The organism is Halorubrum sp. Ib24 (assembly GCF_002252745.1).
Lineage (GTDB): Archaea > Halobacteriota > Halobacteria > Halobacteriales > Haloferacaceae > Halorubrum.
Genome location: NZ_NHOX01000040.1, coordinates 224611 through 280168 on the forward strand (window position 1 = coordinate 224611; position 55558 = coordinate 280168).

56 protein-coding genes and 2 tRNA genes (2 of these 58 running past the window's edge) are annotated in these 55558 nt (G+C 66.5%); 34 read left to right on the top strand and 24 right to left on the bottom strand.

Translation table 11 applies throughout. The features are described from left to right. Positions 1 to 72 carry the start of an NADPH-dependent FMN reductase gene (locus DJ82_RS11160; RefSeq protein WP_094524926.1) on the bottom strand. 525 nt of this gene lie to the left of the window's left edge, so only the first 72 of its 597 coding nucleotides appear in the window; its start codon is at positions 70 to 72; its stop codon lies off the left edge, out of view. After that, positions 72 to 1220, bottom strand: coding sequence for a dimethylsulfone monooxygenase SfnG (gene sfnG / locus DJ82_RS11165; RefSeq protein ID WP_094581819.1), 1149 nt, complete (start codon positions 1218 to 1220; stop codon positions 72 to 74). The genes DJ82_RS11160 and sfnG overlap by 1 nt, the downstream gene beginning before the upstream one ends. Before the next feature lie 246 nt (positions 1221 to 1466). On the opposite strand from sfnG, the gene DJ82_RS11170 reads away from it, so the two are divergent. Continuing rightward, the gene (locus DJ82_RS11170; RefSeq protein ID WP_094581820.1) at positions 1467 to 2369 is read left to right on the top strand and encodes a hypothetical protein; all 903 of its coding nucleotides are present in this window, start codon (positions 1467 to 1469) and stop codon (positions 2367 to 2369) included. Positions 2370 to 2774: 405 nt separating this feature from the next. Here the strand turns inward: DJ82_RS11170 and DJ82_RS11175 are convergent. Beyond that, positions 2775 to 2859 (bottom strand) — tRNA-Leu (locus DJ82_RS11175). Between the two features lie 255 nt (positions 2860 to 3114). Further along, the gene (locus tag DJ82_RS14600) at positions 3115 to 3495 is read right to left on the bottom strand and encodes a hypothetical protein (protein WP_143420542.1); all 381 of its coding nucleotides are present in this window, start codon (positions 3493 to 3495) and stop codon (positions 3115 to 3117) included. A 358-nt stretch (positions 3496 to 3853) separates the two neighbouring features. Here DJ82_RS14600 and DJ82_RS14605 point away from each other — a divergent pair, with 358 nt between their 5' ends. The 4 genes from DJ82_RS14605 (at position 3854) to DJ82_RS11200 (ending at position 8387) form a co-directional block, all read left to right on the top strand. Next, positions 3854 to 4171, top strand: a complete 318-nt coding sequence (locus DJ82_RS14605) for a hypothetical protein (RefSeq protein ID WP_143420544.1) — start codon at positions 3854 to 3856, stop codon at positions 4169 to 4171. 11 nt (positions 4172 to 4182) lie between these two features. Then, positions 4183 to 5091, top strand: coding sequence for a CHAD domain-containing protein (locus DJ82_RS11180; RefSeq protein ID WP_094581821.1), 909 nt, complete (start codon positions 4183 to 4185; stop codon positions 5089 to 5091). Between the two features lie 1432 nt (positions 5092 to 6523). Next, entirely contained in the window at positions 6524 to 7603 is a 1080-nt protein-coding gene (locus DJ82_RS11195; RefSeq protein WP_094581823.1) for a PAS domain-containing sensor histidine kinase, read from the top strand. Between the two features lie 100 nt (positions 7604 to 7703). Further along, the gene (locus tag DJ82_RS11200) at positions 7704 to 8387 is read left to right on the top strand and encodes a metallophosphoesterase family protein (protein ID WP_094524920.1); all 684 of its coding nucleotides are present in this window, start codon (positions 7704 to 7706) and stop codon (positions 8385 to 8387) included. An 81-nt stretch (positions 8388 to 8468) separates the two neighbouring features. On the opposite strand, the gene ppk1 is transcribed toward DJ82_RS11200, so the two are convergent. Then, a complete protein-coding gene (gene ppk1, locus DJ82_RS11205) occupies positions 8469 to 10850 on the bottom strand; it encodes a polyphosphate kinase 1 (RefSeq protein WP_094524919.1) in 2382 nt (793 codons plus the stop codon). A gap of 712 nt (positions 10851 to 11562) precedes the next feature. Between ppk1 and DJ82_RS11215 the strand changes: the two genes are divergently transcribed. Then, entirely contained in the window at positions 11563 to 12069 is a 507-nt protein-coding gene (locus DJ82_RS11215) for a low molecular weight phosphatase family protein (protein WP_094523888.1), read from the top strand. Between the two features lie 390 nt (positions 12070 to 12459). Here DJ82_RS11215 and DJ82_RS11225 read toward each other — a convergent pair whose 3' ends face one another. Together DJ82_RS11225 and nth are read right to left on the bottom strand one after the other, a co-directional pair. After that, entirely contained in the window at positions 12460 to 13032 is a 573-nt protein-coding gene (locus tag DJ82_RS11225; protein WP_094523887.1) for a phosphatase PAP2 family protein, read from the bottom strand. Positions 13033 to 13093: 61 nt separating this feature from the next. Next, a complete protein-coding gene (gene nth / locus DJ82_RS11230; protein ID WP_094581824.1) occupies positions 13094 to 13795 on the bottom strand; it encodes an endonuclease III in 702 nt (233 codons plus the stop codon). A gap of 136 nt (positions 13796 to 13931) precedes the next feature. Here nth and DJ82_RS11235 point away from each other — a divergent pair, with 136 nt between their 5' ends. The 3 genes from DJ82_RS11235 (at position 13932) to DJ82_RS11245 (ending at position 15025) form a co-directional block, all read left to right on the top strand. Then, positions 13932 to 14240: a cyclin gene (locus DJ82_RS11235; protein WP_094581825.1), complete on the top strand. Its 309-nt coding sequence runs from the start codon at positions 13932 to 13934 to the stop codon at positions 14238 to 14240. A 148-nt stretch (positions 14241 to 14388) separates the two neighbouring features. Next, positions 14389 to 14805 carry a DUF2178 domain-containing protein gene (locus DJ82_RS11240; RefSeq protein WP_094581826.1) on the top strand — a complete coding sequence of 139 codons (417 nt, stop codon included), beginning with the start codon at positions 14389 to 14391 and terminating at the stop codon, positions 14803 to 14805. A 25-nt stretch (positions 14806 to 14830) separates the two neighbouring features. Next, positions 14831 to 15025: a helix-turn-helix transcriptional regulator gene (locus DJ82_RS11245; RefSeq protein WP_094581827.1), complete on the top strand. Its 195-nt coding sequence runs from the start codon at positions 14831 to 14833 to the stop codon at positions 15023 to 15025. A 22-nt stretch (positions 15026 to 15047) separates the two neighbouring features. Here DJ82_RS11245 and DJ82_RS11250 read toward each other — a convergent pair whose 3' ends face one another. From DJ82_RS11250 to lonB, 6 genes are all read right to left on the bottom strand, one after another. After that, positions 15048 to 15686 (bottom strand): fibrillarin-like rRNA/tRNA 2'-O-methyltransferase, encoded by a 639-nt coding sequence (locus DJ82_RS11250; RefSeq protein ID WP_094581828.1) that lies wholly within the window; start codon positions 15684 to 15686, stop codon positions 15048 to 15050. Beyond that, a complete protein-coding gene (locus tag DJ82_RS11255) occupies positions 15683 to 16600 on the bottom strand; it encodes an NOP5/NOP56 family protein (protein ID WP_094581829.1) in 918 nt (305 codons plus the stop codon). The genes DJ82_RS11250 and DJ82_RS11255 overlap by 4 nt, the downstream gene beginning before the upstream one ends. A gap of 78 nt (positions 16601 to 16678) precedes the next feature. Continuing rightward, positions 16679 to 16921 (bottom strand): hypothetical protein, encoded by a 243-nt coding sequence (locus DJ82_RS11260; RefSeq protein WP_094523882.1) that lies wholly within the window; start codon positions 16919 to 16921, stop codon positions 16679 to 16681. 75 nt (positions 16922 to 16996) lie between these two features. Further along, positions 16997 to 17779, bottom strand: coding sequence for a CBS domain-containing protein (locus DJ82_RS11265; protein WP_094523881.1), 783 nt, complete (start codon positions 17777 to 17779; stop codon positions 16997 to 16999). A gap of 61 nt (positions 17780 to 17840) precedes the next feature. Continuing rightward, positions 17841 to 18731: a CPBP family intramembrane glutamic endopeptidase gene (locus DJ82_RS11270; RefSeq protein WP_094581830.1), complete on the bottom strand. Its 891-nt coding sequence runs from the start codon at positions 18729 to 18731 to the stop codon at positions 17841 to 17843. A 22-nt stretch (positions 18732 to 18753) separates the two neighbouring features. Continuing rightward, entirely contained in the window at positions 18754 to 21036 is a 2283-nt protein-coding gene (gene lonB, locus DJ82_RS11275; RefSeq protein WP_094526937.1) for an ATP-dependent protease LonB, read from the bottom strand. A gap of 170 nt (positions 21037 to 21206) precedes the next feature. On the opposite strand from lonB, the gene DJ82_RS11280 reads away from it, so the two are divergent. Then, positions 21207 to 21737: a nicotinamide-nucleotide adenylyltransferase gene (locus tag DJ82_RS11280; protein ID WP_094523878.1), complete on the top strand. Its 531-nt coding sequence runs from the start codon at positions 21207 to 21209 to the stop codon at positions 21735 to 21737. 75 nt (positions 21738 to 21812) lie between these two features. Next, positions 21813 to 22679, top strand: a complete 867-nt coding sequence (locus tag DJ82_RS11285; RefSeq protein WP_094523877.1) for an S-adenosyl-l-methionine hydroxide adenosyltransferase family protein — start codon at positions 21813 to 21815, stop codon at positions 22677 to 22679. A gap of 65 nt (positions 22680 to 22744) precedes the next feature. Here the strand turns inward: DJ82_RS11285 and DJ82_RS11290 are convergent, their stop codons facing one another. Next, complete coding sequence (locus DJ82_RS11290; protein ID WP_094526938.1) at positions 22745 to 23206, bottom strand: DUF5793 family protein; 462 nt, start codon at positions 23204 to 23206, stop codon at positions 22745 to 22747. Between the two features lie 162 nt (positions 23207 to 23368). Here DJ82_RS11290 and DJ82_RS11295 point away from each other — a divergent pair, with 162 nt between their 5' ends. The 4 genes from DJ82_RS11295 to DJ82_RS11310 all read left to right on the top strand — a co-directional run bounded on the left by DJ82_RS11295 (position 23369) and on the right by DJ82_RS11310 (position 30637). Next, a complete protein-coding gene (locus DJ82_RS11295) occupies positions 23369 to 25156 on the top strand; it encodes a type II/IV secretion system ATPase subunit (RefSeq protein WP_094558320.1) in 1788 nt (595 codons plus the stop codon). Further along, a complete protein-coding gene (locus DJ82_RS11300) occupies positions 25153 to 27390 on the top strand; it encodes a type II secretion system F family protein (RefSeq protein ID WP_094581831.1) in 2238 nt (745 codons plus the stop codon). The genes DJ82_RS11295 and DJ82_RS11300 overlap by 4 nt, the downstream gene beginning before the upstream one ends. A 112-nt stretch (positions 27391 to 27502) precedes the next feature. Beyond that, complete coding sequence (locus DJ82_RS11305; protein WP_094581832.1) at positions 27503 to 28141, top strand: class I SAM-dependent methyltransferase; 639 nt, start codon at positions 27503 to 27505, stop codon at positions 28139 to 28141. Positions 28142 to 28201: 60 nt separating this feature from the next. Then, the gene (locus tag DJ82_RS11310) at positions 28202 to 30637 is read left to right on the top strand and encodes a methyl-accepting chemotaxis protein (protein ID WP_094581833.1); all 2436 of its coding nucleotides are present in this window, start codon (positions 28202 to 28204) and stop codon (positions 30635 to 30637) included. 33 nt (positions 30638 to 30670) lie between these two features. Here DJ82_RS11310 and DJ82_RS11315 read toward each other — a convergent pair whose 3' ends face one another. Together DJ82_RS11315 and DJ82_RS11320 are read right to left on the bottom strand one after the other, a co-directional pair. Next, positions 30671 to 30955: a hypothetical protein gene (locus DJ82_RS11315; RefSeq protein WP_094523871.1), complete on the bottom strand. Its 285-nt coding sequence runs from the start codon at positions 30953 to 30955 to the stop codon at positions 30671 to 30673. Positions 30956 to 30968: 13 nt separating this feature from the next. Further along, on the bottom strand, positions 30969 to 31493 hold the full coding sequence (locus tag DJ82_RS11320) for a DoxX family protein (protein ID WP_094581834.1): 525 nt from the start codon (positions 31491 to 31493) through the stop codon (positions 30969 to 30971). Between the two features lie 242 nt (positions 31494 to 31735). On the opposite strand from DJ82_RS11320, the gene DJ82_RS11325 reads away from it, so the two are divergent. Continuing rightward, a tRNA-Gly gene (locus tag DJ82_RS11325) sits at positions 31736 to 31806 on the top strand. A 243-nt stretch (positions 31807 to 32049) separates the two neighbouring features. Here DJ82_RS11325 and DJ82_RS11330 read toward each other — a convergent pair. Next, positions 32050 to 33804, bottom strand: a complete 1755-nt coding sequence (locus tag DJ82_RS11330; protein ID WP_094581835.1) for an alkaline phosphatase — start codon at positions 33802 to 33804, stop codon at positions 32050 to 32052. Positions 33805 to 34202: 398 nt separating this feature from the next. Between DJ82_RS11330 and DJ82_RS11335 the strand changes: the two genes are divergently transcribed. Then, entirely contained in the window at positions 34203 to 35123 is a 921-nt protein-coding gene (locus DJ82_RS11335) for a hypothetical protein (protein ID WP_158217303.1), read from the top strand. Between the two features lie 314 nt (positions 35124 to 35437). On the opposite strand, the gene DJ82_RS11340 is transcribed toward DJ82_RS11335, so the two are convergent. The 4 genes from DJ82_RS11340 to DJ82_RS11355 form a co-directional block, all read right to left on the bottom strand. Continuing rightward, entirely contained in the window at positions 35438 to 35938 is a 501-nt protein-coding gene (locus DJ82_RS11340) for a hypothetical protein (RefSeq protein ID WP_094581836.1), read from the bottom strand. 69 nt (positions 35939 to 36007) lie between these two features. Then, positions 36008 to 36190 (bottom strand): hypothetical protein, encoded by a 183-nt coding sequence (locus tag DJ82_RS11345; RefSeq protein ID WP_094526946.1) that lies wholly within the window; start codon positions 36188 to 36190, stop codon positions 36008 to 36010. Positions 36191 to 36336: 146 nt separating this feature from the next. Beyond that, the gene (locus tag DJ82_RS11350; protein ID WP_094581837.1) at positions 36337 to 37107 is read right to left on the bottom strand and encodes an SDR family NAD(P)-dependent oxidoreductase; all 771 of its coding nucleotides are present in this window, start codon (positions 37105 to 37107) and stop codon (positions 36337 to 36339) included. 168 nt (positions 37108 to 37275) lie between these two features. Beyond that, a complete protein-coding gene (locus tag DJ82_RS11355) occupies positions 37276 to 38355 on the bottom strand; it encodes an NAD(P)/FAD-dependent oxidoreductase (RefSeq protein WP_094523864.1) in 1080 nt (359 codons plus the stop codon). 149 nt (positions 38356 to 38504) lie between these two features. Here DJ82_RS11355 and DJ82_RS11360 point away from each other — a divergent pair, with 149 nt between their 5' ends. After that, entirely contained in the window at positions 38505 to 38822 is a 318-nt protein-coding gene (locus tag DJ82_RS11360) for a hypothetical protein (RefSeq protein WP_094523863.1), read from the top strand. A gap of 40 nt (positions 38823 to 38862) precedes the next feature. Here the strand turns inward: DJ82_RS11360 and DJ82_RS11365 are convergent, their stop codons facing one another. Beyond that, positions 38863 to 39534, bottom strand: a complete 672-nt coding sequence (locus DJ82_RS11365) for a metallophosphoesterase (RefSeq protein ID WP_094523862.1) — start codon at positions 39532 to 39534, stop codon at positions 38863 to 38865. Between the two features lie 547 nt (positions 39535 to 40081). Between DJ82_RS11365 and coaBC the strand changes: the two genes are divergently transcribed. The 11 genes from coaBC (at position 40082) to DJ82_RS11425 (ending at position 50992) form a co-directional block, all read left to right on the top strand. Then, entirely contained in the window at positions 40082 to 41257 is a 1176-nt protein-coding gene (gene coaBC / locus DJ82_RS11375) for a bifunctional phosphopantothenoylcysteine decarboxylase/phosphopantothenate--cysteine ligase CoaBC (protein ID WP_094581839.1), read from the top strand. Positions 41258 to 41406: 149 nt separating this feature from the next. Further along, positions 41407 to 42627: a monovalent cation/H+ antiporter subunit E gene (locus DJ82_RS11380; protein ID WP_094581840.1), complete on the top strand. Its 1221-nt coding sequence runs from the start codon at positions 41407 to 41409 to the stop codon at positions 42625 to 42627. Next, entirely contained in the window at positions 42624 to 42929 is a 306-nt protein-coding gene (locus DJ82_RS11385) for a cation:proton antiporter (RefSeq protein ID WP_094523859.1), read from the top strand. Before DJ82_RS11380 ends, DJ82_RS11385 begins: the two co-directional genes overlap by 4 nt. Then, positions 42929 to 43264, top strand: coding sequence for a monovalent cation/H(+) antiporter subunit G (gene mnhG / locus DJ82_RS11390; protein WP_198948057.1), 336 nt, complete (start codon positions 42929 to 42931; stop codon positions 43262 to 43264). Before DJ82_RS11385 ends, mnhG begins: the two co-directional genes overlap by 1 nt. After that, positions 43261 to 43878, top strand: coding sequence for a DUF4040 domain-containing protein (locus DJ82_RS11395; protein WP_094581841.1), 618 nt, complete (start codon positions 43261 to 43263; stop codon positions 43876 to 43878). The genes mnhG and DJ82_RS11395 overlap by 4 nt, the downstream gene beginning before the upstream one ends. Beyond that, positions 43875 to 44609 (top strand): MnhB domain-containing protein, encoded by a 735-nt coding sequence (locus tag DJ82_RS11400; protein WP_094523857.1) that lies wholly within the window; start codon positions 43875 to 43877, stop codon positions 44607 to 44609. Before DJ82_RS11395 ends, DJ82_RS11400 begins: the two co-directional genes overlap by 4 nt. Then, a complete protein-coding gene (locus tag DJ82_RS11405) occupies positions 44606 to 45094 on the top strand; it encodes a cation:proton antiporter subunit C (protein WP_094523856.1) in 489 nt (162 codons plus the stop codon). Before DJ82_RS11400 ends, DJ82_RS11405 begins: the two co-directional genes overlap by 4 nt. Beyond that, positions 45087 to 46739, top strand: coding sequence for a proton-conducting transporter membrane subunit (locus DJ82_RS11410; RefSeq protein WP_094523855.1), 1653 nt, complete (start codon positions 45087 to 45089; stop codon positions 46737 to 46739). Before DJ82_RS11405 ends, DJ82_RS11410 begins: the two co-directional genes overlap by 8 nt. Next, a complete protein-coding gene (locus DJ82_RS11415) occupies positions 46736 to 48841 on the top strand; it encodes a cation:proton antiporter (RefSeq protein WP_094581842.1) in 2106 nt (701 codons plus the stop codon). The genes DJ82_RS11410 and DJ82_RS11415 overlap by 4 nt, the downstream gene beginning before the upstream one ends. Continuing rightward, positions 48838 to 50628 carry a Na(+)/H(+) antiporter subunit D gene (locus tag DJ82_RS11420; RefSeq protein ID WP_094527218.1) on the top strand — a complete coding sequence of 597 codons (1791 nt, stop codon included), beginning with the start codon at positions 48838 to 48840 and terminating at the stop codon, positions 50626 to 50628. Before DJ82_RS11415 ends, DJ82_RS11420 begins: the two co-directional genes overlap by 4 nt. Before the next feature lie 121 nt (positions 50629 to 50749). Continuing rightward, entirely contained in the window at positions 50750 to 50992 is a 243-nt protein-coding gene (locus DJ82_RS11425) for a hypothetical protein (protein ID WP_241881504.1), read from the top strand. Positions 50993 to 51124: 132 nt separating this feature from the next. Here DJ82_RS11425 and DJ82_RS11430 read toward each other — a convergent pair whose 3' ends face one another. After that, entirely contained in the window at positions 51125 to 51478 is a 354-nt protein-coding gene (locus DJ82_RS11430; RefSeq protein WP_094523851.1) for a MarR family transcriptional regulator, read from the bottom strand. 112 nt (positions 51479 to 51590) lie between these two features. Then, entirely contained in the window at positions 51591 to 52370 is a 780-nt protein-coding gene (locus tag DJ82_RS11435; protein ID WP_094581843.1) for an NRDE family protein, read from the bottom strand. A 105-nt stretch (positions 52371 to 52475) separates the two neighbouring features. Between DJ82_RS11435 and DJ82_RS11440 the strand changes: the two genes are divergently transcribed. The 5 genes from DJ82_RS11440 to DJ82_RS11460 form a co-directional block, all read left to right on the top strand. Further along, the gene (locus tag DJ82_RS11440) at positions 52476 to 53546 is read left to right on the top strand and encodes a glucose 1-dehydrogenase (RefSeq protein ID WP_094523849.1); all 1071 of its coding nucleotides are present in this window, start codon (positions 52476 to 52478) and stop codon (positions 53544 to 53546) included. Further along, entirely contained in the window at positions 53533 to 54168 is a 636-nt protein-coding gene (gfcR, locus tag DJ82_RS11445; protein ID WP_094558304.1) for a transcriptional regulator GfcR, read from the top strand. Before DJ82_RS11440 ends, gfcR begins: the two co-directional genes overlap by 14 nt. A 95-nt stretch (positions 54169 to 54263) precedes the next feature. Next, entirely contained in the window at positions 54264 to 54608 is a 345-nt protein-coding gene (locus tag DJ82_RS11450) for a glutaredoxin (RefSeq protein ID WP_094558303.1), read from the top strand. A gap of 139 nt (positions 54609 to 54747) precedes the next feature. Next, the gene (locus tag DJ82_RS11455) at positions 54748 to 55317 is read left to right on the top strand and encodes a hypothetical protein (RefSeq protein ID WP_094527214.1); all 570 of its coding nucleotides are present in this window, start codon (positions 54748 to 54750) and stop codon (positions 55315 to 55317) included. Positions 55318 to 55424: 107 nt separating this feature from the next. After that, on the top strand, positions 55425 to 55558 hold the 5' portion of the coding sequence (locus DJ82_RS11460) for a diphthine--ammonia ligase (RefSeq protein WP_094581844.1). 583 nt of this gene lie beyond the right edge of the window; 134 of the gene's 717 nt are visible here — the first part of the coding sequence; its start codon is at positions 55425 to 55427; its stop codon lies beyond the right edge, outside the window.

Genomic DNA, 55558 nt, shown 5'->3' on the forward strand with positions numbered 1-55558 from the left:
CTCGACCGCGGTCCGAGTCCGGGAGTCGGCGGAGACGCTGCCGACGATCCCGAGGAGCGTTCGCTCGGCCATCACTTCGCCACCTTCGCGCCGCCGACGTCCTCGATCTCGTCGACCGCCTCGATCTCGTCCGGATCGAGCGGGTCGGCCGCCTCGATCGCCGGGATGATCGTCTCGCCGAAGCGTTCGAGCTCCGGCTCGAAGTCGAGGAAGCCCGCGAGGACGATGACGACGCCGATCGCGTCGAGCTTCCGGACGCGCTCGATTATCTGCTCGTCGGTGCCGATGAGCCCGGTCTTGAACCCGTCGTTGTACTGGACGAGGTCCTCGAACTCGGAGTCCGACCACATCCCGTCGCCCTCGGCCGACGACTGCCCGGCCTGTTTCACCTGCTGTTTGAACGCGTCGACCGCCTCGTCGGTGGCGTTCTCGATGATCCCCTCGAGGACCGCCTTGGCCTCGGACTCGGTGTCCCGCTGGATGACGAACGCGTTCGCGGCGAACCGCGGCGGCTCCGTGCCGAACTCCGCGGCGTACTCCTCGACGTCCTCGATGACGGCGCGGATCTCTTGGAGGCTTCCCCCGTTGATGAACAGCACGTCGGCGTGCTTCGCGGCCATCTCCCGGGCCGCCTGCGAGTTCCCGCCCTGGAACACCTGCGGGTACGGGTCTTGAACCGGCTTTGGTTCCATCGGCGCGCCCTCGAAGCCGTCGATGTCCTTTCCGATCGTGTAGAATCGGCCGTCGTAGGTCGCCCGGTCTTCGGTCCACAGCGCCTGCAACACCTCGATGAACTCGGTCGAACGGGCGTACCGCTCGTCGTGCGCGAGCCACGGCTGACCGAACCCGGTGAACTCCCCTTTGAACCAGCCGGAGACGACGTTGATCGAGAAGCGGCCGTTACTGATGCGGTCGGCGGTGGCGATGAAGTTCGCCAGCGGGCCGGGCTCCCACAACCCCGGATGCACCGCGCCGATGACGTGTAGCTCGTCGGTCTGCGCCGCGAGCGCGTTGGCGATCGACAGCGCCTCCAGCTGCTTTTCGGCGCCGTAGCTGCCGAAGAAGCGCGCCTGTGCGAGCGCGTAGTCGAAGCCGACGTCCTCCGCCGTGCGGGCGAGGTCGAGATTGTAGTCGTACGTCCAGTCCGTCTCCGTCTCCCAGTCCGACACGACCAGCCCGCCGCTGACGTTCGGGACCCAGTACGCGAATTCAGTGTCCATACCCGCTCATCTGCTCGTATCGGTTTAACGCGGGTCACAACGGCGAACGCTGTCGGCGTTCCGCGATAGCGGTCGCGTTTGTGCGGGGACGCGGTCGGCGGCAAGCGTTGACGGGAGCTCGGTCGGCGGCAAGCGTTGACGGGAGCTCGGTCGCAACCGCGGTCGACCTCCGCACCTGATGCGGAGACCGTCTGTCCCGGCGGTGTCGACGGCACAGCTATACCCTCGCGGGAAGTGTCATTCAGTATGAAGGCATGGAGATGGGTCGCGGTCGCCCTCGTCGGGGTCGTCGTTGTCGGCGTCGCCGCGTACGCGGTGTTCGCCGGGGTCCTGATCGGGTCCGACGTGGCGTCGTACTCCTCCGACGGCGTGACCGTCTCGGGCGTCGCGTACGAGGACGCGCTCGCGCGGGCCGGAGCCGCCGGTTACGCGGTCGAGCGCGTCGAGTCCAGCGGTTTCCACCCCGAGGGCATCGACGAGCTCGACGCCGAGCTCGGCCCGGAGTACGAGGCGTTCAGAGTCACGTTCGACCACTCGGAGACGAAGCGGTTGTGGGCGACGTTCTACGCCGACGAGGGGACGACCGTCGTGACGCTCTTCGCGGACGATGCGCGCGGGGGCTTCACGGTCGACGACCTCCCGCCCGACGAGTGGCTCGTCGACCGCCTCACGCTCCTGTTCGAGATGGACGAGCCCACCGCGGAGGCGTACGTCGAGGAGATCAAAACCGAGATCAGGACGACCGATCCCGCCGAACCGGGCGCCGGCACCCCGAGCGTCGAGGTCGGCGAGCCGGTGGCGTTCGAAGCCACGTACGACGCGCTGACGGCGAGCGCGGCGACCGTCAACGCGACCTCGTCGCCCGGCGACGGCTGGCACGAGCGCGAGTACTACGCTGGCGACGGGCGGCTCGGGAGCGTCGATTTCGTGCTCTCCCGGGCGACCGTGACGCACGAAGCGGACGGGTACACCTACCGCGTTCACCTCGACTACCACGGCGGCGTCGAGGTCGACGCGCAGACGCGCGCGTCCCGGTCGTTCGAGGAGGCGGCCGTTCGCGCCGTCTTCCGTACCATGTTCGAGGAAATGGGGATCCCGCCGGACACGATCGACCACATGTCTCTCGAGTACCGCGGCAGCGTGTGGTGAGCGCGGGCTCCCGGCGTCGGTCGCGGGGTTCTGTGGCCTCTCGAACAGTCGCCCTCAAGTGGTGACCTCGGCCGGAGCAAAGCGGTCGTTCGTTCCGTTGTCGCTCCGTTCGGCCTGGTTCCCGTCCCCGACACACCTCATAGCGATGCTTCTCCTCGCGAACTGCTCGGAGAAGCATGCGCGGGACCGGATTCGAACCGGAGCAAGACGGTCGCTCACCTTGTTCGCGCTGCGTCTTGCAGGGTTCGAATCGTCGTCGAAATGCCTCTCCTCGCGAACTGCTCGGAGAAGCATGCGCGGGACCGGACTCGAACCGGAACCAGACGTGCTCGCTTCGCTGCGCGCGTCTGGGAGGGTTCGAATCCTCGTCGTGATGCTTCTCCTCGCGAACTGCTCTGAGAAGCATGCGCGGGACCGGATTCGAACCGGCGGACCCCTACGGGATAGCGTCCTAAGCGCTACGCCTTTGGCCTGGCTCGGCAACCCGCGCTTACTCTTGCGGTCAGAGCCACTTAATCGCCAACCACAAGGGCTCTACCGCGGCATGTGCGCATATTTTGCGCTCGCTTATAGCCATTTCGTATCCCGTGCTTTTGCTTGTATCGCGGGTGTCTCACCCTGTTTATTTAAAAGTAATCCACGGCGTAGCGTTATGCGATACAACCGTTCGCGTCCGCGCTGAGGACGCAATCCCGTAGGGGTCCGCCGCTCCGCATCCGGTCCCGCACTTGTCCCGCGGGCTATCTCACTCGCCCCCTTTTCCGTGATATCGTTTCAGTACATCTGCGTCAGACTCACCCTCTGACTCAGAGGAGGACGTGTCGAATCGGGTATAATCGATTAAAGCATCGACTCGCAACTGTAGGTCTCTCTCTAAGTCACTATAATCGAGCTCCCGTGTCTCTTCATCATACTCGTCGCTGGCGTCGTGCCGACAGAGGTTGACAAGTTCGATACTGCCAGTTGCGTCTTTCTCCGACCCGGTTACGTAGGTGATTTCGATTAGAATTCGAGTCGGAGATATCCCTTCTCCGAGTTTGATTTTTTCTTTTGCTGGTCCCATCGATGCCGTCTCTAAATACTCCTCCTCTTTTTTGAATCCGCTTGGGTCGTCTTCGTCCGTCATATGCGCTTGTCGACGTGGGATCACCTTACATAAAATATTGCAAAATGCTTCGTCACGCCTCCTCACACACGATCGTGCCGCATCTCTAAAAGTCAGTTTCCACGTTTATGGGGTGCTGGTACTCGGCGGGGCTGCTATTGAGACACGAGTGTTCTCTTCTTGGGGTGCTGGTGACTTGCTTCTCAGCCATTCGATTTTGACCTGATTCCGGTCAGTAGGGGGGAGGCAACTACCGAATTGGCTGTTGTTCTGTCTGAAACACGCCAAAACTATCTCCTGAATATACAGGAGATCTTCAGTAGCCCTGGCTCAACCGAAGAATACATTGTATATCATACTGCTATATAATTACATGAAGATGAAACGTACATCAGACACCCCCACCTACGAGAAGCGCTATGATTCGCTCTGCGACGCTTCGGGCGAGTGGAAGTTTGAGATTCGAGAGTACCAGAACGATCTCAACTCAATTGTCCCATCAGATATTCCTCCTGATCCAAATCCTCAAGAGGCCTACCGCGCCGCCGTTTTCCTCGAAGGATTTATTGAAGAACAAAAAGCCACAGTGAACTGGTCGGATACCGCACTTGATGAGTTCGAGTCCTTCGGATCTACTCTCGAAGTCGAAGCCGTCGCAAAGGCCCTTAGAGAAATTTCGGAGGAGATTGAAACTTAACCAAAACACACATGAACTACACGCTGCAACCCGATGAGCTCGTTTCAGATGGGATCAAGCGCATTATCGACACAAAAGTACAACGGGGTATTGATCATATAGACAGTGATACAGATACCCACGAGACGGTCCATGAGGTTCGTAAGCGTTGTAAAGAGATACGAGCGGCTGTTCGTCTTGTCCGTCCGGTCTTACCGACATACAAACGGGAGAATGTCCACTACCGGGATGCCGCGAGACGCATTTCCGCCATCCGCGATGCCCACGCTGCCATCGAAACATTCGATAACCACCTCGAACCTGCGATTGAAGCGCGTGATGCCTTAGATGACGCGACGCTCAGTGATATTCGGACAACACTAGTTACCCGTCGTGATACGATAGCTGCCGAGCAAAATGTGGAACGACGGTTGAGTGAGGTTCGTGCGGACTTGGTCGACGGACGAAAGCGAGTGTCTGACCTCCCCATCGCAACAGAGGGGTTCGACTCGGTAGCTGGTGGATTACGCAAGTCGTACAAACGGGCTCGTAACCGAATGCAAGAGGCGTACGACGATCCGGAGTTCGAGCATTTTCACGAATGGCGCAAGCGAATCAAATACCATCGCTACCACTGTAGATTGCTCCGGCGAGTATGGGTTGGACCGATAAAAAGCCGGCGAACAGAGCTCAAAGAACTATCTGATATCATCGGCTATGAAAACGATCTCGCTGAATTCGCCATAGTAATGAATGAGGAAGAACTGTTTACATCGGAAATCAGAGAGATATTGAACGAGATCAGTACCGCAAAGCGGTCTGAATACCATCGGCAAGGTCGGCCCTTAGGCGAGCGGCTTTTTGCAGAACATCCCGATCAGTTAGTCACCCGTATTGGTGCCTATTGGGAGGCGACTCACGAGTACGACCCAGACCCTTGATAATCAAATAGTGACGGGCATGCATGTGTGTGTAGCATAGTCTTTGAATCGGTGGTCAACAAATGATTCGAACAATGTCATCTACTATAATTTATATACGAAGATCCGCGACCGTTTGAAATTCTGTTGGGTCTTGGAAGAATTTTGTAGTGGTATCGATGACTGCCGATCGATCGACATACTCAAACCCATCGTTATAAATGGCTAACACAGGCTCATCTCGGTAGACTCCAACCGGTTGAGGCCGGACGCTTTCCATCGCCACGTACTCGTCTCCTGGGAGTGTAGGTGCTCCGGTATACGCAACTGGGAGGTCGTTTTTATGCACACCCACAAGCATATGTCCGGGAAGTAGTACCATCGCAGTTCGGTATCCAAACGACGGCTGTGAACGAATCCCTGCCAATAGATATGTCAAATCCTCACAATCGCCACCTCCATCGACCAGCGTCTCTTCGGCAGGTCGGATATACTCTGGGACCCCTTTTGTATCAATATCTGTCATGTATTCGAGCGAGTGTACAAATCCGAGTGCTCGTTCAAAACGTGCTGATTCAGAAAGCGGCTGGTCAGGGTTTCCCTCCACGAGGGTAGTGGTAGCAAACCGTTCCGTCAGCCGTTCGACGTGTCGGCTCGTTTTTGCGTCCTCGTACGCACTAAAATATCCATGAGACTGCTCGGCTGCCTCGGCGTATACGGACTGCTTGATAGAAAACTCTGAACGCCACCGCCAGTTAGACTGATCGCTCCAATTATATGTCAATATGTATCTGTTATCATTGGTTATTCGAGATATGTTACTCTCCGTGGTGATTGATGTTGGACGCGTATCCGTACTTAGGTACGACCAGACACCTGGGCACCACACCTCAAATAGACCGATAATTATGGAGACGGCTGCGCCGAGCGTGGCTTGATCAAATACTCCTTTGAGAAACTTCCGCCGCCTCATAACCACAAAAAGAAGTCTCCATTTTCACCTCTCAGTAACGCAAGCGACTCATTCGGTGCGTCCCCCCGGGATCGGTTTAATTCACCGTTGAAAGTTGTATTCCTCGGTACCGCGTGAATTTCTATCGGAGACATTCGAGCTTTTTCACACACCCGACATTGACAGTCATCCACGTCGACATTTTGGTGTCATCCGTCGCGTCTGCGGGGAACACGGTAACTCGGTCTGAACCCGAAGCTCGCCTATCGAACTGGTGAGTTAAATTACTGTAACCGGCCTCAAATGCTGTTCTTTCATCGGTATCTTCGTTGATCGGTCTCCGATCGATATCGGGAGTCACGTGTTGCTCAAGTGGTGTTAACACCGAAGAGCGGTTGAATTCTTATAATAGGTGTAAGAATTAGTAGACAGTCAACCGGAGAAATATATACTCCTCATAGTAACAACAAAGCGGGGTAGTAGGTTCGTACAATCCGTAATATGTCTTCGAAGAAGCGTTTTGAACTGCCGTCCGAATATGATACGCTCCACATCGGTGTCGCAGTCTATGACCCGGAGACAGGAACCATTCTAGATACGAACGAGCGGCTAGAACAGATACTCGGATACAACGTCGAAAAGTTACGTCACCTTTCCGTGGCGGAATACACCGCAAACACGTACCCGCACTCGGAATCTGAATTTCACGACCGACTTCGTGAGAGTGCTAACGGACAGTCACAGCAGTTTACCTGGCGAGTCAAACGAGAGGATGGCGAACTCATCTGGGTTCAACTGTTTATGACACAACAACGCTCTGGGAGGGAAAACTGCGTCCACGTTGAAATACGAGATATCACAGACTACTACGAGACGCATCACCGAGCAGAGTTATTCTGGCGTATTCTTCGACACAATCTTCGAAACGAGGCCGCGATCATTTTGGGGTACACGAATCAGCTCACGGAACATGCCGAAATAAAAGATGTAAAAGATATTATTGAAACGATTCGGTTACGAGGTGAGAACCTTGGTAACATGGCTGAGTCGGTTAAAGAGATTGAGCAGGCAGTGACAGATTCGTATACAGAATGTACTCGTCGTCCTGCAATAGTCGGTGTTCGAGATATCACAACCCAAATTAGTACAGACTATCCTGCCGCGGAGATCTCGACTAACGAACGTGAGAGGATGTGGATTGACATTAATGACGCGTTCGGTTACGCACTCACACATGCGGTTGAGAACGCGATCATCCATAGCAACGACGATACACCAGTCGTGGAAATAAACGTTGGGCCATCACCGAACACCGGCCGCGTCGAGATCTGTATCAAGGATACAAACTCGACGATTTCAGATGAAGAGCTTGAGGTACTCTTCGCACCAACTGAGACCACGAACACGTCTCACGGATCCGGAATTGGACTGTTCGTCATGAAGTGGTGTATTGAATCTCTCGGCGGCGAGGTCTCGTTCAGGACGCGAGCGTCAGGAGGAAACGCGGTCTCTCTGTACCTCCCGCCCAAAGCGACACCGGATACCACGGAAGAGTATGACACCTCACCAAGAACTACATAGGGGTATAGTCTACTATTACAAACTGATTAATTCGGGTGGGTAATAGTAAAGCTTGAAGTTTGATTCCCGGGCTAACTGCTTCGGCTCTAGACCTGACCACATGAACACAAAGCCTCAGTTCGCTACCGACGTTGAAGCACAACACGACCGGTTCGAGACCGACAACTACGGAGAGATTTACATTGTCGGGGATGTTCACGGAAGCCGAGAAATTCTCGATCGACTCCTTACAGAGCTTGAATTGGATGACGACGATCTTGTCGTCTTCGTCGGTGACCTTGTGAGAAAAGGGCCGGACAGCCCTGGTGTTATTGATCTCGTCCGAGAGGACCCGCGTCTCGTCAGCGTCCGCGGAAACAACGAGCAGAAAATCGTGCGCGGTGATAAGGATCCGGATTGGCTCCGCGACGGCGACCGCGAGTATTTCGAATCACTTCCGGTCGCCATTTCGTTCGAGGACGTGCTCGTCGTACACGGCGGGATCGATCCCCAACGGTCACTTGCAGACCATACCGTCGAAGAGCTGTTGACAATGCGTTCCCCTCACGGTGACGGGTATAACGGTCCGTTCTGGTACGATGAGTACGACGGACCCCACCGCGTCTTTTTCGGCCACACCGTCCATGACCATCCGGTAGAGCGTGAACACGCCGTCGCTCTCGATACCGGCTGCGTTTACGGCGGTACACTCACCGCGTACGACTACCGGAACGACGAATTCCTCACCATGGATGCGAAGACACACCAGGAACGCGCCAGTTCGAAGGTCGTTGATCCGGCCTAACCGCTCTCGCCTACTCGCACCGAGGATTGTCGCTTGACAAGAACACCTACGAGTTAATCAGCCGCCGTTCCTGACGCAAGGTTACTCGTATTCGGCCTGAAGCCGCTTCCGCGCTCCGTCACGTGTCTTGAAATATCGGCGTTCACCGTCGCTCGTTCGAACCGCCCAGTCGTACGTCTCGCTGTCGGGGCGATACCAGCGGTCGGCGTGTGCGTCGAACACAGATATCTCTCCCCCGTCCGGATCAGCCTGTTTCTCCTCAGCATCAGGATCGTCTCCGTTTGATCCCTCGAACCCGGAATCTGCCCCGCCGCCTTCGACATCTTCGACCAGCAGCTCTGAATCAATGAGCTCCGTATCGACGACCATTCCCAAGCCGTATCCGCGGTCAACGGCCGCTTCCGTGGCCGCCATCAGTATCTCTTGGATGTCTCGGACCGGTTCATCATCCGAAGAGACCTGTTCGTAGCGTCCGTCGCTTTGCATCACCCATCGACGGCGGTTATCTGTTACCGACGCCTCCAAAATGAATCGGAGCTGTCTACGCAGCTCTATGTCTTCGACGGGAGTGACGGCCTCAACTCGATAGTCGAGATTGCGGGTCATCCAATCAGCGGACCCGATGTACCACTCGGGGCTGCCGCCGTTCTCGAAGTAAAATATCCGAGCGTGTTCGAGGAATCGACCAACAATCGAATGGACGGTGACGTTCTCACTCAGTCCATCGATACCGGGACGAAGTCGACAAATATCTCGGACGATGAGGTCGATTTCGACACCAGCCATCGACGCACGATAGAGTTCCTCGACCATCGACGGGTCTTCAAGGCCATTTACTTTGACTACAATTCGCGCCTGTCGACCGGCACGAGCATGATCGGCCTCCCGTCTGACCATCTCAGTGAACCGCTCACGCATCGTCACGGGCGCGATCAGGAGCTTCCGGAAGCGATCATCGAGTGTCGGTCCGGTAAAGAAGTTGAATACTTTCGTGAGGTCAAACCCGATGTCTCGGTCCGCTGTCAATAGCCCCAAATCAGAATACCCCTTCGCAGTCCCTGAATGGTAATTCCCGGTGCCGATGTGTGAGTAGAGTTGCACGCCATTATCCTCTTGACGGACGACAAGCGCCGTCTTCGTGTGAGTCTTCAATCCCACAGTCCCGTAGGCAACGTGAATGCCCTCTTCTTCGAGTTGCCGGACCCATTCGAGATTATTCTTCTCGTCGAATCGAGCCTTGAGTTCGACCATCACTGCCACCTGCTTGCCGTTTTCGGCGGCATTGATGAGGCTTTGAATGACCTTCGAATCGCTCGCCGTTCGATAAATCGCCGCTTTCACGGCGAGTACATTGGGATCGGTTGCCGCCGCGTTGAGGAACCGCTGAACCGTCCCCTCGAACGAGTGATACGGGTGGTGGGCGAGGATGTCTCCCTTTTTGATTTCATCGAAGATACTCGTCGTCTCGTCACCGGTATCACCCGTTATTGAGCCCAATCGAGGATGCGGCTTGGGTGACCACGACGGGGGCTTAAGATCAGGACGATCGAGATCAATAAGCTCGAAGAAGTCCTCGTAATCGATTGGCCCCTTCCGATGAAACACTTCTCGGTCGTCTACCCCAAGCTGATCTTTGAGAATCGCCAGCGACCCCTCGGGCATATCGGCGTCAACCTCTAGACGAACAATTGTTGCGAAGCGTCGCTGTTCGATAACCTCCTCAACCATATCGATGAGGTCTTCAGCAACTTCCTCATTGCGACGCACCTCGGCGTTTCGAGTCACTTTAAATTTCGATACGTCACGAATATCGATATCCGGGAGTAATAAATCGAGATTACATTCAATAAGATCTTCGATGAGAACATACCTGTCAGCCTCGCCAGAAACAGTGATCAAACGAGGTTGGTTCGGAGGGATTTTAATTCGGGTGAAGGTCGGCTCGTCACTCCCATTCGACGAGAGTACAGCGAGCGAAAGCGAAAGATTCGAGATGAACGGGAACGGGTGAGCCGGATCGAACGCGAGTGGCGTCAGCGTCGGCAAAATAGACTCTTCGAAGTACGTCCGTAGCTGTTCTCGTGACTCTGTGGGAAGTTCATTGGGCGTACAGATCTCGATCCCTTCGTCAGCAAGCGTCGGTTTGAGAACAGATTGCCAGTATTCTGACTGCTGTCGAAAGAGCGGGCGTGCAGTATCGAGTACTTCAACCCACTGCTCTTTTGGTGTCCGCCCATCCGGTGTTGTCTCAGTCACACCGGCATCGATCTGCTGTTTGAGTCCACCAACGCGCTTCATGAAGAACTCGTCAGTGTTCTTCGTAAAGAACGCGAGAAATCGGAGTCGTTCAAGCGGCAAATTCCGATCGTCCATTCCCTCTCGGAGAACCCGCTCTTGAAACGCCAGCTCGGAGAGTTCCCTGTTGAGGTAATACTCGGGATCGGTGAGGTCTTTGTCGGTCATTGAATCATAGGCAAGGGGGAGTCGATATTTCAGACTGACTTCTGAATATACACAATTGGAAGCGCCCTACCATCTCTGAGTCAGTGGGGAGGACCTCTATGTACAGATAATCAATACTCATGTTTCAGATTTGCTTCGTTGCGATAGGTTGCTCTCCCATATTTGCTCAGTGAGACGAGACTTCAACTAACGATTCGGACGCTGTGGGAGACGTATCTCCGTCGGATAGGACACCATCAGGGAGCCACGTGTCGTCACGTTTTTGCCACGCCTCGATTGGAAGTTGATGACGGTTCTCTGAAGAAACGACTACTTCGACGGCGTCAGAAACGATCCCGTACTTTCGAATCGCCATTTTGGGTTCATTGAGGTTGTGGCCGCGTAGATGAGTCTTCACACGAGAGTACAGGTCCTGTTTTGAATACTCGTTTCGTTGGCCTTCGAGTGCGTGAATAGCGTTACACATTGGACACCTGAGAAGTACGGCTGATTGCATTATACTAAGACGGTGCGCAAGCTACAAGAATCCCAATTAATAGTAATATATTCTAATATATAGCGATTGGAAGGCGAAAATTGTAACGTATTTTATCATCCACATCATGATACGGTCGCTGTGTGGGATACGCAGTGCAAACTGTGCCACAAATAGTATATATTAATATATGTGTCTCATAGTAATTATCTTATCCGTACGAGAGTAGATCGGTCTATGATAGCAAATAACAATATCCGGCTCGACTTCGTCTGTGTCCACAACGCGGGACGAAGCCAGATGGCAGCCGCCTTCGCAGAGCGTGAGCGCTCTAAACGAGGGTTAGAAGAACTCGTAGAGATACATTCGGGCGGGACAGAACCCGCTGACGCCGTTCACGAAGAGGTCGTTGAGGCGATGGCCGAGGTGGGAATCGATATCGCTGGTCGGACCCCGAAGTGGGTCGCGGAACTTGAACAACTCGAAAACAGCGATTATCTGGTTACTATGGGGTGTTCTATCATGCAATTCGATCCTGCACAGTACGGCGTGGAGTCCCACGAGTGGGATCTCGTTAATCCCGACGGACAGGACATGGACACTGTCCGCGATGTCCGAGATGAAATCGAAGCCAGAGTAGAAACGCTGTTTGACGAGATCGAACGTCTCGTCGAAGAGGAACAGACGAATACAGACTCTTCAAGCGGTCTCATCACATCGATTCGAGATTCCCTGTCATTCTAATTGATGTCGCTGCCTGATGAGTGACCGGTTATCTGCTCATCTCGAACCAACGGTATTGGAAATTCACGCGGGCTCAGGTTCAACGATTTGTAGTTGATACCCTAGTACCGCCCCCTCCGCTACCGCTTCATACTGTTCCCGCCGACTAGTGAACTTACCAATCGTTGGCGGAGACCACGATACTTCGCTATTATCTGCGGTCATAGTGCTTACACAAGCAAAACCACAAGACAGCGAACGCTTTTGGTGCGCAAGAACGGTGTTGCGGGGGTGCTGTGCCGTCCTAAGCGCTACGCCTTTGGCCTGGCTCGGCAACCCGCGCGCGGGCTACCGTACCCGAGTCGGTCAAAAATAGTTGTCGCTACGGGGGCGTCGACCGCGCCGGCGCCCTCAGATGTCGGCCTCGAACGGCAGGCGGTCGAGGACCGCTTCCTCGCCGACGCGGTCGAGGACCCACTCCGCGAACAGGACCGCGGCGATCCCCAGTCCGATCCCGAAGAGCGTGTCCGAGAGGTAGTGGGTGCCGAGGTAGATCCGCGAGAACGAGATGAGGGCGGCGAAGCCCGCGGTGGCCGCGAACGGGAGCTCGTCGGAGTTCCACGCGATCCCCGCGTACGCCGTGACGGCGGCGGAGTGCCCGGAGGGGAACGAGCTCGTGGTCCCGGCGCCGCCCTCGGTCACGCAGACCGGATTCGGCGGGAACGGGCGCTCGACGAGCGACATCAGCGCCCAGACGACGACGCCGAGCAGTGAGAGCGCGACGACGCTCTTAACGAACTCCTCGCGCCAGCCCGCGAGGTAGAACAGGCCGACGATCACGACGCCGGCCGTGACGGAGCCGAGGCCGGTCATCGACGTCATCATCTCGGTCAGGAACGGCGTGCGGACGGCGGCGACGAACTCGGCCGCGAGGCGGTCGACCCACCGGACCGCGCTCAGGACCGCACCGATCTGCGCGTGCATGCTTGCCCGGCCCTATCGGCCGGACGACCATAGGCGCTCGTTCTTCTGCGGGGGCTCGCAGTCACGCGCAGAACTCGCAGTCGCAGTAGGCCGCGCAGACGGGGTTGTCGCAGTCGGCGCCGCGCGCCGAACAGTGGGTCCGGCCGTGGCGGATCAACAGCACGTGGAGCGGGTAGATCAGCTCGTCGGGCACGAGCTCGTCGAGGGCGTCGTGGGCCGCCTGGTTCGAGGCCGACTCCGAGACGAGCCCGAAGCGCTTCGAGACGCGCTCGACGTGTGTGTCGACCGCCATCGTCGGCTTGCCGAAGTGGAAGTTCAGGACGACGCTCGCGGTCTTCGGACCGACCCCCTTGATCGCCGTGAGCCAGTCCTTCGCGTCGTCGGTCGGCATCGCGTCGAGGAACGCCAGCGAGTAGGCGCCGCCGGTCTCCTCGCGGACCGCGGCGAGCGCGCGCTGTATCCGGGCGGCCTTCTGGTCGGCGAGCCCCGCGACGCGGATCGTCTCGGCCAGCTCGCCGTGGTCGGCCGCCTCGATCGCCGCGAAGTCGTCGTAGCGGTCGAACAGCGCCTCGGCCGCCCGGCTCGTGTTCGCGTCGGCGACGTTCTGCGAGAGGATCGTCGTCACCAGCTGGCGCACGCCCTCGCCGGGCTCGGCGGTCGGGTCGGCGCCGTGCTCGGCCACCCTGTCCACCGGCTCGTACAGCGACACCAGGTCGTCGTGCAGCTCGCGCACCCGCGTCTCGTCCCACGCTTGCGTGGACATACCGGACGTACGGACGGCGTCGACTTCAGGGCGACGGACGGGGCGATCGCCCCCGTTTCTCGACGGCCGCCCGCCGCCCCGATACGCGGTGTCGCCTCGCGCGGCCTTTTTATACCGCACCCCCCAACGTGGCGGTATGTACCGAGCGAGCGATCGCGTCGACAACGCGGCGTGGCTCGACCGGATCGACGACGCGTGCGCGACGCTCGACCTCGACGACGAGGCGCTCTCGACGGCGACCGACCTCTTCTTGTCGCGGGCGCCCGACGACGACCGCGGGAAGCGCGTCGCCGCCGCCGCAAGCCTCTACGCCGCCGCGCTGATCCGCGGGCAGGAGCGGTCGCAGTCCGCCGTCGCCGACGCGATGGACGTCTCCCGGCTCTCCGTGCAGAAGCGGTGGAAGCCGATCCTGGAAGACGCCGGCTTCTCGCCGCCGACCTGGTAGCCCGCGCGACCGACGGCTGTCCCTCGACCGAGAGTCGCCGTCTGAGAACCCTCCGGCCGTCTCTCGGCCGATATCGGCGAAATATTTATCAGTGAGTGTAAAGTATACTTTACTGTAAAGCGAGCTTTACACTCGCTTTCGATCTCGAATGAGCGAACACACCACCCCCGCGACGACGCGGCCTTCCGCGAGGAAACGGTACAAACGCATCGCCTACGCGCTGCTCGGCGCCGGCATCGCCGCCCTGTTCGTCGCCATCGCCCTCGACCGGTTCGTCCTCGGCGTCGCCCTCTACTGGGCCGGCGTCATCGGCATGGGGCTCGTCCAGCGGTTCAGCCCCGCGACGCTGTACGACGAACGCGACGCCGCCATCGAGCGCCGGGCGAGCCAGACCACGCTGAACGTCTTCGCGTACGCCTTCGTGCTCGGCACCCCCGGCGGTCTCGTGTTGGCGGAGACGGGACACGTCGACCTCCCGGGCGAGTTCTACGGCGCGACCTGGACGCTCTTCGCGGTGTTCGCCGTGTTCGGCGCCGCGGTCCTCTACTACGGGCGGCGCACATGAGCACCGTGGCCCGGGGGCGTCGGAGATGAGAAACGAGATCCGCGAGCGACGCGCCGAAACCGACGAAAGCCAGGCGGACCTCGCCGCCGCCGTCGACGTCAGCCGACAGACCATCAACGCCATCGAACGCGAGCGGTACGACCCGTCGCTGGAGCTCGCGTTCGAGCTGGCCGCCCACTTCGACTGCCGGATAGAGGACCTGTTCGACCCGGAGGGATGAGCGAAGGCGGCCAGATGACGATTCAACGCGGCGTCGCCACGACGCCGAGGTGGTCCTCGTGGTATCGGTCGAGCCGCCGCGTCTCCAGGATCTCGTACGTCTCGCGGAGCTCGTCGAGCGCGGCCTCGAACACGTCGGTCGGCTCCGCGGTAGCGTCCTCGCTTCGCGCCTTCACCGCGAGCAGCAGCCGACCGTCGTCCGCGAGGAACCGCGCGTTCCGCGTCGCCACGGCCGCCTGCCCGCGGGTCGCGACGTCTTCGACGATCGCGTCGACGTCGGCCTCCACGACGTGCGCGTACGTCTCCGGCTTCCGGGCGTCCTTCAGCAACGGGAACAGCCGGTCGCGCGGCTCCGCGGCGTCGAGGAGGTCGCGGGCGGGGCGCGGGGCGAACTCGACCGCGTACGTCGGCCCCGCGAAGTCGGCGACGTGGCTGACGGTCGTCCCGCTGGCGGCGCCGAGGTACAGGACGGTTTCCCCGCCGGTCAGCCCGGTGTCGAATCCGAGCTCCAACATCCCGCCGAGCTTCGAGCGCTCCGGGTCCCACGCCCGCCAGCCGTCGGCGGTCGGCTCGCCGTACACGGGCGGGCCGCGCGTCGCGAGCCGCGTCTCGCCGGCGATCTCGCGGCGTTCGACGCCGTCGGGGAGCGAGGGGTCGCTCACGCGTCACCCCCCGCGTCGGCGGCGGCGTCGTCGGGACCGCCGATCTCGTCGTCCGGCTCCGCCCGCGCCCGTATCGTCGCCATCCGCTCGCGGAGCTCCGCGTGGAGCGTCTCCCGGCGCTCCCCGGCGTAGTGGTCGACGCGGGCCGCGAGCGTCAGCTTCCCGGCGAGCGCGCGCGCGGCCGACCCCCGGTCCTCGGGCCGGGTGTTTCGGACGTAGTCGTGGGTGTAGATAATCCCGTGTTTCGGGGAGGGGGCGCGCCCGGAGAGGTGCGCGAACAGCGCGTCCTCCGCGCCGAGCACCTGCACCGTGCCGGAGGGCTTCTTTGCGAGCGACTCCAGCCCGCCGGCGAGGGCGATCAGCCGCGCCGCGAGCTCCGGGCCGGCCATCTCGGCGAGGTTCGGCGCGACCGCGGGCGCGATCCGATCGATCGTCTCGGCGAGCGCGTCGCGCTCCGCGTCCAGCTCGACGACGCGCTCCGCGAGCGACACGGCGCGGCGTTCCAGTTCGCTCTCGGGGTCGCGGTCCGCCACCGCGCGGGCGCCCTCGATCCCCGGCTCCGCGTCGTCGAACAGGCTCCCCGCCCACTCGGCGGCGCGCTCGGCCAGCTCGTTGGCGGTTCGTTCGCAGTCGTCCATCGCCCGCACGGCGTGGATCAGCTGTCGGTCGTCGGCGCGCTCGCGCTCGCGGACGGTCGCGCGGGTCGCCGCCACGGTCGCCTCGTGGAGCCGGTCGTAGTAGTCGTCGGTCGACTCCGCGAACCCGGAGCCGACGGCGAGCGCCGGCCAGTCGCGCGGCTCCTCTGCCTCGCCGTCCGAGATCCGATCGCGGGCGGCCTCGGCCGCGTCGCCCCCGGCCGCCTCGTCCGCGGCGCGGCCCGCGAACCAGCCCGCGTCGGCGTCGGTGTCGGTCATTACCGGCGGCTACTCGTCCCCGGCGTATAGGCGTTCCCGAACGGCCGCGGGCGCTCGGCGGCCCGACCCGTCGCCTCGCTATGCGGTCGCCGCGTCGTCGGCCTCGTCGAGCGCTTCGTCCTCGTCGTCCGACCGCAGTGCGGCGAGGAAGCCGCCCGGATCGGACCGGACGTCAGCGACGGTCGCGCCGGCGAACGCGCCGAGGGCGGCGCCGCTGCTCGCGGCCTGTCGACTGATCAGTCCGCCGACCGCGGCGCCGGCGGCCCCGCCGACCGCGGCGAGCGTTGCCCGGGAGAGTGCGCGTCGGATGCGAGATCCCATGGCCGATTCATTTCCGTCTAATTACATAAATCCACCCGTCGTCGACCCCGGTCGCCGACGGTCCGCGTTCCTCGGTCACTGCAGCCGCTTGGTCGTCTCCACGAGGGGGTGTCGCGCGTAGTCGACGATCTCGATGTCGGTGATGTCGTCTAACCCCTCCTTCTCGGCGGTCTTGGCCATCCCGAGGTCGACCGCGCGCTCGGGGACGATCACGTACGCGTCCATCGTCTCGATGCCCGCCTCGTGGGCGGCCATCACCCGGTGGTGGCCGTCGGCGAGGTGGAGCGTGCCGCCGTTGTCGATGACGACCAGCGGCTCCGCGAGCCCGCGCTGCAGCTCGTACTGACGCCCCTCCAGCTCGTCGGCGTACACCCGAGCCTGCGTCGGGATGAGGTCGGTGAGCCGGACCTCGCGGCGCTCCTCCGAGAGCGCGACGCCGTGGATCTGTTCGAGGGTCCGCATCAGCTTCCCGACCTTGCTGGGCGTGGCGCGCTCGATCTGCGAGCGGACCACGTCCGTGTTCGAGATGATCCCAACGAGGTTGTCGGCGTCGTCGACGACGGGGAGCCGTTGGATCCCGGAGCGGAGGATGACCCGGGCGGCGTCGGTCACCTTCATGTCCGGGTGCGCGACGATGAGGTCGTCGGACATCACGGTGAAGACGGGGGCCTCGTCGTCGGCGAGCAGCAGGTCGGCGGCCGAGACGAACCCCTCGACGGTCCGCCCCTGCGTGACGGGGAACCCGTTGTGACCGTCGCTCTCGGCCATCCGCCGCGCGACCTCGCCGACCGTCTCGTCGGGGCTGACGGTCTCGACGTCGCGGGTCATGTACTCGCCGACGGTCGGTTTCCCGCTCATCGTCCGTCGTTCGTCCCGGTGGAATAAAAAGGGGGCGGGGCGCTTCCCACCGCGGGACCCGCTACGACCGCTCGTGAACGGCGAACTCGACGGCGTTGACGACGTAGTGGGCGACGACCGGGACGAGCAGGCTCCCCGTGGCGACGAACAGCCCCGCGAGCGCCAGCCCGAGCGCGCCCGCGACGACGATTCCCAACCGCCCCTGCGCCCCGTGGCCGAGGCCGAAGGCGACCGACGAGCCGACCGCGAGGAGCCACGGGTCGACCGCGAAGCCCGCCGCGAGCGCGCCGACCAGCGCGCCGCGGAACAGCGCCTCCTCGAAGACCGCGACGACCGGGAGCGCGACGATGAGCAGCAGGACCCACTCGCCGGCCGTCCCGGGAGCCATCGCTGCGCGGAGCCGGTCCGACGGCGCGAGGCCGACGCGCGAACCCAGTCGGGCGGCCGCCTCGTTGCCGGTGGTGAGAGCGATTCCCGCGGTGACGCCGACCGCGACGAGCGCGGGGGTCCCCAGCGACGCGACTGGCCCGACGCCGAGCGTCGGGTGCGTCCCGCCGACGCCGAACGCCGCCGCCGGCACCGCGGCCCACCACGCGACCGCGGCGAGGACGACGAGTCCGCCCGCCTGCGACGCGGCGGCGTTGAGGAGCAGCAGTCGCGTCGTGAGGACCGGGCGGTCGTCTGGCCGGCGGATCGCGGGGCCGGCCCCGGTGTCGGCGGCTCCCTCGACGCCGGGAGCGTCGGGGTCGCTCTCGGTGTCGGCGGCGTTCCCGTCGGCTTCCCCTCGGGGGTCGCGACCGGCGTCACCGACGTCGCTCGGAGCGTCGCTGACCTCGTCCCGGGAGTCGGCGATCCGGGCCCGCTCCAGCAGTCGCTCCGAGCGACGAGTCAGAAAGAGAAGCGACAGCGTCAGGGCGGCGGCCGCGAGCGCGAACGCCGCCCAGTCCGGCATCTGGTGCGGTGTCGAGGCGGTCTTACTGCGGGCTCGGGCTGGAGGGACCGGAGACGCTCCCCTCCTTCAGGGCCGAGCCGGTGATCGACTTGAGCCGGGAGACCAGCGAGTCCTTCTCGGCCTCGCCCTCCAGCGCGATGTCGAGCACCTCGCTGATGTGCGAGACCGGGATGATCTCGACCATCTCCTTGTACTCGTCTTCGATCATCACGTCCTGCTCGTTCGCCTGCGGGATGATGACCCGGGTGCAGCCGGCCTTCGCGGCCGCCTCGATCTTGTGGGTCACGCCGCCGACGGGGAGCACGTCGCCGCGCACCGACAGCGAGCCGGTCATCGCGAGGCTCTGGTCGACGCCGACGTTCTCTAACGCGGAGATGACGGCGGTCGCGACCGTGATGGACGCGGAGTCGCCGTCGACGCCCTGCTGGCCCGCCTGCACGAACTGGATGTGGATGTCCATCTCCGAGATGTTCTCGTCGGAGAACTTCTTGATGATCGCGGAGACGTTTGACACCGACTCCTGGGCCATCTCCTTCAGCTGGCCCGTGGCGATGACCTCGCCGGGCCCCTGCGAGGGCGCGACCTCGGCCATCACCGGGAGCATGATCCCGGAGTCCTCGCCCATCACGGCGAGCCCGTTGACGCGGCCGACGACGTAGCCGTCGGAGACCTGCAGCTCGTAGTCCTTCCGGCGCTCGATGAAGTCGTCCGCGAGCTGCTGTTCGATGGAGCGCGAGCGCCCCTTCGCCTGCAGCACGTGCTCGCGGGACGTCATCTCGGCGTCCTCGCCGCGGGCGATGTCGCCGGCGACGCGGACCATCCCGCCGAGGTTCCGCATCTTCAGCGTGAGGTGGCCCTTCCGGCCGGACCGGCGCTTGGCTTCGAGGATGATCTCCTCGACGGCCTCGGCCGTGAACTCCGGCAGGCGGCCGTCCTTCGCGACCTCCTGGGCGATGAACCGGACGTACTTCCGGCGCATCTCCGGGGTGTCCTCGATGGTGTCCTCCATGTACACCTCGTAGCCGTACCCCTTGATACGGCTCCGGAGGGCCGGGTGCATGTTCTCCATCGCGTCGAGGTTCCCGGCCGCGATCATGACGAAGTCGGTCGGGACGGGCTCGGTCTGGACCATCGCGCCCGAGGAGCGCTCGGACTGGCCCGTGATCGAGAACTCGCCCTCCTGGATCGCCGTCATGAGGTGCTGCTGGCTGCGGATGTCGAGCGTGTTGATCTCGTCGATGAACAGCACGCCCTTGTTCGCCTTGTGGATGGCCCCGGCCTCGACGCGGTCGTGGCTGGGCGTCTCCATCCCGCCGGACTGGAACGGGTCGTGCCGGACGTCGCCGAGCAGCGCGCCGGCGTGCGCGCCGGTCGCGTCGCGGAACGGCGCCGTCTTCGTGTCGCCGTTGTTCACCAGCAGGTTCGGGATCATCGCGTCGGAGCCGCGGTTGAGGTAGCGGAAGACGAGGTAGACGACCCCGGCGGCGATGATGCCGACGAGGATCTGGCCGACGATGATGAGCGCGTAGCCCAGCACGACGGCGATGATGATCCACATCAGCAGCGACCGCATCTGGTTGCGTTTGCGCGCCTCCTCGCGGTGCGCGTCGACGATCTGGTCGCCCTTCCCCGCCGGCACGGTCCGGACCTTCGGCTTGTTACCGTCGTCCGGGTTGTGGTAGACGAGGACGTCCTGCAGCTCCTCTTTCGGGAGCAGCTCGGACATCGCTTTCGCGAGCATCGACTTCCCGGTCCCGGGCGAGCCGATCATCATCACGTGCCGGCGCTGCTTGGCCGCCTTGATGATCACGTCGCGGGCGTGCTCCTGCCCGATCACCTGGTCGACGAGGCGGTCGGGGATCTCGAGTTCGGCGGTGGTGTCGATCTTGAGTCCCCCGAGGAGGTCGTCCTCGTCCGGGTCTTCTTCGATCTCGGCACCCTCGACCTCGACTGAGCTCCCGAGCTCGTCGATGTCGCCGTCCTCGCTCTGTTCGGTGACACCCTCGGGGGTGACGCCGGTCTCGTCCCCGTGACCCGGCTCGGCGTCGTCCGGGCGCGGGTCGTCGTCGACGACGATCCCGTCGTCCCAGACCTCGTCCGGCTCCTCGCCGTCCACCGGCTCCTCGCGGTCCGCCGACTCCTCGGCCTCGTCGGCCTCGCCGGGCGCGCGAGCGCCGTCGTCGGGAGCGACGTCGTCGGGGGCGTCCTCGCCGTTCCCCGCCGGATCCGAGGCCTCTGACCCGGTTTCGTCCGGGTTCTCGGGGTCCTCGGTCGGCGGGTCGTTCGCGTCCTTTTCGTTGCTCATAGAATCGGATATCGCTATGAAAAACGAAGGGTCGGCTACTGATATACTTTCTCCCCGCGGGCGATCCGTTGAGACACAGAGAAAACGGTCCATGAGCGGCTATAGGCACCGATATCTCCGTTTGGGGCGTCCCACGGGGTTTATAAATACTGGCCGCCCAACGTGGATCCATGCGCGGGTTCTACATCGGGCGGTATCAGCCGTTTCACGACGGACACCGGCACATGGTCGAGGAGATCGCCGGCGAGGTCGACGAGCTCGTGTTGGGGATCGGTTCCGCCGGCGACTCCCACACCACTCGGAACCCGTTCACGGCCGGCGAGCGCGTGATGATGGTGACGAAGGCCGTCGAGCACCTCGACGTCACCACCTACGTCGTGCCCATCGAGGACCTCGACCGCAACTCCGTGTGGGTGAGCCACGTCCAGAGCATGACCCCGCGATTCGACGTGGCCTACTCGAACAACCCGCTCGTCGTCCGGCTGTTCGAGGAGGCCGGCGTCGAAGTGCGCGGCTCCCCCATGTTCCGCCGGGACGTGCTGGAAGGGACGGAGCTCCGCGAGCGGATGATACACGGCGCCGACTGGGAGGCGCTGGTCCCGGAGGCCGTCAGTCGCGTGATCGAGGAGATCGACGGCGTCGAGCGCATCCGCCGGATCGCCGAGACCGACACGAACGGCGAGCCCCCGATGGACGCGTAGTCGCCGGTGGACGCGTAGTCGCCGGTGGACGCGTAGTCGCCGCCTTTTAGGAATCAGCCGGCGTTCGGATCGCGTATGATAACGCTCGCCTCGGACTTCGGCTCGCCGTACCCCGCCGCGATGAAGGGCGTGATCCGACGCCGCACGGACGCCGAGATGATCGACGTCGCCCACGACCTCCCGCGCGGCGACCCGCGGGCGGCCGCGTTCTGGCTCCGGTTCGTCCTCCCGGAGTTCCCGCCGGCCGTCCACTGCGCCGTCGTCGACCCCGGCGTCGGCACCGACCGGGACGCGCTCGTCGTCCGCGCCGGGGCCCACGTGCTCGTGGCGCCCGACAACGGGCTCGCGATGCCGCCCGCGAGGGCGCTCGCCGAGCGGTCGGCGGCGGAGAGCGCCGGCGCGGAAGCGGGAGGCGACGCCCCCGACGTGGAGGCGTTCGCCGTCGACGTCGACGACCCCGCGAGCCAGACGTTCCACGGCCGCGACGTGTTCGCGCCGGTCGCGGCGCGGGTCCGCGCTCGGCTCGACGAGGGGTCCGCGGCCGCGGGTCCGGAGGGAGTCGCCGCCGCCCTCGACTCGATGGCCGACCTCTCGCCCGCGAGCGACCCGGTCGACATCGCGTTCCCCGAGCCGACCGTCGAGCGCGACGAGGACGGCGACCCCGTTGCCGTCGACGGCGAGGTGCTCGTCATCGACCGGTTCGGTAACGTCGTCACGAACGTCCCGGGCGAGCTCGTCCGCGGCAGCGACTGGATCCGAGTCAACGGCGAGCTCACGCCCGTCGCGGAGACGTTCGGCGCGGTCGATCCGGGCGACCGACTCGTCACGATCGGGAGCCACGGCTACGTGGAGTGCGACGTCAACGACGGCCGCGGCGACGGGGCGTTCGAGCTGCGGCCGGGCGACGAGGTTCGGCTCGTCGGCGACAACGTGAGTATCTGAGCGGTCGCGGGGGACAACGTGAGTATCTGGGCGGCCGCGGGAGAAACGAGCGGCGGGGACCGGCGCTACAGCTCCACGCCGGAGGGGATCAGGCTCTCGCTGCGGAGGAGGTTCCCCTCGTGGTCGTAGACGAGGAACGTGTCCTTGTCGTAGGAGACGAGCCGTTCGCCCTCGACGTCGATCACGACGCGGTAGCGAGCGTCCTCGTCGTCGGCCGAGTCGCGCGCGGCGTGGATGAACGGGAGGACGTCCGTCGCGGTCTCGTTGAGCTCCAGCACGAAGTCCCCGGTGTATCGGTTCGTCACGCCGACCACGCCCTCGGGGTCGGCAGTGTCGGAGAGCGGTTCTCGGAGACGGAACGCCACGTCCACCTCGGCGGCATCGAGAAGGTCGCCCTCCGTGTCAGAGAGCCGGTCGCGTAGGAGTCCCTCCGGCCCGTGGAAATCGATCCGGACGACGGGCGTCGCCCGCTCGTCGGCGCCGTCGCCAACGCCCTCGACGGTCAGTTCGAAGTAGTCACGCCGCATTGCCTATGTTGTTGTTTGCGGTCGGTACGTATCAACGTAACGGGCGGGTTCCAGCGCGGACGGCCGAGACTGAGGCTGACGCCGGGCTCTCGCCCCCGGCCTCGCGGTTGATAATCGCTCGGTGGAATTTAAACCACCACGCCGCATACGGACCGTAACGAGATGGCGAGTGACGCTCGCGACGACGCCGGGGACCGCTTCGAGGCCCTCCGGCGGCGGCTCTCTCGAACGTGGGAGATACTGCGGGGGTCGGAACTCGACGTCCGCTCCTTCCGCCCGGGCGAGGACGGCCCGCTCGCCGACTTCACGGTGCCGGAGGGCGAGCGCGAGGTCGACCGCTACTGGGTGAACGCCCCGTACGCGTACGTCGTGATCACCTACGACGACGCCGAGAGCGAGCACCGGTACTACGCGGTCGAGCCGGACCTCGACGAGTTCGAGCGCGACCTCCTCGACCGCGTCGTCGACGACATCCGCGATCCACTGCTGTACCGCGAGGGGACCGGCAAGACCGACGAGGAGACGCTTCGGAAGGAGCTGCAGGCGTTGTTGGAGGGGTACGGCGTCGAGGCCGACATGGCGACGTTCCACGCGCTCGCGTACTACCTCTACCGTGACTTCCGCGGCTACGGGAAGGTCGACCCCCTGCTGAACGACCGCCACATCGAGGACGTCTCCTGTGACGGGTACGACCTCCCGATCTTCGTCTACCACGACGACTACACCGACATCGAGACGAACGTCTCGTTCGCGAAGGGCGAGCTCGACAACTACGTCATCCGGCTCGCCCAGCAGTCCGGGCGCCACGTCTCCGTCGGCGACCCGATCGTGGAGACGACGCTGCCGGACGGCTCCCGCGCCGAGCTCGCGCTCGGCGAGGAGGTGACCCCCCGCGGCTCCGCGTTCACGATCCGCCAGTACGCCGAGGACCCGTTCACGCCGATCGACCTCGTGGAGTACGGCACCTTCTCGGTCGAGCAGATGGCGTACTTCTGGCTCTGTATCGAGCACAACAAGAGCCTCATCTTCGCCGGCGGCACCGCCTCGGGGAAGACAACCTCGATGAACGCGGTGTCGATGTTCGTCCCGCCGCGCGCGAAGGTGCTCACCATCGAGGACACCCGCGAGCTCTCCTTGTACCACGACAACTGGCTCTCCTCGGTCACCCGCGAGCGCCGCTACGAGGGGACCGACATCGACATGTACGACCTGCTCCGGTCCGCGCTGCGCCACCGCCCCGAGTACATCGTCGTCGGCGAGGTGCGCGGCGACGAGGCGATCACGCTGTTCCAGGCGATGAACACGGGTCACACCACCTTCTCGACGATGCACGCCGACTCGATCGAGACGGTGATAAACCGGCTGGAGAACGAGCCGATCAACGTGCCGCGCGCGATGGTGCAGTCCCTCGACATGCTCTCGATCCAGACGCTGACCCGCTCGGGCGACCAGCGGGTCCGCCGCGCGAAGACGATCGGCGAGATCGGGGGCATCGACCAGCGGACCGGCGAGCTCGACTACTCCTCCGCGTTCGAGTGGGACGCCGAGACCGACGAGTTCCGCCGCAACGACTCGTCGCTCATGGACGAGATCGCCGACGAGCGCGGCTGGTCCCGCTCCGAGCTGCTCCGCGAGATCCGGCGCCGCGAGCGCTTCCTGGAGCTGCTCCGCGCGCTCGGCATCACGGACTACCGGACGTTCACGGCCCTCGTCAACGAGTACTACGCCGACCCCGACCGCGTGATGAACCGGCTAACGGAGCGGGCGGCGGACGCCGAGGGCGCCGCCGTGCCGGACGAGGCGACCGCGCCGGACGACGGGCGTGGGCCGGCCGGTACGACTACGCCGGACGACGGGCGGGGGCCGGCCGATACGACTACGCCGGACGACGGGCGGGGGCCGGCCGGGGACGAGACGGAGTCGCCCGGAGTCGGAGACCCGCCGCGATGATCGCTTCGCTCCCGCTGTTCGCCGCGCTCGGACTTTGTTTGGCGCTGCTGTTACCGGTCGTCTCCCGCCGCGTCGACCTGTTGGTCACTCGGGTCGCGCTGTCGCTGTTCGGCGACTATGTCGCGGAGGACGGCCCCCGGCGACGGCGCCAGCGCGACCTGTTGCACGCCGCCCACGTCGCCGGGACCCACCGGGCGTACGCCTCTCGGACGCTGCTGTACGCCGGCGCGCTCGGCGTCGCGGGGAGCGTGCTCGGGGTGTACGCGGCCGCCGCGCTCCTCCGCGCGCTCGACGTCGGCGCGGAGGCGATCCGCGCGGCGCTGCCGGGGTCGCTCTCCTTCCTCGCCGGCGTCGCGGGGCTGGCGACGCTCGATCTCCCGGGGCTGTTCCTCTTGCTCACCTTCGCCTCGGCGACGCTCGGCTCCGCGCTCGCGGCCGGCACCTACTACGGGCGGTGGGAGCTGCTGAGCCAACGGGCGCACGCCCGAGCCGCCGAGATCGACGCCACTCTCCCGCGGACGGTCGCGTTCATGTACGCGCTCTCGCGGTCGGGGATGGCGTTCCCGCGTGTGATGGACACGCTCGCGGAGAACGAGGCGGTGTACGGCGAGGCGGCCACGGAGCTGTCGGTCGCCGTCCGCGACATGAACGCGTTCGGTACCGACGCCCTGACCGCGCTCCAGCGCACCGCGCGCCGGACGCCGAGCGACGACCTGGCCGACTTCTCTGAGAACCTCGCCTCGGTCCTCGGCACCGGACAGTCGATCTCGGCGTTCCTCGCGGACCAGTACGAGCTGTACCAGGCGGAGGCCGAGTCGAAACAGGAGCGCTACCTTGAGCTGCTGTCGACGTTCGCGGAGGCGTACGTCACGGCCCTCGTCGCCGGGCCGCTCTTCTTCATCACCATCCTCGTCGTCATCGGCCTCGTGCTGGAGGACACGCTCCCGCTGCTCCGCGTCGTCGTCTACCTCGGCGTCCCGCTGGCGACGTTCGGGTTCGTCGTCTACGTCGACAGCGTGACGCAGGGGGTAGGCGGAACGGAGAGCGTCGACCTCTCGGAGCCGGCCGACGACAGCGCGACCGGCGTGACCGGCGACATCGGGGGCGGCGAAACCGCTCCCGGCGGTCAGAGCGACGGCCGACTCACGGGGACCGACGGCGCGGGAAGCGCGGCGACGGCCGAAGCCCGATCCGACGGCGGCGTCGCCGAGGGGACCGAGAGCGACCCGGGCGGCGCCGGCGGGGTCGCCGGCGAGGCCGACCGCTGGGCCGTCAGCCGGGAGCGGCTCCGGGCGTACGACCGAGTCCGGCGACTGCGACGGTGGGCCGCGTCGCCAGTCGAGAACGCGGTCGAGGCCCCGTGGACGTCGTTCCTCCTGACCGTGCCGCTCGCGGTCCTCGGGCTGCTCGGCTTCGCCTTCCCGGTCACGCTCGGGTCGCCGACCGAGATGGTCGCGCAGATCGAGACGCCGATCGTCGTCGCGACGGCGTTGGCCCTCGCGGTGTACGCGGTCGTCTACGAGGTCCGGAAGCGGCGCGTCCGCCGGATCGAGTCGTCGGTGCCCGACTTCCTCGACCGCCTCGCGAGCGTCAACGAGGCCGGCACCTCGGTCGTCGGGAGCGTCCGGCGCGTCGCCGACTCGAACCTGGAGGAGCTGACGGCCGACCTGAAGCGCACCCGCCGCGACATCGACTGGGGCGCCGACGTGAGCACCGCGCTCCGCCGGTTGGAGCGCCGGGTCCGATCGCCGATGACCTCCCGGGCCGTGGCGCTGGTGACGAACGCGATGCACGCGAGCGGCGACATCGGGCCCGTGCTCCGGATCGCGGCCGACGAGTCGCGAGCGACGTGGTCACTCCGGCGGGAGCGCCGGCAGGTCATGCTCACGTACCTCATCGTGATCTACATCTCCTTCCTCGTCTTCCTCGGGATCATCACCGCGCTGTCCGTCTCCTTCATCCCGGCCATCGAGGAGGCCGCGATCCCGAGCGGCGGCGGGGCGGGCACCGTTCCCGGCGCGCCGAGCGGCCCGACCGGGATCACCGACGGTCTCGGCGACATCGACGCGTTCGCCTACGAGCAGCTGTTCTTCCACGCCGCGGCCGTGCAGGCCGTCTGCTCCGGGATCGTCGCCGGCCAGCTCGGCGAGGGCTCGGTCAGGGACGGGGTGAAACACGTGGTCGTCCTCCTCGCGCTGACGCTCCTCACCTTCGCCGTCATCGGCATGGTGTGACGGGACGCGCGTCGGGCAGCCCTCTCTCGCCGGGTCGTCTCCCCGCCGGACCGCCCTCTCTCGCCGGACCGCCAGTCACCGGAGCTATGTCGCTCGGCGCCGACCGACCGGCATGGAAACGGACCCGCAGTCGACGTACGACCGCATCGCCGCGCACTTCGCGAAGACCCGCGAGTACGCGTGGCCGGAGGTCGAGTCGTTCCTGGAGGGTCGGTCGGCGACGCGCGCGCTCGACGTCGGCTGCGGCAACGGCCGCCACGCGGAGCTGCTCGCCGCCCGCGCGGAGTCGGTCGTCGGTATCGACCTGAGCCGAGCGCTCCTGCGCGAGGCGGCGACGCGGGCCCGCGAGCGCGACTTCGCCGACGCGCTGGACCTCGTTCACGGCGACGCCGCCGCCCTCCCGATCGCCGACGACGCGGTCGGGCTCGCCACGTACGTCGCCACGCTCCACCACCTCTCGCCCCACGCCGCCCGCGTTCGAAGCCTCGACGAACTCGCGCGGGTCCTCGCGCCGGGCGGGGTCGCGCTCGTGAGCGCGTGGAGCACCGCCCACGACCGCTTCGACCGGACGGAGGGGTTCGACACGACCGTCGACTGGACGCTCCCCGGCGGCGAGACGGTCCCGCGGTATTATCACGTCTACGCGCCCGACGAGTTCGACGCCGATATCGATAACAGCCGGCTCTCAGTCGTCGAATCGACCGTCTCCAGCGGGAACTGCTACGCCGTGGTCACGGGACCTCGCCCCTAATTATCACGACGGATACCGCGGGGAGAGGTTTAAAGCATCGGTGCCGCGGCCGTCGAGTCAATGAGTTCGACTCGCCTCGATCGCCTCCTCCGGCGCCTGAGTCCAGGCGCGATCACTCGGAGCTACCTCGCCAAGTTCGCGGTCGTCGTGATCCTCGTCGTCCTGGCCATCGGCGCCGTCGGCGCGGTCACCTACGCGGAGACGACGGACCGCCTGGAGGCCAACGCCCAACAGGACTACACCGCGGTCGCTGAGTTGAGCGCCACGGAGATCGACGTGTGGACCAGCGATCACCGCTCGATCGCCAGAGAGACGGCCGACAGCGACGCCTTCGGGTTCACGAGAGAGCCCGAAGAGGTGGAGAGCTATCTCACCTCGCAGCTCTCGTGGCAGCCCGACGAGATCGTCGCCTTCCACTACGTCAACCGGCAGGAAGGCACGCTGATCGCCTCGACCGACCACGAGCGCGGCACCGCGATCACCGAGAAGAACTGGCTCAGCGACGGTCTCCTGATCGGCGAGGACACCTACACGTCGCCGACGTACGAGGTGGACGACGAGCGGCACGTCTCGTACGTCGCGTACACGCCGCGGCGCAACTACTTCGTCATGGAGGTGTCGCTCGCGTCGATCGTCGGAGACCTCCGGCAGCCGACCGACGGCTCGTTCACCACTATCGTCCAGTCCGACGGCGTGATCGGGGCCAGCGACCGCGAGGGGACCGTGGCCGAACCGTACGCCGACGAGGTGCGGGACGCGATGATCTCCGGCTCCGCGGTCGGTCACGTGTCGTCGGCGACCTTCGAGTTCACCGACGACGCCGAGTACTTCGTCGCGTACGCACCGGTCCCCTCGGAGGACTGGTACGTCGCCGTCCACGTCCCCCTCGCGGAGGCGTACGCGCTCTCCGGGATGATCGGCCGGAACCTGCTGCTTATCGTCGGCGTCGCGGTCGTCGGGCTCGGTCTGTTGGGCGCGACGCTCGGCCGCGGCACCGTCGCGGAGCTGAACCGACTCACTCGGAAGGCGCGGGCGCTGGAGAGCGGCGACCTCGACGTCGGATTCGACACCGAGCGCCGCGACGAGTTCGGCGACCTCTACGGCGCGTTCTCGACGATGCGCGACTCGCTCGGCGAACAGATCGAGTCGGCCGAGACGCAGAAGCGGCGGGCCGAGGACGCCAAGGCCGAGAGCGAGGCGTTCGCGGAGCGGCTGGAGTCGCGCGCGGCGGCGTTCGGCGCGACGATGGACGATTGCGCCGACGGCGACCTCACCGCCCGACTCGACGTCGAGCCCGACGATCCGGACGCGCTCGCCGACATCGCCGACGGGTTCAACGACGCGATGGACGAGCTGGAGGGGGCCATCGCGGAGGTGGACGCCTTCGCCGGGCAGGTCGCGGCCCGGAGCGAGGCGGTCACCGACGGCGCGGACGAGGTCGCCGCCGCGGGCCGGGAGACGAGCGACGCGGTCGACGAGATCTCGGCCGGCGCGGAGCGACAGAGTCGGCGGCTCTCGGAGGTCGCCGGCGAGATGGAGGACATGTCCGCCACGGTCGAGGAGGTCGCCGCCTCCGCCGATCAGGTCGCGACCACCTCCAGAGAGGCGAACGCGGTCACCGAGGAGGGCCGCGAGGCCACGGCCGCGGCGGTCGCGGAGCTGCACGACGTCGAGGAGCGCTCGGAGTCGGCGACCGAGACGATCGAGCGCCTCGAAGCGGAGATGGCGGAGGTGGACGCGATCGTCGAGACGATCTCGGAGATCGCCGACCAGACGAACCTGCTGGCGCTGAACGCGTCGATCGAGGCGGCGCGGGCGGGCGAGGCGGGCTCCGGCTTCGCCGTCGTCGCCGAGGAGGTGAAGGCGCTCGCGGAGGAGACGCAGTCGTCCGCGGCCGAGGTCGAGGCGCTGATCGACGGGCTCCGCGAGCGCACCGACGAGAGCGTCGCGGAGATGTCGCGGATCCGCGAGGGGGTCGACGCCGGCGTCGACACGGTCGAGACCGCGGACGACGCCCTGAGCGAGGTCGCGACGCGGGTGGCCGAGGCCGACGACGGCGTCCAGGAGATCTCCGGCGCGATGGACGCGCAGGCGTCGTCGGTCAACGAGGTCACCGGTGCCGTCGACGACTTGGCCGGCGTCAGCCAGCAGACGACCGCTGAGGCGACCACGGTCGCGTCGACCGCCGAGGAGCAGGCCGCAACGCTCGGCGACGTCTCCGAGCAGGCCCACGCGCTCACCGAGCGCGCCCGGGACCTGCGCCGGATGACCGAGGGGTTCGAGGTGGACGGCGAGCGCGACGTCGGCGACGGGAAGACCGATCTCGGCGTATTCGACGACAGCGACCGCGACGCCGACAGCGACCGCGACGCCGACACCGACTTCGACTTCGGGATGACCGATTCCGGCCAGTCGGTGAGCGCCGACGGAGGGACGGACGAGGCGAGGGAGCCGGGGCTCGTTGACGGATCGTTGAACGCGAACGCAGAAGAGTAATCGCGCCGGTTACCGCGACGCTCGGCTCACGGCTCAGTCGGCCACGGTCTCGTGGCCGGCCTCCGCGTCGTCCGCGAGCGGCGTCGCGATCTTGTACGCCGCGTAGAGGCCGAGCACCGCGATGCCGGCCAGCACGACGCCCGTCCGAATCTGCGGCGAGATCAGCGGCGTCGCCACGACCTCGCCCGCCTCGTTAGTGATCGGGACGGGGCTGTAGGGCGCGCCGGCGAGGATCTCGACGATCCCCATGCCGACGAGTCCGAGCAGCATCAGTCCCGCGCTCAGCGCCATCGCCGCCTTATCGATGATGTCAGTCATTGGGTGTCACCTCTTAACCGAGCAGGTAGCGGAGTTTCGGGTGTTGCTTGACGACGTCGAGCTTCTCGATGAGCGCGTCGAGGCCGTAGTAGCGCCCGGCCGACAGCATGATCACGGTGATGAACAGCAGCAGCCCCATGAAGTCGCTGTTGACCAGCCCGTGACCGAAGCCGGCGTTGCCGACCCAGAACAGGACCATGAAGATGACCCCGCCGAAGGCGGCCAGCCGAATGAACGCGCCCGCTATCAGCGCCAGCCCGATCAGCGTCTCGAACAGGGGCACGCCCGGCTCGATGAGCCACGCGAGGTTGCTCCCCATCCAGACGGGGATGCCGCCCAACACGGTGTCGGTCATTTCCTGCATGTACATCGGGCCGTAGGTGTATGACAGCCCGTCCTCGATGAGTTTCGTGACGCCGGCGTGGAAGAACCACCATCCGGTCACCACGCGTAGGAAGGCGATCCAGTACGCCGCCCACGGACCGTCAAGCGCGAACTCGACCTCGTCGACCAGTGGATTTCCTGATTGGTATGACATCGTGCTCACCTCACGGATGAACGTTGAGTGGCAGCCCGTATATTCCCCCAACCGGCTTCTAACTCCCTGAAAAGCGTTCTAAGCGTGCGGGAACGGCCCGCGATATTGTGGTGTTTTAAGTACTATCTGCCGCTCGGAACCACATCGGGCCCCGAGATATCCGTCCGGCGTCGGGAACACGGAACGTTTATTGGATTCGTTCGGCCTACGTCTACACGCGTCAGCGACGGACGCACCCACGCGCGCCGGTGGTCTAGTGGTAGGACCTGAGCCTTCCAAGCTCATGGCCCGGGTTCAAATCCCGGCCGGCGCATTTCTCGAACGAAGTGAGAGAAATCGCCGAGAGGGATTTGAACCCTGGAAGTCGCAGCCCGCGCAGCGAACGAAGTGAGCGAGCAGGACCGTCTTCCTCTGGTTCATAATCCCGGCCGGCGCACTCCCTTCGGTCGTGCGCCGCCCGTACCCTCGGTCGCTCACGCTGTTCGCTCGCGAGGGTCCCGGCCGGCGCATTTCTCGAACGAAGTGAGAGAAATCGCCGAAAGGGGTTTGAACCCTATCAGTCGGGGTTGCTTCGCTCAGTACCGATCGCATCGCCGTCAGGACCTGGACCCGCTTCACGACGTTCGTGAATCGTATACTCGCCCGCCGGGACGGAAACGCGATAGGCCGACCGGCACTCGCTGGTCGCCGAATCGTCCGTCTTGTCCACCCAGTACACGTCCCATCGACAGGACTCGCGCGAGAACGTGATGACGGAAAACCCCCAGTGGGAGCCGTCGGAGAGCGCGAACTCCGGGAGGAATCCGGTAGCGGACAGGTAGTCGGCCGCCCGCGACGTCGACACGCTCCTGTCGAGCCACGAGACGAACCGTCCGAACTCGCGTCCCAGTCCGACCCGCTGCCCGATCTCGGTGGCTCTTTCGCGGGGATTGACGCTCGTCACGCTCGGCGTCATGAACTCGACGCCGACCGGCGTGTCGCCCTGTCGTTCGTTCCGGAGGCGAGCGGCCAGCGTCATGTGCATGTCCCCGGTCAGCGTCACGACGTTCGTGTCACCCCGTTCTCGGACCGCCGTGAGGGTGTCGACGATCTCCCGTCGTTCGGACTCGAACCCGCTCCAGGCGTCTTCCCAGAAGATGAACCCCTTGCCCAGGAAGTAGAGTCGTTTGAACAGCACCGCGTTGGCCCACGCCGTCCACACCGTCTCGCTCTCGCGGAAGGTCTCGCGCAGCCACCCGCGCTGGGCCTCCCCGAGCATCGTCCGCGAGGTGTCCGGCTCGGACCACGGGTCGAGCAGCTCCGCCGGCCACGACCGCGGTTCGCTTCTGAAAAGCCGCTCGTCCGTCAGCGCGAGCGTGACGAGGTCGCCGAACCGCAGGCTCCGATACAGGTCGAACGACTCGTGAAGGCGGTCCGCGCTCGGGTCGTACTCGATGCGTCCGGGGACGAACTCCCACCACGCTTGGATCCCGACGGCGGTGAGGTACCGCGTGAACTCCGGGACGTCGCCGCACGGGTGGTCGGGGAACACCGGTGCGCCGGCGTCGTAGTCCCAGTACCGGTCGTTGGCGATGGCGTGATCGTCCCACGTCTGAATCACGGTGTGGCGCTCGTGAAGTCGCTGGAGGTGGCGATCGGTCTTGTACGTCTCGTAGATGCGCCGGAAGTCGTCGAGACTCATCGGGCGCGTGCCGCTGTCCGGGAGCTCGATCCGTCGGTCCGGGTACGGGCCACCGACGCCCCCCGGGTCGCCCTCGGCGACGTGTTCGTAGATGTAGTCGCCGAGATGCAACACGAAGTCGACGTCCGTCTCCGCGAGCCGCGCCATCGCGCCGAAGTAGCCGTTCTGGTAGTCCTGACAGTTCAGCACTCCGAACCGAACTGACTCGGGTTCGCCGTCCTCGGCCGGCAGCGTCCGACACCGACCGGTGTTGCTCCGTACTCCGCGGTAGACGAACCGATAGTAATAGACCGAGTCCGCGTCGACGGCGTCGTGATCGAGGTCGACGCGAACGGTGTAGTTGTCGGGCGGTTTGACCCCCGGGCCGTCGAACTCGAATACCCTGGGGTCGTCTTCGAAAGACGGGTCAGTCGCGACCTCGAGGCACAGCGATTCCGACGGGTCGTATCGCTCGGGATTGATTCGAGTCCAGAGGATGACCGACTCCGGGGTCGGACCACCGCTGGCTACCGACTGGGGGAACACGTCGGCGGGTTCGGCCTCCGTCAGACCGCCGTCGTCCTCGGGTGTGCTATCGAGTTCGGTGAGCTCGGCCGCCCTGACGGGCTGCCGAATCGTGACGTTCGACATATCGTGTTGTGAGCCGGTCTGGTTGCTCGTCCGCTGACACTAACATTTGTTACCAATAACCTCATATCATTAATTTGTAACCCCTCTTCACAATCGCTGGCCACGTTTCTACGACACTGGGCCGCACGTCGATACGAGTCGAAGCAGCGTCCATCCGCAGCATACCACCGGCTACCGCCGATGGTCGCTTCGTCAATTCATTCATGTTTTCGAGAAGAAATTTGTTATGTTATTACGTAACATGTTAGCATATGGCAACCTATACTGAGGGGAACGGCGCGACCGAGAGCGAGGAGAGCGGACCAGTCGATCAGGACGTCGAAGAGGCGGGCAAACTGAGGAAGGTCGAGGCGTACGCGAACACGTGGTACAGTGTATCCGTCGGACAAGCGATCGTCGTGAGCGGCGTCCTCCTCACGCTTTCGGCCGTCGCTGCCTCAATAGAGAGCCTGAACTTGATCGCGGAGGGTGTCGGCGTTCCGTTCGACGTGTACCTGTACGGATTCTTCGGAGCGATGGCCAGGTCCCTCCTCGCTTTCGTCACCGACGTCGACCCGGACACGGACGACGTGGCGTACGTTCACCGGTCGTGGATCCAAGTCGTGCGCTTGGGACTCCGTCCGGTTGGGGCGCTCTGTCTGGCCGCGGGGATCTATCTCGCTCACGGCGCGGTGGACGACGCACTCTCCTTTACTCTCGCTTCACCGGACGCGATATTCGCCGGGCTCGCTTTCGTTGCGGGCTTCTACGTGGAGCGCGTTTATCAGGTCCTCGGGACGGTCGCCAAACAGTTGCTTAGCTTGACCGAGGAAAGCAACGGCGAGTCGGCAGCGACAACGGACGATGAACCGTTCAGTATCCTCCCCGCGGGAAGACGACCCGACGAACCCCGTTGGTACCGCGACCGTCGAAGTCTCCTGTTGTTCGGACTCGGACTGGTGCTGCTCGCTATCGGCGTCGTCACATCGCTCGGCGAGAACGTACTCCCGTTCGTGGGGCCGGTCGCGGAGCCGGTTCCGTCGTACGTCTACCTGTACGCGTTGCTGGGGTCGCTGGGCTACCTCTTCACGACGCTGTTCAGAGAGTTCGACAGGAGTCTCCTCTCCCTCCTGCAGAATGGCATCCGCGTGCCCGCGGCGCTGTTGCTGGCAGCGGGTCTCTACATGTTCTCGTTCCTCTTCACCGACAGCGCTACGACGGCCACCGGACTCATTTCCGGCCTCGCGTTCTTAGTCGGACTCTACGTGAACGTGGCGCTCGTCACCTTGGATACGATCGCTTCGCGGGTGTTGTCGAAATTCAGCGACGAGTCGACGTGAGCGCCGGGTACGGCGAGCGTCATCGACATCCGGGGAAAGTGAGGGTGAACTACACGGTCGGCGACCTCTCGCGCTGACGACAGCCCGCGGCGGTCCGCGTACACGGGTCGGGTGACCGCCTCATCCGACCCCCGTGGCACTTAATGCGTTCGGATTTCCGGGCCCCGTAACGGACGCACCCTCGCTCCTGTCGACCCGACGAACCGAGCGGGCTCGCCGCTCTCGGACGCGTCGGGACGCTCGTCTTTCGCGCGGGCGCATATCTCTCGATCGATTCCCTCGCATCGTCTCGAGGGACGACGCCGTCGAACCGCTCACTCGCCGGTCGCCCGTCGAGTTTCCGCGACGTAGACGCCTCCACCGAGCGCGGCGACGAGCCCGACGACGGCGTAGTGGTAGCGAAACGCGAGTCGGAGCGACCGCTGCGACAGTGTAAAGCCGCCGAAAGCGGCCGCGGCGAGCCGGTCGCCGACCGCCGGGACGGCCAGCAACGCTTCGAGCGTCCGCTGACCCGCGTAGAACGCGAGCTGATTCCACGGGAGCAACAGCCCGGACACGACGTACACCGCGACGAGCGGCGCCGCCAGCAGGCCACCGATCGCGTAGATCGGTCTGTACGCGAGGCCGAGCCCCACGGCGAGCGGCACCGTCAGGGCCGCGGCGACCGCGAGGATCACTCGAACCGCCTCTACCGTTCCGCCGGACGCCGGGACCAGCAGGAGCAGCACGTCGAGACACAGGATCGCGCCGACGAGTCCGGCGAGCGACCGCCCCGCCCACCGGAGGGAACCGCTGCGCTCGGAGGACCACTGCATGTCTCGATGTCGGACCGCGATCGGCCTATACGTTGTGTTCCGCGACCCGCCGGTGTCTACGCGACCCGCTCAGTCAGTCCTGAAGATCCGATAGGCGCTCCCGAGCCCGAGGAGGAGCCACGCGGCCCCGAACAGCCGCCGCCCGTCGACTAGGGCGACGCCGCCGATGACGAACCACCCGGCGGCGATCAGCACCCAGAGGGTCTGTTCCGTGGAGAGCAGCGGCCCGGACAGCGGGGAGGTGGCGCTCATCACTTCCGCGTTGGACCCTCCCGGACAAGAGTTTGATCCCGTCGACGGCCGCCGGACGAGAGCCGCTCAGACGCGCGGTCAGGCGGCGTTCGAGCGGGGTAGAGGCCCGCCGACCGCGCGTCGACCCGGCGCCGCTCGGGCGCGGATCACAGACTCGCTCCGCCGTCGACCCAGACCGTCTCGCCGGTCACGTAGCTCGCCCCCTCGGAGGCGAGGTAGAGGTACGCGTCACGCAGGTCCGCGGGCGTGCCGGCGCGGGACGGGAGGCCGCCGGATCCGTCGATGTCGCGCGCCTCGTCGGCCCAGCCCTCCCGGATCTCGGTGGCGATCGGCCCCGGCGCGACCGCGTTCACCCTGATCCCGTAGCCGTCGAGTTCGAGCGCCGCGCTTCGGGTGAGCATCTGTATGCCGCCCTTCGTCGCCGCGTAGTGCGAGTGATCGCGCTCCGCGCGCTCGGCCGTCGTCGACGACGTGTTCACGATCGTTCCCTCGGCGCCGCGATTGATCATGTCCCGTGCCGCCAGTTGCGTGCCGAAGAACGCGCCCTTGAGATTGACGCCGTGGACGAAATCGAAGTCTTCCGGGGTGACGTCGAGGAACTCGCGGCTGCGGTGGACGCCGGCGTTGTTCACCATCACGTCGACCCCGCCGAACTCGCGGGCCGCCTCGACCACCGTCTCGATCTGGGCGGGGTCGGAGACGTCGGTCTCGACGAACGTCGCGATCCCGCCGCGCTCCTCGATGGCCTCGTGCGTCGGCGTCTCGGCGCCGACGTCCTTCGGATCCTTCCGGACGTCGGCGTTGATCACGGTCGCGCCCGCGTCGCCGAACGCGGTCGCGACCGCGCGGCCGATGCCGCTCGATCCGCCCGTGACCACGACCGTCTCGTCGGCGAAGTCCGCGTCGATAGTTCCCATACTGGCCGTCCGGTGCTGCGGATCAAAAAGGATCGGTATCGCGGGCTCCCGAGCGACGACTCTTCACGGGAACCTCCGAGGAGCCACGGGAGCCTCGGGGACCTCCGGGGAGCCTCGGGGACCTCCGGGGAGCCCCGGTCGCCCCCGGGGAGCCCCGGCCGAACCGACTCAGTCGTCGTCGGCCGCGGTCGCCTCGGGCTCGACCTCGCGGCCCGGGTCCTCGCGCGGGCCGCCGGCGTGTCCCTCGTGGGCGACCGCGGTCGCCATGAGGTCGGGGGAGATGGCGGGTACCTCGTCGGCGTCGACGGGGCCGTCGCGGGCGATCTCCTCCGTCGAGCGCGGGAACTCGCGGAGCTCCTTGTGGAGCGCGATCCCGGCCTTCGCGCCCTGTCCCATCGCGACGGGGACCTGATTGTGACCGGGCGTCACGTCGCCGACCGCGTAGACGCCGTCGACGCTCGTGCGGCCGTGGTCGTCGACGTCGACCTCGCCGCCATCCGTGAGGTCACAGCCGAGTCCCTCCGCGAGCGCGGTGTTGTAGTCGGAGCCGTACATCGGGAAGCCGCCGCGGTACTCGCGGCGGGTCCCGTCCTCGAACTCCATCGCCTCCAGCCAGCCGGAGTCGGGGTCGTTCTCGACGCCGGCGACGTCCTCGTGGACGACGTCAACCGGGTGGGCCTCCAGTCGGGCCGCCGTCTCCTCGCTCCACGTCGGCTCCGCGCCGCGGGTCAGGAGGTCCACGTCGTCGGTCACGTTCAGCATGATCATCGCGACGTGGGCCGCCGCCTCGCCGTGGCCCATCACGTACACCGGCTCGTCGACGAACATGTACGCGTCGCAGTGGAGACACCAGTGGAGCCCCTTCGCGTTCCGCGGGAGCGGCGGGTCGGGGCGCTCGTCGGAGAACCCGGTCGCGAGGACGACGCGGTCCGCGACGATCTCGGCGTCGCTCGTCGTCAGCCGGAAGCGGCCGTCGTCGGTCTCGACCGCGTCGGTGACGAAGCCGCGCTCGAAGGTGCCGCCGTACGACTGGACCTGCTCGCGGCCGGTCGCGAGGAGTTCGTTGCCGGAGGTCTCCTCGGTGATCCCGATCACGTTGTGGGTGTCCGCCATCATCGCCGCGCGGCCGCCGCCCCTGTCGATGAGCACCGTCTCGTGGCCCAGTCGGGCCCCGTACAGCGCGGTCGTCAGCCCGGCCGGCCCGCCGCCGACCACAGCGATCTCGTACTCGTCGTCGGACGAACTCATTACCGGTAGTAGGCGACGCGTCGGTTTAAATGGCGTCGTGCTGTGCGCGGTCCGCGGCCAGCCCGGTAGGCATCGCTTACCCGGTTCGAGTCGCCCGAATACGCGGGACCCCCGGAAGCTTATTATGATCCGTCGCCTCCGGTGTGCCAGTGCCATCGCGACTCGCCGCCGCTCTCGTCCTCCTCGCCGTCGGAGTCGCCGCCGACGTGGCGTCCACGTACGTCGCGATCGGCGGCGGCCAGTACGTCGAGGGCTCCCCGGTCGGCGCCGCCCTCATCGCCGCCTTCGGACTCGTTCCCGGGATGCTCCTCACCAAGGCCGCGGGGATGGTCGTCATCGGGATCCCCGTCGCGGTCGCGGGCGGGACCCGGCGGCTCGTCGCGACGCTGATGTGCGCCGGCGTCGGTCTCCTCTCGCTCGCGACCGCCGCGCGGAACGTCCTGCTCCTCGTCGGGCTCTGGCCGTGACGCGGGGCGATCCCTCCGGGGCGGCCGGCCCGTCCGGACCTCACTTCCCCTGATACAGTCGCTCGGCGGTGCGCTCCGGGAGCCCGGCGTCGGCGATCGCCTCGCTCACGCGGTCGACGTCGTACGGGACCCGTTCGAGCGTGACGTCGTCCGTCGCCGCGTCAAGCACGGCGTACCCGGCGGCCGGGTCGCCGTCGCGCGGCTGGCCGACGCTGCCGGGATTGACGACGACGCCGCCGGCGACCGACCGCTTCCCCTGCACGTGCGTGTGCCCGAGGACGATCCCGTCGTAGTCGCCCATGTGGCGGTCCAGGTTCGGGAACTCCTCGGGGTAGACGTAGGCGTCCTCGCGCCCGGCCGCCGGGTGCGAGTGGACCAGCAGGTACCGCCCGCCCGCGAACGTCTCGGCGCGCGGGAGCCCGTCGAGCCACGCGAGCTGGTCGTCGGAGAGCGTCGCTTTCGCGTGTTCGAGCCCGGCCTCGGCCATGCGGTTCGCGCGGTAGCGTTCGGGGGACTCGACGGTGCGGTCGTGGTTCCCCCTGACCGTCATCGCCGCGACTTCGCGCACGCGCTCGACGCACTCGGCCGGCCACGGGTTGTACCCGATCACGTCGCCGGCGCAGACGATCCGGTCGACCGCGGGCATGTCGTCGAGGACCGCTTCGAGCGCCGGGAGGTTCGCGTGGACGTCCGAGATGAGCCCCACCTTCATCGAGTCGACGTACGGGAGCGACGCCTGAATAGGTTCGGCCGATACGGGGCGTGAGGAGGTGTCGAGCGAGAGAGCGTCGGAGACGTCGTTCGGTTATAAATTGTCGACGACGGGTCGACGGTGAACGCCTCCGAAGCCCCAGCCGCTCGCTTATAAATCGTTAGTAACGGATCGACGGTGAACGCCTCCAAAGCCCCAGCCGCGAGGCGGGCGCACGCTCGCTGTGCTCCTCACTCGGTCGCTCACTTCGTTCGCTCCCTCGTTGCGGTGCTTCCGTCGCCTGCGCCCGCCTCGCGGCTGCCCCTTTGAGTCCCTCCCCGCACCGCACAGCACCGCACCTCACGCCTCCCCAACCTCGCGGTTCGCGCTCTTCGAGCGCTCACCGCGTCCCTCGCACGCGCTCCTCGTGGCCTTTCGGCCACTCGGAGGCGCGCGCCACCGCAGATCAGTTTATAAGCAATTCACGCAGAGACGCGGTGAGCCGTCGACGCGGAACCCGTTCCGCAACGGCATCTTATAAGCCGCCGGGGGCGGAACGGTCTCGGTAATGCTACGGGGGGTCAACGTCGCGCTCGGCGTCTCGGGGAGCATCGCGGCGGTGAAGGTCGTCGAACTCGCTCACGAGCTGCGCCGGCAGGGCGCGAGCGTGCGCGCCGTCATGTCTCCGGCGGCGACGAACATCGTCCACCCGTGGGCGGTCGACTTCGCGACCGACGAGCCCGTCGTCACCGAGATCACCGGCGACGTCGAACACGTGGAGCTGTGCGGCCGCGACGGGTGGGCCGACGTGCTCCTGCTCGCGCCCGCGACCGCCATCACCGCCGGGAAGGTCGCGGCCGCGATCGACGACACGCCCGTGACGACCTGCGCGACGACCGCGCTCGGCGCGGACGTGCCGGTCGTGATGGCGCCGGCGATGCACGAGCCGATGTACGACCACCCGGGCGTGCTGGAGGCGCTCGACCGCCTGGAGGCGTGGGACGTGACGTTCGCGGACCCCCGGATCGAGGAGGGGAAGGCGAAGGTCGCCGACGAGGCGGAGATCGTCACCGAGGTCGCCCGCGCGACGACCCCGGACTCGCTTTCGGGCGCGCACGTGGTCGTGACCGCCGGGGCGACGAAGGAGCGTATCGACCCGATCCGGATCCTGACGAACCGGGCGTCGGGGAAGACGGTGCGGGCGGTCGCCCGTGCGCTCTACGTCCGCGGCGCGAAGGTGACGCTCGTGCAGGACGGCCCGGACGTCCCCTACGCCGACGTCGTCGCCGTCGAGACCGCCGACGAGATGATGCGGGCGTGCCGACAGACGGCGGCCACGGCGGACGCGCTGGTCTCGGCGGCGGCCATCTCCGACTTCACCGCCGACGCGGTCGACCAGAAGATCCGGTCTGGGTCGCCGCTCTCCGTGGACCTCCGGCCGACGCCGAAGCTCATCGACTCGGTGCGGGAGGCGTACCCCGACCTACCGATCGTCGGGTTCAAGGCCGAGACGTCGGGCGACGACGCGGCGATGATCGCGGAGGCAGAGCGGATCCGCGACCGCGTCGACCTCGCGTTCGTGGTCGCCAACGACGCGGGCGTGATGGGCGACGACGAGACGCGGGTCCTCCTCGTCGGCGGCGAGGGGACGGAGCCGGAGGCGGCGGTCGGCTCGAAAGACGACGTGGCCGGGCGGATCGCCGACCGACTCTCGGTCGCGCTCGGGCGGCGTTCGAACGCGTAACGGCCGCGCTCGGCCGTGACATCGCCGACGGCGGAGCCGGCAATTCGTTCGATATCGGCTGGGATACAAACTGTTTTGAGGCGGTAGGGAAAGGATCCCGATAGAGATTCCCATGTGCATAGAGACGGTGGACCCCGAACCCGTCGGAGGTGTGGTGGGTGGCTGACGCCGACGACGCCGGCGGACCCGTCACGAACGACGCCGGCCCGACGCCGCGATCGACGGTCGTCGTCCCCGTCGAACCGTCGCCGACCCTCCGCGCGACGGTCTCGCACGTCGCCGAGGCCGCGGCGGACGGCGAGTTCGACGCGATCCACTTCGTGGAGATCGCCTCGTGGCGCGACGGCGACCCGGGCTCCGACGACCGCAGCGCCGAGGCCCGGCGCGTCCTCGAACGGGTGTCGGCGTGGGCGGAGGCGGACCTCGACGACGCCGACGGCGACACCGGCGACGACGTGACGGTCGTCTCGGCGCTGATCGGCGCCGACGAGTACCTGTTCGGTCCGGAGGACTACGTCGAGGTGCTCGCCGAGTACGCCGGGGAGCACGGCGCGGACACGGTGGTGCTCGATCCCGAGTACACGCCGGTCGGCAACACGACGCTGCTCCAGCCGCTGGAGTTCGCGCTCTCGAACACCTCCCTGTCCGTCCGGACGGCCCCGGTGGGGCGCCCGACCCGGCCGGAACGGCTCCGGAGCGAGGCGACGGGCGTGCGGTTCGCGGCGATGTTCGGGCTCTCGCTGGCGTTCTACTTCGTGCTCGGCGACCCGCTCTACTGGTTCGACTGGGTGACCGGCGTCGCGACCGCGACGATCGTCTCGATCACCCTCTCGCGGATCAGCTTCGACGCCGACCCGGCGATCCCGCGGACGCCCCAGCGGCTGGTCCGCGGCGCGATATACGTCCCCGTCCTGCTGTACGAGATCGTCGTGGCGAACTTGGTGGTGGCCCGCGTGATACTGGACCCGCGGCTCCCGATCGATCCGACGCTGAACCGGGTCCGCGTGATCGTCGGCAGCGGGCTCCCGCTGATGACGCTCGCGAACTCGATCACGCTGACGCCCGGGACGCTGACGGTCCGCGCCCGCGACAGCGACCTGTACGTCCACTCGCTGCTCCCGTGGGCCCGCGAGGGGCTGTTCGACGGCTCGCTGGAGCGCTGGACGCGGTTCGTCTACTACGGGCGCTCGGCGGCCCGCCTGCCGACCCCCCGCGAGCGCGACGACCACGCGATTCTGCAGGGTCCCGACGCGACCGAGGAACTGCCGATCGCCGCCGCGGACGGCGGAGCGACCGGCGATGACGCCGGGCCGGAAGCGGCGGCGGACGCCGAGTCCGGCACCGGTGACGAGGGGGTGACCGACGCGTGACGCTCGTCGACGCCACGGTCGTCGCCGGATACACGGTCGGCGACTTCCTGCTCCTCGCGGCCGCCGGGTTCGTCGTGCTCGCGATCGGGATGCTGTACCGTGCGGTGAAGGGGCCGACGATGCAGGACCGGGTGCTCGCGGTGAACGTCCTCGGGACGAACACGGTCGTCATCCTCGCGATCCTGGCCGCGGCGCTCTCGGAGCCGACGTTCCTCGACATCGCCTTAGTGTACGCGCTGTTGAACTTCCTGATGGCGATCGCCATCTCGAAGTTCACTGTCGAGCGAGGTGGTGTCCTGTGATCGAGACGCTCGGCACGCTCGGGACGGTCCGCGTCGGGCTGATCGTCGCGTTCACGCTGCTCGGGCTGTTCTTCAGCTTCGTCTCGATGGTCGGCGTGCTCCGGTTGCCCGACGTGTACTCTCGGGCGCACACCGCCTCGCAGGCGGACACGCTCGGCGCCGGGTTCGGGCTCGCCGCCGTCGCGCTCGCCGTCGGGTGGGAGGGAGCCGGCTTCAAATCGGTGCTCCTGCTGTTCTTCATCTTCGTGACGAACCCGACGGCCGCCCACGCGATCTCCCGGGCGGCCTTCGAGGAGGGAATCGTGCCGTGGACCGAGGGGGACGATCGCCGATGACGGGGACGAGCCTCCTCGCCGCGGCGGCCGGCAACCTCCTCCCGGCAGTCACACCGGCGGCGCCCGTACCCGCCCAGGTCACCGCCGTCGAGGGGAGTCTGCTCGCGTTCGTAGTGCTGACGGCGCTCGCGACGGCGCTGGCGCGCGACGTGCTCGCGGCGGTCATCGTGTTCGGCGCGTACAGCCTCGGGATGGCCGCGCTGTACACCTTCTACCGCGCGCCGGACGTCGCGCTGACGGAGGCGGCGATCTCAGCCGGCGTGACCACCGTCCTCCTCCTCTTGACGCTCGCGAAGACGACGCGGATCGACCACGACGTCGCCTTCGAGTCGGTGAACGTCCCGGCCGTCGGCGCGGTCGGGCTGCTGTTCGGGGGACTCCTGCTCACGATGGGCGACGTGCCGGCCGTCGGCTCGCCGGACGCCCCCGTCTGGTCGAACCCGGACGTGACGCAGTGGTACCTCAGCGAGTCGTACGCGCAGACCGGCGTCGACAACACCGTGATGGCGGTGCTGGCGGCGTTCCGCGGGTTCGACACGTTCGGCGAGGGGGTCGTCGTCTTCGCCGGCGGGATCGCGGCCCTCATCGTGCTCCACCGAGAGGTGTTCGCATGAGCGACGTTCGCCCCGACGAGGAGGCCGTCCGCGACGCCGCCCCGAACGAGACGAGCGCCGAAGCCGACGCGGGGGCGGTCGACGAGGGCGACGCCGACGACGTCCCGCCGCACCGCGCCCGCTCCCGGTCCGGCCGGTACGACTCCGACCGGCGCCAGGGCACGCCGTACACGGAGAGCCAAGTGATCATGCCGACGGTGAAGATCGTGGCGCCATTCGCGTTCACCTACGGGCTGTTCATCACCTTCCACGGCGCCGGGTCGCCGGGCGGCGGGTTCCAAGGCGGCGCGATCATGGCCGCCGTGGTGTTCATGATCGCGTTCGCCTTCGGGATCGAGGCGACGCGCGACTGGCTCGCCAACACCGTCGTCGTCGCGCTCGCGGTCGGCGGCGCGCTGGCGTTCGCGGGCATCGGACTGATCCCGGTGGCGCGCGGCGGCGCGTTCCTCCAGTACGACCTGCTGCCGATCCCGGTGAAGTACGGGCTGGAGAGCGTCGAGGTCTTCGGCATCGCGACCATCGTGACCGGCGTGCTCATGGGGCTGTTCTTCCTGCTCGCGAGGGGGTTCGCCTCGGAGGGGACCGGTTTCGGCGAGGGCGGAGAAGACGAGAGCGAGGAAGACGCGACCGACGAGACCGGGACCGCCGCGAACGACGCCGACGGCGTCGGCGGCGACCTCGGCCCCTCGGGATCGGATCGCACTCCGGCGGCCGACGGAGGTGAGCGATGACAGCGACCGCTACCGTCGCGGCCGCCGGAATCGACGCCGCGGTCGCGTCCGCGGGTGTGTTCGAGGTATTCACGACCCGTCACGCCTACCTCACGTTCGCGCTGCTGCTCTGCGTCGGTCTCTACATGATGATAGCAAACCCCCACCTCGTGAAGAAGATCATCGGACTCAACCTGTTCCAGACGGCGATATTCCTGCTATTCATCGCCTCTGCCTACGTCGAGGGCGGATCGATCCCGATCGTCCACTCCGGCGAGGCGGCGACGAAGACGTTCGTCAGCCCGCTCCCGCACGTGATCGTGCTCACCGCCATCGTCGTCGGCGTAAGCCTCACCGCCGTGGGGCTCGCACTCTGCATCCGGATCTACGACGAGTACGGAACGCTCCGCACCGACACCCTTCGCGACCTGATGCGGGACGAGGGGTCGCTCCCGTCCGTCGCCGGCGACGACGGCGCGGCCGACGGAGGTGCGAGCGATGACTGACGTGCTCCTCCCGCTGGCGATCGCCGTCCCGATCGTGGCGGCGACGCTGCCGATCGCGCTCGGACTGCGGTACGACGACATCGGCTGGCCGATCGCGGCGGTCGCGACGACCGCGGTGGTCGGGACCGCGGCCGCGATCGTCGCCGAGGTCGCGATCGGCGGACGGTTCAGCCACGCGCTCGGCACCTACCAGCCGCCGATCGGAATCGAGCTGGTGGCGGACGAGCTGTCGGCCGCGGTGCTCGCGCTGATCGCGGTCGTGTCGCTGGCGACGCTCGCGTTCTCTCGGGTGGCCGGTCCCCGCGGGAACGCGTTCTACAGCGCGTACCTGCTGCTGGTCGGGGGGCTCTCGGGAATGGCGCTCACGGGCGACCTGTTCAACATGTTCGTCTTCCTCGAGATCGTCGGGATCACGACGTACGCGCTCATCGCCGCCGACCGCTCGGGGGCGAGCGCGTACGCCTCGCTGAAGTACCTCGTGGTCGGGACGGTTGGCGCCTCGCTGTACCTGGTCGGCGTCGGCTACGCGTTCCTCGCGACGGGGACGCTGAACATGGTCGACATGCGCGAGCAGATCGTCGCGCAGGCGGGGTACGGCGACCCGCTGATCCAGGCGAGCTACGCGCTGATCGTGGCCGGGCTCGCGCTGAAGATCGCCTTGTTCCCGGTCCACACCTGGCAGCCGGACGCCTACCAGCGCGCGCCGGACGCCGTCACGGCGGTCGTGGCGGCGCTCGTGTCGACGACGAGCGCGTACGCGCTGATCCGGGTGACGTACACCGTCTTCACCGTCGACTTCCTCGCCGCGAACGACGCGATCACGACGGCGATGCTCGTCGTCTCCGGGGCGTCTATCCTCGCCGGCTCGGTGCTCGCCGCGATGCAGTCCGACCTCAAGCGGATGTTCGCGTACTCCTCGGTCGCGCAGTTCGGGATGATCGGGGCCGCGATCGCGTTAGCGAACGAGACCGCGCTGCTCGGCGGGATCGTCCACCTCGTGGGGCACGGCCTCCTGAAGTTCGGGCTGTTCCTCGGGATCGGGACCCTCGCGCTCGGCTACGGCGTCCGTCGGATCGAGGACGCCGCGAGCGCCGCGCGCGAAGCGCCGTTCACGACCGGAGCGATCGCCCTGCTCGGGCTCGGGCTCGTCGGGATCCCGCCGTCGGTCGGTTTCCTCGGGAAGTGGTACATCGGGGTCGGCGCCGTCGAGTCCAGCATGGCCGGCGCCGGGCCGGCCGGGATCGGCGTCGCCGCCGTGATCTTCGTCAGCACTCTGTTCACGCTGTCGTACGTCGCGCGGCTGATCGAGCGGTTCTACTTCGCCGGCGTCGGGCTCCCGGGCGGCCACGGAGAGGAGGCGGCGGCCGGCCACGGCGACGACCCCGCGGGCGGCGCGAGCGATGACCCGGCCGGAGTGGCCGCCGATGGCGGTCGCGATGACGACCCTGCGGCCGACGATACGGGTGCGGCCGCGCCGGTCGCGCCCGTGGAGGGCGCGCCACGGCCCTCGCTGGTGCCCGACCGAGTGCCGGCGGCGTCGCTGGCGATACTGGTCGTCACGACGCTCGTCACGGTCGCGCTCGGCTTCGCCGGCTTCGCGCTGGCCGAGTGGTTCGGTCCGTTCCTCACGGAGGTGTTCGCATGACTGACGCTTTCATTTCAGACCCACGTCCCCTACTGGCCGTCCTCGTCTCGTTCGTCGCGGCGTTCTTCATCGTCGCGTCGCACCGCTCGCCGAACGTCCGCGAGGGGTGGACGATCGCCGCGGCGGTCGCGAAGTTCGGGATCGTCGCCTCGATGCTCCCGGCCGTCCTCGACGGCGCCGTCTTCGAGTGGTCGCTCGGGGCGTTCCTCCCCGGGATCGAGTTCGCGCTGCGCGCCGACGCGCTCGGCATGCTGTTCGCGTTCCTCGCCAGCGGGCTGTGGATCGTCACCTCCTTCTACAGCATCGGCTACATGCGGGGGAACGACGAGACGAACCAGACCCGGTACTTCGCCGCGTTCGCGGTGTCGCTGTCGGCGACGATGGGGATCGCGTTCGCGGGCAACCTCGTGACGATCTTCGTCTTCTACGAGATCCTCTCGATCGCGACGTACCCGCTCGTCGCGCACGACGAGACGCCGGAGGCGCGCTCGGCCGGTCGGAAGTACCTCGCGTACACGATGTTCGGCGGCGGCGTGCTCGTGCTCGCCGGGACCGCCCTCGTCTACCTGATCGCCGGCAACGTCTCGTTCACCGCCGGCGGCATTCAGGAGCTCGCGAACGCCGACCCCGGCCTCGCGATGCTCGCGTTCTTCCTCCTGGCGATCGGGTTCGGGGTGAAGGCCGGGATCATGCCGCTCCACCAGTGGCTCCCCGAGGCGATGGTCGCGCCGACGCCCGTCTCCGGGCTCCTCCACGCGGTCGCGGTCGTCAAGTCCGGGGCGTTCGGTGTCTCGCGGGTCGTCCTCGACGTCTTCGGCCCGGAGCTCGTCTTCGACCTATCGCTCCCGTTCGGCTTCTCGGCCGGCCTCGTGTTATCGACCATCGGGGCGATCACGCTGACGGCGGCTTCCATCATCGCCCTGCGGAAAGACCACCTGAAACAGCGGCTCGCCTACTCGACGGTGAGCCAACTGAGCTACATCATCCTCGGGCTCGGGCTGTTCGGCTGGTACGGGCTCGTGGGTGCGCTGCTGCACATCCCGGCGCACGCGTTCATGAAGCTCACCCTGTTCTTCTGCGCCGGGAACCTCCACGTCTCGACGCACACCGACTACATCTCGGAGATGGCGGGGATCGGCAAGCGGATGCCCCTGACGATGGGGGCGTTCACGGTCGCCTCGCTCGGGATGGCCGGCATCCCGCTTCTGGCCGGGTTCGTCAGCAAGTACTACATGCTGATCGGCGGGATCCGGATGGGCGCCCAACTGACCCCGGTCGCGTACTACCTCGTGGGCGCGCTCCTGCTCTCGGGCGTCCTCAACATCGCGTACTTCTGGCCGGTGATCTACACCGCCTTCTTCGAGGCGGAGGACGCCCACGACGCGAAGCCGCTCGTCGACTTCCGGATGGGCGGCGAGTCGCGGTCGACGCTGCCGGCGACCGACGGGGGGCGACCGGAGGACGAGAACGACGACCCCGAAGACGAGAGCAACGACACCGACGCCGAGGTCGCCGACGTCGTCGAGAGCGCCGAGGGCGACGGGACGGTCGGGGACCCGAGCGACGACGCCGACGTCCCCGACGACTCCGACATCCCCGACGCGGAGCTCGACGACCTCCCGACCGACGCGGAGGGCGTCGTTCGCCCGGACTTCAACACGAGCGAGCGCGACTTCTCCGAGCCGGCCGAGCGCGTCGACACCGGCGACTACGCGGTCGACTCGCGCCCCTCCGACGCGGACGTGCCGTTCGGCGTCGGACGCCGCGACGAGGGCGACGCAGCGGACCGCGCCGAACCGACCGACGGCGCCGCCGTCGAAGCCGGCCGCGGTGACGACGAGGGTCACACCGATGACGGTGAACACGGCGACGGCCACGACGACCACGGCCACGCCGGCGGCCCGCCCGCGGGCGGCTGGCGTCACATCGACGGGCTCGACGCCCTCCGCGGGCGCGAGTCGACGTGGTTCACGCTCGGCCCGATCCTCACCGCGATGAGCCTCGCGGTGCTGCTCGGCGTGATCCCCTACGAGATGGGCTTCTTGGAGCTGATCGAGCTCATCGTCGACACGCGGCTCCCGGAGGAGGTGATGCGGCCGTGAACGCGGTTCTCACCTCCCTCCCGCCGTACGTCGTTCTCGCGGCGGCGGCGTTCCTCGTGCTCGGCCTCCCGCGCCGCGCCGGCCACGCGGCGGCCGCGCTGGCGACGGCGTTCACGTTCGCGCAGGCGGTGCTGCTCGGCGACGGCGGCACGGGGGCCCACCTCGCGACGCAGCTGTTCGGGTTCGACGTGGTGCTGTTCAACGTCGACCAGTTCTCCCTGCTGATGGGCGTGGTCGTCGGCTTCCTCGCGACGGCGGCGGTGCTGTACGCGTACGGCACCGAGGCGCCGACGTGGGTGACCGCGTTCGCGCTGGTGTACGTCTCCTCGACGCTCGGGACGATATACGCCGGCGACTGGCTCACGCTGATCTTCTTCTGGGAGCTGATGGCCGTCACCAGCACGCTGCTGGTGTGGCAGTACGGCGGCGCGGCGGTGCGGGCCGGCTACCGCTACGCGCTGTTCCACGGTATCGGGGGGACGTTCTTCCTCGGCGCGGTCGTCGTCCACGGCGCGTCGATGCTCGGCAGCGTGCCGGCCGCCGAGATATTCCTGTTCTCGTCGACGACCGGGATCCACGCGAGCGCGACGCTGCTCGCGGCGATCGGGGTCGGGGTCAACTGCGGGTTCATCTTCCTGCACACGTGGCTCCCGGACACCTACCCCCGCCCGCACGTGGCGGCGTCGGTGTTCCTCTCCGTCTTCACGACGAAGACGGCGGCGTACGTGATGTACCGGACGTTCCCCGAGGGCGGCATGTGGCTCGCGTACCTCGGCGGGTTCATGGCCGTCTACGGGGCGTTCTTCGCCCTGCTGCAGTACGACCCGCGCCGGCTCCTCTCGTACCACATCCAGGCGCAGCTCGGGTACATGCTGGCCGGCTTCGGGCTCGCGACGTACGTCGGCGAGTTCGCCGTCACCGGCGGCTTCGCGCACCTGTTCAACAACGTGCTGTACAAGAGCCTGCTGTTCATGGCCGTCGGCGTCGTGATCTACCGGACCGGCGTCGAGGACATCAGGGACATGGGCGGGCTCTGGCGGGAGATGCCGGTCACGTTCCTCGTCTACGTCGTCGGCGCGGCCTCGATTACCGCCGTCCCGGGATTCAACGGGTTCATCTCGAAGGGGATGGTGATCGACTCCGCCCACGAGCTCCACAACTTCGAACTCCTCTTCGGCGAGGGGCTGCTGTGGTGGCTGCTGATCCTCGGCGGCGTGGGGACGTTCATGTCGTTCATCAAGCTCGGCTACTACGTGTTCTTCCACGGTTCGGCGACGCTGTCGCCGAAGGACGCCACGGCGTTCCAGACCGCCGGGATGCTCCTCGCCGGCGGCGCCTGCGTCTTCTTCGGGGTGTTCTACTACCAGCTGATCGAGCTGATGCCGTTCACGGAAATCATCCTCGGCGAGGACGTCTACTTCAAGCCGTACAGCGCGAGCCACCTGACGGAGAGCGCGGCGCTCCTCGTGACCGGGTTCGTCGGCTTCTTCGCGCTGAAGCGGCCGCTCGGCTGGCTCGCGCACCACATGCGAGACGTCGACGCGGTGACGTACCCGGCCGCGTTCTACCTCGGGCGGGGGTCGATCTGGGGCGTCACGGCGCTGTGGGCCGCCGTCGACCGCGCCGTGATGCGGTTGGTCGCGGCGATCAAGCGGACCGCGATGCACCCGCGGACGGCGGTCGCGGGGCTCGGCGTCGACGTGGAGATCCGAACCGGGATCGGCCGCAGCGTCCTCTTGTTAACGCTCGCGGCCGGGGTCGCGCTGTTCGCGTTCCTGCTCGGCTGAGCGGGAGTTACGAACGGCTTCGTCGGACTCTTATTTTCGGACGGACGGAAGTCGGCGTTCAGCGTGATGGGTTTCGAATTGTATGAGAAAATTTATAACTAATCCGTCACCAGGTTGGGATGTGTCCCTCCAACCGTTACAGGTACCCGGCGGCCCCGAGCTGCTCATACTCCTCGTCGTACTGCTCGTCGTCTTCGGCCTCGTCGGCCGATGGGTGTACCGGGACGCGAAATCCCGCGGGAGCGACTGGGCGTGGCAGTGGGGAGTCGGTATCGGACTGCTGTTTCTGTTCGGCCTCGTCCCCGGACTGCTCGGACTCCTCATCTACGTCACGGTGCGAGACGAGGTCGGCGAACCGACGTGAGCTCCGCGAACTACGCGGCTCACGACGCGCGATCAGCGGGCCGAGCCGTCGCTCTCTGAGCGTTTCAACGGCGTCGAAAAGGAGGAAGCGGCCGCGTCGTCAGCGTCCGGCTCGTCTGGACGCGGCGGCGGCTCAGTACTCCTCGTACGCGAGGTTCATCATCCACTGCGAGAAGGCGTCCGCCTGCGGGTCGACCTCCTCCTCGCCGATGAACGGTGACAGCATGTCGTCGGCCATCAGCAGCGAAAAGTCCAGATCGCGGGGGGCGGGCTCCAAGTAGTACGTGTTGTGTCCGTCGTACACCGTATCGGACCGCTGGATGAGGCCCGACTCCTCTAACGCCTCCGCGATGCGGCTCCCCTTGCGTGAGGAGACGTCGAGTTCCTTCCAGAAGTCGCTCTGGTGGATGCCACCGGTCTCGCGGATGAGTTCGAGGCCGGCCTGCTCGTCCTCCGACAGCTCGGCCTCGAGTTCGGACACGCTCATGGTCGAACACCCGCCCGCGAGTCGCTTAAAACTGGCTTTCCGTCCCGTCGCGGCGCCTCCGGGCGCGACGGGATCGGGGGCGATCGCCGTCTCGGGCGCCCGTCCGCCGCCGTCAGAACTCCGCCGGTAGCGACACCGGCTCCGCGGGCGTCTCGCAGGGCGGGCCGTCGGCGTAGGCGAACTCGGCATGCTCAGTCGGGTCGGCGCTCGTGCGGATCCGGGTGAACGACCGCGTCCCGAACCCGTCGCCGTGGAGGCAGGCGCCGTACTCGTGGTCGGCGAGGACGCCGCTCGCGCGGTCGAGCCACGACCCGCCCGACTCGCACGGCTCGGGGACCAGTTCGGCCGCGATCCGACGGGCGCTGTCGGCGCGCTCCTCGGCGAACTCCCGGCGACGCTCCGGCACCGAGAACCGCTCGACGCCGTTCACCACGCCGCCGACGTTGCCGACGACGTGGACGCCGGGGTCGAGCCGGGTGACCGCGATCCCGCCGTCGTACGAGAGGAGGAACGCGGCCGCGTCGTCGGCGATCACGAGGTTGAACCCGTCGTACGACCGCTCTTCGAGATCGCGCTCGACCCCACGCACCGCGGTCTCCGCGGAGTCGGCCTCCAGGCAGTCCCGCACGAGGAGTCCCCTGGAACGGTCCCCGTCGCGGTCGGCGTCGAGCCAGCGGTTGGTGACCGCGACGGCGACGCCCGACTCCGAGAGGCCGATCCACGTCCCGCCGGCCTCGGCGTCGCGCGGGGCGACGTACCGAACGCCGTCGTCGCCGGCGGGATCGCGCACGGCCGGCGGTTCGGCCTCCCTGTCGAGCGCCTCGTCGCGGTTGGCGGCGAGCGCGGTCGGCGCGTCGCCGAACACGCGCCACGCGAGGGCGAGAGTACACACGATAGCCGTTGCGGACGACGAGGAGGAAAAACCCGCGATCGGTCGGAGCCATTCTTTACTCGCAATAAAAGAAATCTTTTGGTTGCTGACCCCGTCGGTCGGTGTATGAACGCGATAGCCGTGTACGAGGGGGCCGACGAACCGGTCGTGACGGAGAAGCCGCGACCGGAGCCGGCCCCGGGGGAAGCGCTCGTCCGGACCCTCCGGGTCGGCGTGGACGGGACGGACCACGAGGTGATCGCCGGCGGGCACGGCGGGGCGCCCGAGGGCGAGGACCACCTCGTGTTGGGTCACGAGGCGGTCGGGGTGGTCGAGGACCCGAACGACACGCCGTTCGAGGCCGGCGACGTGGTCGTCCCGACGGTGCGCCGTCCCCCCAACGGCGCGAACGAGTACTTCGCGCGCGGCGAGCCCGACATGGCGCCGGAGGGCCGGTATCACGAACGCGGCATCGTCGGCGCGCACGGGTTCATGGCCGAGTACTTCACCAGTCCGGCGGAGTTCCTCGTCGCGATCCCGCCCGCGCTCGCCGAGTGGGGGTTCCTCGTCGAGCCGATCTCGATCGCGGAGAAGGCGATCGAGCACGCGTTCGCCAGCCGGTCGGCGTTCCACTGGGAGCCCGAGTCCGCGCTGGTCTTGGGCAACGGCTCCCTCGGGCTGCTCACGGTGGCGGCGCTCGACGCCGACTTCGACCGGATCCACTGCCTCGGTCGCCGGGAGCGCCCGGACCCGACGATCGATATCATCGAGTCGCTGGGCGCGACGTACGTCAACTCCAACGAGACGCCCGTGCCGTCGGTGCCGGAGGCGTACGAGCCGATGGACTTCGTCTTCGAGGCGACGGGCCACGCGCCGCACGCCTTCGAGACGATCGAGGCGCTCGCTCCCAACGGGGTGGGCGCGCTGCTCGGCGTGCCGGGCGACTGGGAGTTCGAGATCGACGGCGGCCGGCTCCACCGCGAGTTCGTCCTCCACAACAAGGCGCTCGTCGGGAGCGTCAACTCCGGCTACGAGCACTTCGAGGCCGCCGTCGACTCCCTGTCGCGGTTCTCGGCGGGGTTCCTCGACGATCTGGTCACCGGCGTCTACGGGCTCGACGAGTTCGAGGCCGCGTTCGCGGATGACGACACGACTATTAAAACGGCGGTCGAATTCGGCTCATATGAAGAACGTTGACGACCTGATAGACAGCGCGGCCGAGCTCGCGGACCACGGTCTCTCGAAGGGAGAGATCGCCGACGAGCTGAACGTCTCCCGTGAGACCGCGAGCTGGCTCGTCGAGCGCGGCGGCGGCGGCAACGCCGCGGCCGAGACCGCGGCCGCCGAGACGACGACCGACATCCACGTCGACTGGTCGGCGCTGGGCCGCGACTCGACGCGGCTCGGCTACGCCGCGAGCGCGATGGCCGACCTCCTCGCGAAGCAGGGCGAGGAGGTCGACCTGACGGTGGGGATCGAGAAGGCCGGGGCTCCGCTCGCGACCGCGGTCGCGAGCCGGCTCGACACCGACCTCGGCACGTACGCGCCCGCGAAACACCAGTGGGACGAGGGCGACATCGACGAGCAGGGCGGCGGGTTCTCGCGGAACTTCGCCGGGATCCGCGACCGCGACTGCTACGTCGTGGACGACATCATCACCTCGGGGACGACGATGCGGGAGTCGATCAACGCGATCCGGGAGCAGGGCGGCGAACCCGTCGCCTGCGTCGTGCTCGTCGACAAGAAGGGGTACGACGAGATCGACGGCGTCCCGGTGTACTCGCTCGTGGACGTCGTTCGCGTCGACCGCGACGAGTAAGCGCTCCCGACGAGGAGCGGTCGCAGGCGTCGCCCTGCGTGGATCTCTCGTTCCCGTGCGGAACCCATTTGCCGCGGCGGCGCGTATCGAAGCCCATGACGTTCCAGCCCGAGTCAGAGGCCGACCCCGACGAGATCGAAGCGCGCGTTCACGAGACCATCGCCGAGAACGACGTGGTCCTGTTCATGAAGGGGAACCGGCTGATGCCCCAGTGCGGCTACTCGAAGCGCGCCGTCGAGCTCATCGGCCAGCACGTCGAGGAGTTCGAGACCGTCGACGTGCTCCCCGCCCTGCCGCACTACCGAGAGGCGCTGGAGGCCGAGAGCGGCTGGGAGACCATCCCGCAGACCTTCGTCGACGGCGAGTTCGTCGGCGGGAGCGACGTGCTGGCAGAGCTGGAGGAGCGCGGCGAGCTGGCCGGCGAGCTCGGCGCCGAGTAGGCCGCGAGCGCACCCGCTCGCGACGACGCCCGATCTTGGGAGTCGAAGGGCAGTCCATATAAACCTACGGTGCCTAGTTAGGGTAGACGCAGCCGGTGCCGCCGTGCCGACCGTCTCGACCCATCTCACCCAACCAACAATGACAGGCCGCGTGTTCAGACTTCATTCGACGCTCGAACTGCCACTCGAAGACGTGGAGACGTACTTCGAAGAAGACCCCGACCTCCCGCCGGAGATCGACGACATCGACATCACGCGTCGAAACAACACCCTCATTATCAAGGCCCTGTCCGACGACGAGAGCATCAGCAAGTACACGCCGACCGCCCAGCTGAAGGCGTCCGTCACGGAGACGCGCGTCTGGGAAGAGGAGCCGCCCCGCGCCGGCGGCCCCCAGTGGATGGACGACGAGGAGGAGGAGATCCCCTCCGAGCTCGTGGAGTTCGCCTGCTTCAAGGGCGATCGCGAGACCGTTCTCCAGAACTCCGCGCTCCAGTACCCCATGTTCCTCGTGCTCCGCGAGCTGGCGCAGCTCTCGGAGAAGGGGACGCTGACCGCGATCACGGAGGAGGAGGACGAGCTCGAAGCGACGCGGATCGTCGAGGGTGAGCCGCGTCCCGCGAGCATCGAGGTCGTCGAGAGCCCGCAGGGCGCCGGCGACGGCGACGGCGGCGTCAACTGGCGCGACAACGAGTTCATCTCGGACTGAGACCGCCTCGGCCCGGGCGCGGAGACCGTTCTCACGCACGCCACACGCGGCGAGCGACCGCGCCGCGGACCGACGACGCTTTAGGCGCTCCGGACGTCTGCCCGCCAATGACCGACGACTGGGTGAGCCTCTTCTCGGGCGGGAAGGACTCCTCGTGGGCGCTGTACCGCGCGCTGGAGGAGGGCCTCGACGTCTCGCGGCTCCTGACCGTCCACCCGGCGGGCGACTCGTACATGTACCA

Bases quoted from the DNA above. Each gene is read 5' to 3' on its own strand.
- sfnG (WP_094581819.1), bottom strand. From the start codon at position 1,220: ATGGACACTGAATTCGCGTACTGGGTCCCGAACGTCAGCGGCGGGCTG.
- DJ82_RS11170 (WP_094581820.1), top strand. From the start codon at position 1,467: ATGAAGGCATGGAGATGGGTCGCGGTCGCCCTCGTCGGGGTCGTCGTT.
- DJ82_RS14600 (WP_143420542.1), bottom strand. From the start codon at position 3,495: ATGACGGACGAAGACGACCCAAGCGGATTCAAAAAAGAGGAGGAGTAT.
- DJ82_RS14605 (WP_143420544.1), top strand. From the start codon at position 3,854: ATGAAACGTACATCAGACACCCCCACCTACGAGAAGCGCTATGATTCG.
- DJ82_RS11180 (WP_094581821.1), top strand. From the start codon at position 4,183: ATGAACTACACGCTGCAACCCGATGAGCTCGTTTCAGATGGGATCAAG.
- DJ82_RS11195 (WP_094581823.1), top strand. From the start codon at position 6,524: ATGTCTTCGAAGAAGCGTTTTGAACTGCCGTCCGAATATGATACGCTC.
- DJ82_RS11200 (WP_094524920.1), top strand. From the start codon at position 7,704: ATGAACACAAAGCCTCAGTTCGCTACCGACGTTGAAGCACAACACGAC.
- ppk1 (WP_094524919.1), bottom strand. From the start codon at position 10,850: ATGACCGACAAAGACCTCACCGATCCCGAGTATTACCTCAACAGGGAA.
- DJ82_RS11215 (WP_094523888.1), top strand. From the start codon at position 11,563: ATGATAGCAAATAACAATATCCGGCTCGACTTCGTCTGTGTCCACAAC.
- DJ82_RS11225 (WP_094523887.1), bottom strand. From the start codon at position 13,032: ATGCACGCGCAGATCGGTGCGGTCCTGAGCGCGGTCCGGTGGGTCGAC.
- nth (WP_094581824.1), bottom strand. From the start codon at position 13,795: ATGTCCACGCAAGCGTGGGACGAGACGCGGGTGCGCGAGCTGCACGAC.
- DJ82_RS11235 (WP_094581825.1), top strand. From the start codon at position 13,932: ATGTACCGAGCGAGCGATCGCGTCGACAACGCGGCGTGGCTCGACCGG.
- DJ82_RS11240 (WP_094581826.1), top strand. From the start codon at position 14,389: ATGAGCGAACACACCACCCCCGCGACGACGCGGCCTTCCGCGAGGAAA.
- DJ82_RS11245 (WP_094581827.1), top strand. From the start codon at position 14,831: ATGAGAAACGAGATCCGCGAGCGACGCGCCGAAACCGACGAAAGCCAG.
- DJ82_RS11255 (WP_094581829.1), bottom strand. From the start codon at position 16,600: ATGACCGACACCGACGCCGACGCGGGCTGGTTCGCGGGCCGCGCCGCG.
- DJ82_RS11260 (WP_094523882.1), bottom strand. From the start codon at position 16,921: ATGGGATCTCGCATCCGACGCGCACTCTCCCGGGCAACGCTCGCCGCG.
- DJ82_RS11265 (WP_094523881.1), bottom strand. From the start codon at position 17,779: ATGAGCGGGAAACCGACCGTCGGCGAGTACATGACCCGCGACGTCGAG.
- DJ82_RS11270 (WP_094581830.1), bottom strand. From the start codon at position 18,731: ATGCCGGACTGGGCGGCGTTCGCGCTCGCGGCCGCCGCCCTGACGCTG.
- lonB (WP_094526937.1), bottom strand. From the start codon at position 21,036: ATGAGCAACGAAAAGGACGCGAACGACCCGCCGACCGAGGACCCCGAG.
- DJ82_RS11280 (WP_094523878.1), top strand. From the start codon at position 21,207: ATGCGCGGGTTCTACATCGGGCGGTATCAGCCGTTTCACGACGGACAC.
- DJ82_RS11285 (WP_094523877.1), top strand. From the start codon at position 21,813: ATGATAACGCTCGCCTCGGACTTCGGCTCGCCGTACCCCGCCGCGATG.
- DJ82_RS11290 (WP_094526938.1), bottom strand. From the start codon at position 23,206: ATGCGGCGTGACTACTTCGAACTGACCGTCGAGGGCGTTGGCGACGGC.
- DJ82_RS11295 (WP_094558320.1), top strand. From the start codon at position 23,369: ATGGCGAGTGACGCTCGCGACGACGCCGGGGACCGCTTCGAGGCCCTC.
- DJ82_RS11300 (WP_094581831.1), top strand. From the start codon at position 25,153: ATGATCGCTTCGCTCCCGCTGTTCGCCGCGCTCGGACTTTGTTTGGCG.
- DJ82_RS11305 (WP_094581832.1), top strand. From the start codon at position 27,503: ATGGAAACGGACCCGCAGTCGACGTACGACCGCATCGCCGCGCACTTC.
- DJ82_RS11310 (WP_094581833.1), top strand. From the start codon at position 28,202: ATGAGTTCGACTCGCCTCGATCGCCTCCTCCGGCGCCTGAGTCCAGGC.
- DJ82_RS11315 (WP_094523871.1), bottom strand. From the start codon at position 30,955: ATGACTGACATCATCGATAAGGCGGCGATGGCGCTGAGCGCGGGACTG.
- DJ82_RS11320 (WP_094581834.1), bottom strand. From the start codon at position 31,493: ATGTCATACCAATCAGGAAATCCACTGGTCGACGAGGTCGAGTTCGCG.
- DJ82_RS11330 (WP_094581835.1), bottom strand. From the start codon at position 33,804: ATGTCGAACGTCACGATTCGGCAGCCCGTCAGGGCGGCCGAGCTCACC.
- DJ82_RS11340 (WP_094581836.1), bottom strand. From the start codon at position 35,938: ATGCAGTGGTCCTCCGAGCGCAGCGGTTCCCTCCGGTGGGCGGGGCGG.
- DJ82_RS11345 (WP_094526946.1), bottom strand. From the start codon at position 36,190: ATGAGCGCCACCTCCCCGCTGTCCGGGCCGCTGCTCTCCACGGAACAG.
- DJ82_RS11350 (WP_094581837.1), bottom strand. From the start codon at position 37,107: ATGGGAACTATCGACGCGGACTTCGCCGACGAGACGGTCGTGGTCACG.
- DJ82_RS11355 (WP_094523864.1), bottom strand. From the start codon at position 38,355: ATGAGTTCGTCCGACGACGAGTACGAGATCGCTGTGGTCGGCGGCGGG.
- DJ82_RS11365 (WP_094523862.1), bottom strand. From the start codon at position 39,534: ATGAAGGTGGGGCTCATCTCGGACGTCCACGCGAACCTCCCGGCGCTC.
- coaBC (WP_094581839.1), top strand. From the start codon at position 40,082: ATGCTACGGGGGGTCAACGTCGCGCTCGGCGTCTCGGGGAGCATCGCG.
- DJ82_RS11395 (WP_094581841.1), top strand. From the start codon at position 43,261: ATGACGGGGACGAGCCTCCTCGCCGCGGCGGCCGGCAACCTCCTCCCG.
- DJ82_RS11400 (WP_094523857.1), top strand. From the start codon at position 43,875: ATGAGCGACGTTCGCCCCGACGAGGAGGCCGTCCGCGACGCCGCCCCG.
- DJ82_RS11405 (WP_094523856.1), top strand. From the start codon at position 44,606: ATGACAGCGACCGCTACCGTCGCGGCCGCCGGAATCGACGCCGCGGTC.
- DJ82_RS11410 (WP_094523855.1), top strand. From the start codon at position 45,087: ATGACTGACGTGCTCCTCCCGCTGGCGATCGCCGTCCCGATCGTGGCG.
- DJ82_RS11415 (WP_094581842.1), top strand. From the start codon at position 46,736: ATGACTGACGCTTTCATTTCAGACCCACGTCCCCTACTGGCCGTCCTC.
- DJ82_RS11430 (WP_094523851.1), bottom strand. From the start codon at position 51,478: ATGAGCGTGTCCGAACTCGAGGCCGAGCTGTCGGAGGACGAGCAGGCC.
- DJ82_RS11440 (WP_094523849.1), top strand. From the start codon at position 52,476: ATGAACGCGATAGCCGTGTACGAGGGGGCCGACGAACCGGTCGTGACG.
- gfcR (WP_094558304.1), top strand. From the start codon at position 53,533: ATGAAGAACGTTGACGACCTGATAGACAGCGCGGCCGAGCTCGCGGAC.
- DJ82_RS11450 (WP_094558303.1), top strand. From the start codon at position 54,264: ATGACGTTCCAGCCCGAGTCAGAGGCCGACCCCGACGAGATCGAAGCG.
- DJ82_RS11455 (WP_094527214.1), top strand. From the start codon at position 54,748: ATGACAGGCCGCGTGTTCAGACTTCATTCGACGCTCGAACTGCCACTC.